Below are 56,159 nucleotides of genomic sequence, written 5' to 3'. Positions count from 1 at the left end.
GTCAGGGTGCTGCCGAGCCAGTCCCAGACCAACCGCCGCTCACCGGCCGGCACCCCCTTGGTGTCGAGCCGCATCTGGAAGGTGATCGACCCGTTGGCCGGCACGCTGGTCGGCGCCGCGGCGCAGTTGAGCTGTCCGGTACGGGTGGCGCCGTCCTTGTCGGGAAGTTTCAGGACGTCTATCAGCGACTGCCGGTAGTCCGGGCACGGTTGCAGCGACACCGCGGTCGCGCTCGGATTGGTCAGCGTCACCGAGTAGTCCAGGCGCTGGCCGCTGCGCACCCGGCTGGGAACGGAATAGCTCTGTACGAGCGAGCTCAGGTTGCCGGCGGGAACCACCTCCTGGTGTCCGTTCCCGCTGCCGCCGGAGGCACAGGTCGATGGGCCGGGAAATGGGATGGTCACCGAAACCGCCTCGCGCTGGCCGAACATCCGCGGATCAGCGGGCGCTGAGGCGAACCAGAGATCGACGGAGGCGATGCCAGTGCCGCAGATCCGCGCGGGCACCAACAGCACGTCACCGGGCTGGAGCAGCGTGGAACCCGGACGGCCGATCGCCAGAGAGTCTCCGCCGGTCGCGAGCGTCTGGCCGGAGGCATCCAGGATGTGCACCGTGGGGGAGACGTATCCGATGGCGCAGGCCTCGGCGCCGACTCGCTCAACCGTGAGGACGTATAGGCCGGAGGTGTACCCCGACCTGGCGACCGCGCTGGGGGAACCGAAGTCGCCGGACTCGCACTGCTGCGTTCCCTTCGGCAGCGTCGTCTCGGCGGGTGCTCGGGTCGCCAGCCGATCCGGGCGCAGAGGGAGGAAGACCGGGGACGAGGAATCAGACCAGGGCACCACGGTCACGGCCGGCGCTGTCGGCGCTGTCGGCACTGCCGGTGACGCGCCGACCCGGTCCATCGCCCGCTCAGGCTCGTTTCCCCGCAGCAGGGCGAAGGTGCCCAGCAGCGGCGCCAGCAGCGCGGCCGCGACCAGGGTTGGCACCAGCCAGGGCGCCCGGGCGGCCCGGGTCTGCGGACCGGGCGACAGCGCGCTGAGCGACGGGGCCGCCGGCTGGGCCGCCCGCCAGTTTTCGCCCTGCCGCGTCAGCAGGCTCTCAAGTCGATCGTCGTTCATCGGTAGTCCTCCCCCAGTCGGGATCGCAGGGCGCCTCGCGCGTCGTGCAGGGTCGATTTGACAGTTCCGGGCGAGCAGCGCATCACCGCCGCGATGTCGTCCACTTCCAAGTCGGCGTAGTAGCGAAGCTGAACGGCCAACCGCTGACGCCGGGGCAGGCCGGAGATGGCGGCCTCGACGTCGGCCCGAACGGCCGAATCAGGCGGTGCGACGCTGAACTCGTCGGCAAGCGGATGCCAGACGCGGCGCCGGCGCCAGTGTCTGCGAGCCTGCTCGGCCGTGATCACCAGCAGCCACGCGCGGGCACTCCCACGGGCCGGGTCGTAGCTGGCCCGCCGCCGCCACGCCAGTGCCAGGGCGTCCTGCAGGACGTCGTCCCGGCTCCCGGGCGGGGCCAGCCGGCCCGCCACCCGGACCAGCACGTCCCAGTGCGGGAGGACGAGGTCGTTGAAGCCAGCCGTCCGTCCGTCTTTCACGTCGCTCGTGATCACACCGCCTAGTAGCCGGCCTTCGGCTTCGGAGGTTGGGTGAGTTACCCAACCGTTATGTTGTCTTAGTTGCAAGACGCATGTACTTTAGATGCATGACTCAAGCATCTAATGGGCATCCGGGCCGTGCGGTGACGGCCGAGCCGACGGACCCTATCCAGACGGTGGAGCGGGAGTTCGGCACGCTGATGATGCACCTGATCCGCTACAAGCATCAGGTCAACGGCGACCGGATCGACCGGATGGCCCTGATGGTGCTCGGCACCCTGGCCCACTGCGGGCCCTCTCGGCTGAGCACCGTCGCCGAGCGGACCGGCTTGGACCCCTCCACGGTCTCGCGCCAGGTCGCGGACCTGGAGAAGGCGGGCCTGCTGGCTCGCGACGCCGACCCCGAAGACCGCCGGGCGGTCCAGCTCAAGGCCACCGTCGAGGGGGAGCAGGTGCTGGAGCGGTTGTCGCGCGGGCGCCGCCGGCGGGTCGAGCGGCTGCTGAGCGACTGGGACCGCGACGACATCGTCACCTTCGGCCGGCTGCTCGCGCAGCTCAACGCCGCCACCGAGAAGTACGGCGCGCAGAACGCACTCGAATTGGAGCAGGACCTCAATGGCTGAACCACGCCTCGCCCTCGCCGTCGAGGACACCGGCCGCCTCACCCACCGGCAGATTCTGCTGATCCTGTCCGGGTTGCTGCTCGGCATGTTCCTGGCAGCCCTGGACCAGACGATCGTCTCGGCTGCCATGCGCACCATCGCCGACCGGCTCAACGGCCAGACCAACCAGGCCTGGGCGACCACCGCCTACCTGGTCACCTCGACGGTGTCCACCCCGCTGTACGGCAAGTTGAGCGACATGTACGGCCGCAAGAAGTTCTACCTGTTCGCGATCTCGATCTTCCTGGTCGGCTCGATGCTGGCCGGCCTGGCGAACACGATGGAGCAGTTGGCGGCCTACCGCGCCGTGCAGGGGCTGGGCGCCGGCGGCCTGATGGCGCTGGCCTTCGCGATCATCGGCGACATCGTCTCGCCGCGCGAGCGCGCCCGCTACCAGGGCTACTTCATGGCGGTCTTCGGGATCTCCTCGGTCGCCGGGCCGGTGCTCGGCGGGCTGCTGGCCGGCCAGGACCGGCTGCTGGGCTTTGACGGCTGGCGCTGGGTCTTCTACGTCAACCTGCCGATCGGCATCGTCGCCCTGGCGGTGGTGAGCAGGTTCCTCAACGTCCCGCACATCCGCAGGGAGCACAAGGTCGACTACCTCGGCGCCGCCACCCTGGTGCTGGGCGTCACCTCGCTGCTGCTGGTCGCCGAGCAGGGCCGCACGTGGGGCTGGGGCTCTGGCAAGTCCGTCGCGTACTACGTCATCGGCGCGGTGCTGCTGACGGCGTTCGTCCTGATCGAGCGCCGGGTCGGCGACGAGGCGATCCTGCCGCTGAAGATGTTCCGCTCGCCGGTGTTCAACGTGGCGTCGCTGATGAACTTCATCCTCGGCATGGGCATGTTCGGCGGCATCATCTGCCTGCCGCTGTACATGCAGATCGTCAAGGGCTTCAGCCCCACCGAGTCCGGCCTGTCGCTGCTGCCGATGATGGTCGGGATCATGACGGTCTCGATGACCACCGGCATCATCACCAGCAGGACCGGCCGGTACAAGATCTTTCCGATCATCGGCACCGGACTGCTGCTGGTGGCGCTGCTGGGCCTGTCCCGGATCAGCGCCGAGACCGGCTACCTGGAGCTCGTGCCGTTGATGCTGCTGATGGGCTCCGGCCTGGGCGCCTGCATGCAGACGCTGGTGCTGGCCACCCAGAACGCGGTGCCGGCCTCGCAGATGGGCGTGGCGACCGCCTCGGCCGCCTTCTTCCGCTCGATGGGCGGCACCTTCGGCACCGCGATCTTCCTCACCATCTTCTTCTCCGGCGCCACCCGGCACGTCAGCGACAACGTGCAGGCCGCCGCGCAGACGCCGCAGTTCCAGGCCGCGCTGCGCGACCCGGCCAACGGCGTGATAGCCCGGGCGCTGCGGGCCATCTCGGGCGGCTCGACCAGCCAGTTGAACGACACCAGCTTCCTCGAGACCGGCGCGCGGGTGCTGCGCGAGCCGTTCCTGACCGGATTCGCCCAATCCATGGACACGGTGTTCCTGGTCGCGGCGTTGGTGGTGCTGCCGGCGTTAATCCTCAGCTTCTTCCTCAAAGAGGTGAAGCTGCGGATGGAGTCCGGCCTGGAGGCACAGGCCGCCGAGCGGGCCGCGGCGGCCGCGGCGCTGGCCGGCAACCCCGCTGCGCAGGTCGACGAGCGGACCGCCGCTCAGCTCGGCGCCGGCGCCGACCGCCGCGACCGCTGAGCCAAACTCGGTTCACCGAGAATCTTCTGGCGGACATTCGAACGCCGGCGAGTCCACCCTGAGGTGACTTCGCCGGCGTTCGACTGCCTTGGAGGGGTCAGTACCGCATCTATCGGCTGGTTCAGGTGGGGCTTGAGCCAGATCGGCGCCGAGATTCAGCGGACGGTGAAGCGTCAGTGCACGGCACCCGGGTTGTCGGCCAGTCGCTTGCGGCTGGCGTCGATCTCGGCCTCGGCCTCGGCCCGCCCGACCCAGGACGCGCCCTCGACGCTCTTGCCCGGCTCCAGGTCCTTGTAGACCTCGAAGAAGTGCTGGATCTCCAGCCGGTCGAATTCGCCGACGTGGTGGATGTCGCGCAGATGCTCCAGCCGGGGGTCGTTCGCCGGCACGCACAGCACCTTGTCGTCGCCGCCCTTCTCATCGGTCATCCGGAACATGCCGATGGCGCGGCACATCACCAGGACGCCGGGGAACAGCGGATCACCCTGCAGCAGCACCAGCGCGTCAAGCGGGTCGCCGTCCTCGCCCAGGGTGTTCTCGATGTAGCCGTAGTCGGCCGGGTACTGGGTAGAGGTGAACAGCGTCCGGTCCAGCCGGATCCGCCCGGTGGCGTGGTCGACCTCGTACTTGTTGCGGCTGCCCTTGGGAATCTCGATCAGCACGTCGAATTCCTGCATTCCGGGCTCCTCTCACGCTGACGTCGACGCTCGATGCACGACGCGCCGCCCTCGCTGACGCGCGGGGATACCTTTATTGTGGCCTACCGTGGCGCGCCCCAGAACGAAGCCGGTCAGGCTGGTGCTGCTGGTCCTGGCGCTGTCGCTGGCCGCGATCGGCTACCTCGGTGTGGGCGCCGGGCGCCAGTTCCTCACCGACCGGGCATTCACCCCCGTTCGGGCGCCGGCGCCCACCGCCCCCGCGCCGGGCATCGCGGCGATGCTGTCAGCGGCCGCCGTGGCGCCGCCGGGGATCGGCGGCAGCCGGCCGAACGCGCCCATCCCGACCCCGGCCGGGGTCGCGGCGGCGCTGGCCGCGGCGCTGGCCGACCCCGATCTGGGCCCGTCGGTGGCGGGGCAGGTCTTCGACGCGGGCACCGGGGCGAAGCTGTTCGACCAGCGGTCCACGGCGGCCGTGGCCCCGGCCTCGACCGCCAAGCTGCTGACCGGCGCCGCCCTGTTGAGCGTCCGCCAGGCCACCGACCGGTTCAGCACCCGGGTGGTGGCCGGCGACCTCCCAGGCGCCGTCGTGCTGATCGGCGGTGGCGATCCGACGCTGTCGGCGGTGGCTGCCGGCCAGCCGACCCGGTACCCCGAAGCAGCCCGGATCACCGAGCTGGCAGCCCGGGTGCGGGCGGCGCTGGGCGCGGCCCGGGTCGAGCAGGTGATCGTCGACGACTCGGCCTTCACTGGACCGGCCACCGCGCCGGGGTGGGGCACTGAGGACACCCCGTCCAACTACGCCAGCCTGATCACCGCGACCATGGTCGACGCCGGCCGGGACGCTCCTGACGCCGAGATCCGGTCCGCGGCGCCGGACCTGGCCGCGGGCCAGGCCCTGGCCGCCGCACTCGGCGGCGCCGCCGTGAGCCGGGGCAGCGCGCCGGCCGGGGCCAAGGTGCTGGGCCAGGTCCGCTCTGCCCCGGTCGACGTCCTGATCGAGCAGATGCTGCGGTCCTCGGACAACGTGATCGCCGAGGTGCTGGCCCGCCACGTCGCCATCGCCACCCATCGGCCGGCCAGCTTCGCCGGCGCGGCCGAGGCGGTCCGCGCCACGCTGGCCGGCCTCGGCATCGATATCGGCGCCGGGATGGTGGACGGCAGCGGGCTGTCGCTGCTGGACCGGGTGCCGATGGCCGCGCTGGGCAGCACCCTGCTGGCGGCGGTCGGCGCCAAGCAGGCCCGGCTGCGCCCGCTGCTGAGCGGGTTGTCGATCGCCGGCTGGGACGGCACCCTGCTCGAGGAGGACCGGTTCAGCGGGTTGGCGGCGGTCGCGGCCGGCTCGGTCCGGGCCAAGACCGGCACCCTGACCGGGGTGACGGGGATGGCCGGCGTGCTCACCGACGCCGACGGCCGGCTGCTGGTGTTCAGCTTCGTGGCCGATCAGGCCCCTTCCGCTTTCGAGCCCTCCAGCCGCGGCGCGGTCGATGACCTGGTCGCGGCGCTGGTGCGCTGCGGTTGCCGGTAGCGCCCCGCCGGTAACGTGAGGGCATGACGTCCTTGGTCGACTGGTCGGTTGCCGAACGCAGCGCCCGGGCGCTGGCCCCCCGCCCGCCCGCCATCACCCCCGGCGAGGCGCAGGCCACGGTGCGGGAGTTGCGCCAGGCCACCGAGCGGGCGGCCGCCCAGGTCGCCGAGCTGACCCGGCTGACCGAGCCCGCGGTCACCGCCGCCACCGTGGTGGTGGACCGGCCGGGTTGGATCGCCGCCAATGTCGCGAGCATGTCGACGGTGATGGACCCGCTCACCGAGAAGCTGATCGAGTCCAAGCACCCCGGCCGGCTGACCACCACGGTCGGCGGCCGGATCACCGGCGCCCAGGCCGGCACGATCCTGGCCTTCCTGTCCGGAAAGGTGCTCGGCCAGTTCGAGTTCTTCTCGGCGCACAACGGCCAACTGCTGCTGGTCGCGCCGAACCTGGTGGCCGTCGAGCGAGCCCTGAAGCTCGATCCGAGCGACTTCCGGCTGTGGGTCTGCCTGCACGAGGTGACCCACCGGGTGCAGTTCACCGCGGTGCCGTGGATGCGCCAGCACATGCTCGAGGAGATCCAGGCCCTGACCGACGCCCTCGACCTGGACCCCGAGGCAGTCCGCGAACGGGTCAAGAACGTCGTCTCCGAGCTGTCGAAGGCGGCTCGCGGCGGCGGCGAGGGCCACGGGCTGCTGAGCGCGCTGGCCTCGCCGGAGACCCGCGTGGTGATGGACCGGGTCACCGGCTTCATGTCGCTGATCGAGGGTCACGCCGAGTACGTCATGAACGCCGTGCCCGCCTCGGTGATCCCGTCCCAGCGCGACATCGAGCGCAAGTTCGCCGCCCGGCGGCGCCGGGGCGCCAACCCGCTGGACCGGTTGCTGCGCAGCCTGCTGGGCATGGACGCCAAGACCCGCCAGTACACCCAGGGCTCGCAGTTCGTCCGGTCGGTGGTCGAGCAGGTCGGACTCGACGGCTTCAACGCGGTCTGGACATCAGCGCAGACACTGCCCACAAAGGCCGAGATCACCACTCCGGCGGACTGGGTGAAACGGGTGCACGGCTAACGATGGGACCGCATCCGGCGGTGGCCGCCGTCCGGCTCGCCGTTCGCCGGGCGCTGGCGGCCCACCCGGTTTCGACGCCGGCCTTCGTGGCCTGCTCCGGTGGCGCGGACTCGCTCGCGCTGGCCGCGGCGCTGGCCTTCGACAGCGAGCGCTCGGGTCGCCCGGCCGGCCTGGTCTGCGTCGATCACGGCGTGCAGGACGGTTCGGCCGGGCAGGCCGCCAGGGTCGGCGCCCTGGGCTATGAGCTCGGGCTGAGCCCGGTGCACGTGCTCGGAGTCGACGTCGGCTCGGCGGGCGGGCCGGAGGCGGCTGCCCGGACCGCGCGCTACGCGGCCTTGCGCCCGTTCACCGAGCACGGCCTGGTGCTGCTCGGCCACACCGCCGACGATCAGGCCGAGACCGTCCTGCTGGGACTGGGCAGAGGCTCGGGCCCACGCTCGATCGCCGGCATGCGGTCCGAGCACCAGGGCTACCTGCGGCCGCTGCTGGCGCTGCGGCGGTCTGAGACCGAAGCCGCCTGCCAGGCGCTCGGGCTGCCGGTCTGGCACGACCCGCACAACCGCGACCCGCGGTTCCGGCGCACCCGGTTGCGTCAGGAGGTGCTGCCGTTGCTTGAGGATGTGCTGGCCGGCGGCGTCACCGAGGCGCTGGCCCGGACCGCCGGGCAGGTGCGGGCCGATCTGGACACCCTGGAGCAGCTTGCCGAGCAGGCATTGGCGTCGGCCGCGTCGGGGGGTGGCGGCGGTGACGGCGGGGACCGGCTGAGCGTCGAGGCCCTCAGCCGCCACCCGGACGGCATCGTCAGCAGGGTGCTCAAGAGCTGGGCCGAGCGGGCCGGCGCCCGGTCGCTGACCGCCGTGCACGTGCGTGAGTTGGAGCGGCTGGTGCGGGACTGGCACGGCCAGGGGCCGATCGACCTGCCGGGCGGTTACCGCGCCGAACGGGCGTCTGGCACGCTAGGGCTCATCGCGCCGGCCGACCCTGTCAGCTCGCGGGCCGCCCAGTCGCTGACCGGCGCCGCTGCTGACAACGACGCCGGCCGCTTCAGCCCATGCCACCCCGAGGAGTGAGAAGTGTCCGTCCTGGACGACGACATCGAAGCCGTGGTGGTGTCCGCCGAGGACATCCGAACCAAGATCACCGAACTGGCAGGCGTGATCGACGCCGACTACGCCGACCGCGAACCGCTGCTGGTCGGCGTGCTCAAGGGCGCGGTGATGTTCATGTCCGACCTGGCCCGCGGGCTCAGCCGGCCTTCGACCATGGAGTTCATGGCCTGCAGCTCCTACGGCTCCTCCACGACGTCCTCCGGAGTGGTCCGCATCCTCAAGGACCTCGACCGCGACGTCACCGGGCGCGACGTCCTGATCGTCGAGGACATCATCGACTCGGGCCTGACCTTGTCATGGCTGCTGAAGAACCTGCAGGCCCGCAACCCTGCCTCGGTCGAGGTGGTGGCCCTGCTGCGCAAGCCGGATGCCGTGAAGGTGCCGGTCCAGGTGAAGTACATCGGCTTCGACATCCCGAACGAGTTCGTGGTGGGTTACGGCCTGGACTACGCCGAGCGCTACCGCGACCTGCCCTATATCGGACGACTCAAGCCTTCGGTCTACGGCGGGTAGCGCAGCTGCCCGCTCCGTAGGACGTGAGAGTCGTCTACGGCGGGTAGCGCAGCTGCCCGCTCCGTAGGCCGTGAGAGTCGTCTACGGCAGCGAGCGGCGCCACTGCGGCTAGCTCACATATCCTGGTGTGTGAGGAACTCCCTCGCTGCGTGCAGCGTTCGATTAACGCAGGCCTAGATGGCTGCGTGTACCGTCCGAACCAGCATTCCCGGCCCTTGATCAGGAGGACTCGCCCGGTTGTCACTGACCCGGGCGGACGCAATATGGATCGTAAGCGCCTAGCTCGCTCACCGATACTGTGGATCGCCGTCGCAGTCATCCTGCTCTTCGCCCTGCCGCAGATGCTGGCCGGCGAGAGCCCCTACAAGTCCGTCAAGACCTCTGAGGCGCTCTCCCAGATCACCTCGGGCAACGTCAAGTCGGCGACGATCCACGACAAGGAGTCGCGGGTCGAGCTCGACCTGAAGACCCCGTTCGCGGGCAAGAACAAGATCAGCGCGTCCTACCCCAGTGACTACACCCAGGCCCTGACCAACGACCTGCGAAGCAAGTCCGAGGGCGCGACCTTCGCCACGAAGCAGAGCAAGCAGAGCGCCCTGGTCAGCATCCTGCTGTCGTTGCTGCCGATCCTGCTGATCGTCGGCGTGCTGTTCTTCGTCATGTCCAACATGCAGGGCGGCGGCTCCAAGGTGATGAGCTTCGGCCGCAGCAAGGCCAAGCTGGTCAGCAAGGACACTCCCAAGACCACTTTTGCCGACGTCGCCGGCGCCGACGAGGCGATCGAAGAGCTCGAGGAGATCAAGGACTTCCTGTCCAACCCGGCCCGGTACCAGGCGATCGGGGCGAAGATCCCGAAGGGCGTCCTGCTCTACGGCCCGCCCGGCACCGGTAAGACGCTGCTTGCCCGCGCGGTGGCCGGCGAGGCCGGCGTGCCGTTCTACTCGATCTCTGGATCGGACTTCGTGGAGATGTTCGTCGGCGTGGGCGCCTCCCGGGTCCGCGACCTGTTCGAGCAGGCCAAGTCCAATGCCCCCGCGATCGTGTTCGTCGACGAGATCGACGCCGTCGGCCGGCACCGCGGCGCCGGCATGGGCGGAGGCCACGACGAGCGCGAGCAGACCCTTAACCAGTTGCTGGTCGAGATGGACGGCTTCGACGTCAAGGGCACCGTGATCCTGATCGCGGCCACCAACCGTCCCGACATCCTCGACCCGGCACTGCTGCGGCCCGGCCGCTTCGACCGCCAGATCGCCGTCTCGCCGCCCGACATCATCGGGCGCAGGGCGGTGCTGGACGTGCACGCCAAGGGCAAGCCGTTGGCTCCGGACGTCGACCTCGGCACCGTCGCCCGCCGCACCCCTGGTTTCACCGGCGCCGACCTGGCCAACGTGATCAACGAGGCCGCGCTGCTGACCGCCCGCCAGAACGGCCGCCTGATCACCAACGAGGCGCTGGAAGAGGCCATTGACCGGGTCATCGCAGGGCCTGAGCGCAAGACCCGGGCGATGAGCGAGAAGGAGAAGCGGGTCACCGCCTACCACGAGGGCGGCCACGCGCTGGCGGCCTGGGCGATGCCCAATCTCGACCCGGTGCACAAGGTCACGATCCTGCCCCGCGGCCGCTCGCTCGGGCACACCCTGGTGCTTCCGCTGGAAGACCGCTACACCCAGACCCGGGCCGAGATCCTCGACCAGCTGGTCTACGCCCTCGGTGGCCGTGCCGCTGAGGAACTGGTGTTCCACGAGCCGACCACCGGCGCCTCCAACGACATCGAGAAGGCCACCGCGCTGGCCCGCTCGATGGTCACCGAGTACGGCATGAGCGCCAAGCTCGGCGCGGTGAAGTACGGGACTTCGGACTCCCAGCCGTTCATGGGCCGCGACTACGGCCACCAGCGCGACTACTCCGAAGAGATCGCCGCCTGGATCGACGAGGAGGTGCGGGGGCTGATCGAGGCCGCGCACGACGAGGCGTGGGAGATCCTGGTGCAGTACCGCGACGTGCTGGACCAGCTGGTGCTGGAGCTGGCCGAGCGCGAGACGCTGAACAAGGAGGATCTCGAGCGGATCCTGGCGCCGGTGCACAAGCGCCCGCCGCACAGCACCTTCTCCGGTTTCGGCAAGCGCACTCCCTCTGACCGGCCGCCGATCGACATCCCGGTGGCGCTCTCGCGCTCCAACGGCACGGCCAACGGGCTGGCCAAGCACAGCGCGCCCCAGGGTGAGCCGCAGCCGGCCGGCTACCCGCCCACCGGCTATGACCAGCCGCAGGAAGCCACCGGTGACTCCCGCCAGCAGGCGCCGGGCTACTCGCCCACGCCGGATTACTTCCCGCCGGCGCCCGGCTATCCGCAGGCGCCCGGCTATCCGCCGCCGCAGAGCTATCCGCCGCTGGATGCCGGCTTCCCGTCCGGGCCGCCGTCCTCGGGCGCTTCGGCCGCGCCTGCCGCGCCCTCCGACAAGGGCTCGGGCAACCGGCCCGAAGACCATGAGACCCAGCAGCTGCCTGCCGTGGACCCAGGTCAGCCGAGCCGGTCGCACTGGCCTTTCGGCCAAGGCGATGATCATCGCTGAGCCGTCAGGCCGGGGCGCCAGATGAGCCAGGTCGACCTGGTTCGCGCCGAAGCTGCTGTCCGAGAGCTGTTGCTGGCGATCGGGGAGGACCCGGACCGCGAGGGCTTGCGTGACACCCCGGCGCGGGTCGCCCGCTCCTACGGTGAGATCTTCGCCGGCCTGCACGTCGAGCCCGAGGATGTGCTGCGCACCACGTTCGACGAGAACCACGACGAGTTGGTGCTGGTCAAGGAGATACCGCTGTACTCCACCTGCGAGCATCACCTGGTGACCTGGCACGGCACTGCGGCGGTCGGATACGTCCCGGGCGTGGAAGGCCGGCTCACCGGGCTGTCCAAGCTGGCGCGGCTGGTGGATCTGTACGCCAAGCGCCCCCAGGTCCAGGAGCGCTTGACCGCTCAGGTCGCCGACTCGGTGATGCGCAAGCTCGAGCCCCGCGGCGTCATCGTGGTGGTCGAGGCCGAGCATCTGTGCATGGCTATGCGCGGGATACGCAAGCCCGGCACCCGCACCATGACTTCGGCAGTCCGCGGCATCTTCAAGAGCGACCCCCGCACCCGGGCCGAGGCCATGAGCCTCATCCTCGGGCGATGACGAGCCCGCCCGGCTTACCGGAACGCGTCGATCGGCTGATCGTGATGGGCGTGTTGAACGTGACGCCGGACTCCTTCAGCGACGGCGGCCGTTATCCCGACCTCGACAGCGCAGTGGCGCACGCAAGGCAGATGAGCGCCCAGGGCGCTGACCTGATCGACGTCGGCGGCGAATCGACCAGGCCCGGCGCGGTCCGGGTGGCCGCCGCCGAAGAGGCCCGCCGGGTGCTGCCGGTGATCGGCGAGCTGGCGGCCGCCGGGCTGGCGGTCAGCGTCGACACCTACCGGGCCGCAGTCGCCGAGCAGGCCATCGCCGCCGGCGCCCGTGTCGTCAACGATGTCTCCGGTGGTCTCGGCGATCCCGACATGGCGCGGGTGGTGCGCGACGCCGGCTGCCCCTGGGTGCTGATGCACTGGCGGGGGCACTCGGCGAACATGGCCGCGCTGGCCCACTATGACGACGTGGTCGCCGACGTGCGCGCGGAGTTGATGACCCGGGTGGACCAGGCGCTGGCCGCCGGGGTGGCCGCCAGCCAGCTGGTGCTCGACCCGGGGCTCGGCTTCGCCAAGGGGGCTGCGCACAACTGGGCACTGCTGGCGCGCCTTGAGGCGCTCACCAGCACCGGCCTGCCGGTCCTGATCGGGTCCTCGCGCAAGTCGTTCCTCGGCTCGCTGCTTGCTGACTCCGATGGCCAGGCCCGTCCGACTTCAGGACGCGAGGCTGCCACCGCCGCGCTCACCATGTTCGCCGCGCTGAACGGCGCCTGGGGAGTCCGGGTGCACGAGGTGCCACCCAATGTCGATGCCGCGCTGGTGGCCGCGGCGATCCTGGCCGCGCGATGACCGGCCGCGAGGAACCCGACCGGATCTGTCTCAGCGGGCTGCGCGTGCGCGGGCGCCACGGGGTGTTCGACTTCGAGCGCGCCGACGGCCAGGACTTCGTGGTGGACGTCGAGCTGGAGTTCGACACCAGGGCGGCCGCTGCCAGCGACCAGCTCAGCGACACGGTGCACTACGGCGAACTGGCCGAGGCGCTGGCCGCGGTGATCGCCGGCGAACCCGTCAACCTGCTGGAGACGCTGGCCGGCCGGCTCTGCCGGGTGTGCCTGGCCGACGCGCGGGTCCAGGCCGCCACCGTCACCGTGCACAAGCCGCAGGCCCCGATCGCGCTGAGCTTCGGCGACGTGGCGGTGACCATTCGCCGCGAGCGCGCCGAAGTCGGCCGATGAGCAGCGCGGTGTTGTCGATCGGATCGAACATGGGTGATCGGCTGGCCCAGCTGCGCTCGGCTGTGGCCGCTCTCTCGCCCTACCTGACAGCGGCCTCGCCGGTGTTCCAGACGCCGCCCTGGGGCCCGGTCGAGCAGCAGCCGTTCCTGAACGCCGTCGTGCTGGTGGCCGATCCCACGGCCACCCCGGCTGACTGGTTGGCACGGGCCCAGGCCTGTGAGCAGGCGGCCGGTCGGACCCGTGAGCTGCGATGGGGCCCGCGCACGCTGGACGTGGACGTGATCACGGTCGACGACGTGCGCAGCGAGGACCCCGAGCTGACCTTGCCGCACCCGCGCGCAGCCGAACGCGCCTTCGTCCTGGTGCCGTGGTGGTCAGTCGAGCCGGAGGCCCAGCTGCCCGGCCGGGGCTCGGTGCTGCAGCTGATGCAAGCCCTGCCCGAGGACGAGGTCACCGCCGTGCGGTTGCTGCCGACAGCTGAGCTGTGGCCATGACGCGCCGGACCAGCCTCACCGACCTGCTGATCCCGTTCCTGTTGTCGGGCGTCGGGGTCTACTCGTTGCTGCGGATCGGCTACGAGTCGCTGCCGCCGTTGCAGTGGTTCACCGCGCTGCCGATCGCGGCTCTGGCCGTCGCCGAAGTGGTGATCGCTCGCCGGGTGCGGGCGGCGGTGCGACGCCAGCCGCGGACCAAGCCGATGACAGCGCTGGCGATCGCCCGAGCCGTGGCCCTGGGAAAGGCCACCGCGCTGGTCGCGGCATTGGTCGCCGGGGCCGCCGCGGCCCTGGTGCTGAAGCTGTTGCCCTCGGCCGGGCAGGCCAACATAGCCGGACAGGACCTGCGCGTCGGGTACTTGCTGCTGCTGGTCACCGCAGCGTTGCTGGGGGCGGGGTTGCTGCTGGAACGGGCCGGGGTGGATCCCCAGCACGACCGCCGCTGAGCTGATCGGTGGCCGAGCGGCCCCGCGGGGCACTGCTGAGGTTGCCATTGCGGTAGCCGCCTGCTGCCTTAAACTACCCGATATGCCCCGCCTCGCCACGTCGTGGACGTTCCAGCGGGTACCGCGGACAGCTGCTACCGCGGCCGCCGCCGGGCTCGGCGTTGCCGCCCTGTGCCTGGTGGTGTTCGGCACCAGCCAGAAGCTGCTGCAGCTCGGGGTGCTGCTCGGGTTGTGGTCGGCTCTCATCGCGGCCTTCAGAATCTTCGGAGCCGGGCACGGCCGGCCCGATAACCTCGCCGAGGCCGAACTCGCAGAGGCCCGGTCCCAGGCAGCGGAGTTGCACCGGGCCCAGCTCAAGGTGGTCGCCGCGCAACAGGAGCAACTGGAGGCGGCCAGGCAGGCCGGCTTCTCGCAGGAGATCGAACTGCGCCAGTTCGGGGAGCTGCAGTTCGCCCGCGAGGCCGCGGCCAGGCGGGCATCGGAACTGGAGTTGGAGATCTCGCTGCGGCGCGAGATCGAGCGGGTGCTGTCCGAACAGCTCGGTTCGCTGCGTGAGGAGGTAGCCGCGCTGCGCGCTGAAGTGGTGGACAAGCTGGGAGGGCAGCTGCGCCTGGAACGGATCGAGACCACCCGGGTGATCGGTTCAGACCTCGAGGCGTTGCAGCACGAGATCCGCCGGCTGGCCGCGGCCAAGCAGGAGAGCCTGGCCGCGCCGGTCCGCACGCTCGACCTAAGCCCGGCCCAGCCCAGCCGGCAGCGGCCCACTGAGGTCCTCGGCGCCGAACTGGTCGAGTTCCCGCCGGCCCCGGCCGCCGAACCACCGGCTGCCGGAGTGCGGGGCGTCCCGTCACCGGCCGGCGAACCACCCGCGGCGGAGCCCTCGAAGGCTTCTGAGGCCCAGCTCGCCATCGAGCGGCAGGCCGGCCGGCGCCGCGCTCCGGACCCTGAACCGATGCCGGCCCAGCGCTACCAAGGCAGGCGCCGGGCCGACGGCGAGCAGGCGGACCGGTTCGCCAGGCTGGACACCTAGTCGAGGCCGCAGGACCAGTCGCACGGGGCTCAGGCAGTGTTCGATGCCCGATGACGTGCACAGCAGGGGCGGAACTCAAACACTTCTCGCCCGGTTTGGCCGATAGGGTGGCTTCATGCAGAACGACGTGACGGAGCCAGAAAGCCGAACCCCCGGGCTCTGGCAGCTTGCGCTTCCGATCGCAGCGGACATGACGTTGATCTTCGCGGGCGGCGTCGCGGAGCTTTACTTCGTGAGCAGGGTGGGAGAGAACGCGGTTGCCGGGTACGCCGCGATGCTTCCGCTCATCCTGCTCGGGATCACCATCCTCCGGCTGTCTGCCCAGGGAGCCGGCTCGGTGATCGCCAGATACTGGGGCGCTGGGCGAGTCGACCTGGTGCGCGAAGCCCAGCAGGTCGCGATCGTCGTCTCCTTGGTCCTAGCCCTGGCCCTGGTGGCAGTCCTCATACCGTTGCGTGCGGAGATATCGCACGCCATGGGATTGTCCGGAGACGCAGCTGCTTATGGACAGCAGTACCTGATCGGCTGGTCAATCGGGCTCGCGCTCATCGCAGTCCGCTCTACGCTCACCGGCTTCCTGGCCGCCAGGGGCGACACGCGTACCGGGATGTGGGGGTCCGCGGCCGGCACTGTCACTGCTGTGGCGTTGAATCTGGCGTTACTTCCTTGGACAACCCGAACCGAGCATCCAGTGTTGGTCATAACGCTGGTGACGGCGTTCGGTCTGGTCGCGAACACGAGCGTCATCGCGCGCAAGGCGCGAGGTGTGATGCCGACGGGGGTGTGGCGAGAACGGCCTACAGGCAAGCGCGTGGCGGAGACGGCGCGGCAGATGGCCCGTGTCGTGATCCCTTCCACAGTGGAACCGGTGCAGTTCAACCTGTTCCTCATCGCGCTCACGGCGTTGGTGGCACGCCTGGGGACCGAGTCTCTGAGCGCGCGCGCCTACGTGGTCCAGGTGACCTCGCTGACGTTCTACTACTCGCTCTCCCTGGCGATCGCCACTCAGATCCGCGTGTCACAGGCCTACGGCGCTGAGGAGTTCGACGAGGTCCGTGCCCGACTGTGGAACGGGAGGGTCCGCGCAGTGGGCGGCGCGTTTGTCACCGCTGTCCTGATGTGGGCCATGGCTTCGCAGCTCATTCGCGCGTTCACAGACGATCCCGGGGTCCTGACTCTGGCGGCGCCCCTCTTCGCGATCGGGCTGGTGTTGGAGCCATTCCGCTCGATGAACGCTGTCACGGGATTCGCGCTGGTGGCGGTGGGAGACGGCAGGACCGTTGTCGTCGCTTCACTGGCCATAACGTGGCTGCTGGGACTGCCTTTGGCCTACCTGCTCGCCGTCCCGATGGATCTGGGCCTGCTGGGAATCTGGATCGCGATGGCAGCGGAAGAGGGGATTCGCTGCGCTGTGCTGACGCTGCGATGGAGATTGGGCCATTGGGCAAGGACGAGCGCCGTCCTGCCGAGCTAGGCACTCGCCACGGGCAAGCGGCCTCGCCTCAGTGATGCGAGCGGCAGCCGGGCCACGTCAGCGACCCGGCGTCCGCGCCCGAGCTCATCCTTGAGCGCCGTCGGAAGCTGTCGCGCGCGTGGTGAGGTCCACCGGCTCGGGGGCGTTTTCGCCCAGGCCGTGCCAGAGCAGTACGCGCCCGTCCCAGCTCGCCGTCAGGGGCTTGCCCTGTGCCCACGCCACGGTGCTGACCGCGCTGGTGTGCGCCACCAGAACGTGACAGTCCTCGACCTGGAGGCTGCTGGGGTCCAACACCCACACCCGCGCCGTGAAGTCGTAACTTCCGGTGAGCAGCATCGGCCGCCCGTCATCGCTCCACGCCACCGCCTTGACCGACTCGTCATGGCCGAGGAGGACCCTCAGCAGGGCGCCGCTGTCCAGGTCATAGATGCGCACTGTGCGGTCTCGCGCGACGGTCGCGACCAGACGCCTGCCGCCTACTGTCCCGACCGACACTGAGTTGATGAGCTCGCCGTGGCCCCGGTACACCCGCAGCGTCTGGCCGGAGGTGGTGATCAGCCTGGCCGTCCGGTCCGTCGACGCCGTCACGAGGGATGTGTCATCTACCCACGCCAGGTCCTTGACCGCGCCCTCATGCTCTTGCGACGAGCCGCGCTTGCCAAGCTCCTTGCCGTCCCAGGCGTAGAAATCGAGCCGACCCTCGTAGTCTGCGACGGCCAGAGTGCGACCGTCAGGCGACCAGCCGACTCGATTGATCGGGTGGTCACGCTTGAGGGAGACCAGCACTTGCTGGCTGTCGACGTCGAGCAACTCCACCCTGCCGGAGAACGTTCCATACGCTACGAGGCCAGGGTTGTCGGCAGACACCGCGACAGCGTTGACCAGGCTTCCGCCGGCAACGGCGATCTCTTCGCCTGCGGTCGCGCCAGACCGCCAGACCCGCAGGGTCCCGTTGTCCGCTCCGGCAACGACAAGATCGGAGCCGACGGCGAGGTGGTTCACGCCGAGCGTGCCGGGCCCCGGAGTCACGAATTGTTCCACCGCGGTGTCAGCGGCAGTCGGCCTGAGATCGTCGCCGTCAACGGGTAGCAGCGCAGGGCGGGTGCCCATCGAACCGACGATGAGGGTTCGCCCGTCGTGCGACCAATCCAGGGACCTCGGCCACAGCTGCGGCCCGACCCAGCTCTTGACGATCTCGCCCGAGTCGACGTGCCAGATCGCGACGGTGCTGTCGTACGCGCCGACTGCGACGTGACGCCCGTCGGAGGACCACGCCACCGCCTTGACGGCTGCGACGTAGGGCCCGATCTTGGTCACCAGGCTCCCGTCGGGCTTGACGATGTGGACGAACCCGTCGTCGCAGCTGGCGGCCAGGAGCGTGCCGTCCGGAGACCAGCGGCACATCTCCACGTGGCCTGAGCGATCCAGCTCGCCGACTGGGTTGACCTGCGCATCCCAGATCTTGATCCGGGCGTCCTCGCCGCAGGTGGCGATCAGGCCGTTGCGCGAGGTGTCGACGGCCATGCAGTGATCGGAGTGGAACATGGCCCCGGCGGCCATCGTGCCGGCCTCGACGTCCCAGACCCGGCCAGTGCCGTCCTGGCTCACCGTGACTATCCGGTCCTCGCCCAGCCACGCGATGGAGTTGATGTCGTCCGGCTGGCGTGCGAGCACCTGTAGCACCTGCCCGGTCGCGACGTCCCAGATGCGGCAGGTCTTGTCCGCCGAGCCGCTGGCGAGAAGGCGTCCTGAGGGCGAGAAGCGCACCACGTTGACGAGGCGGAAGTGACGGCCCACCCAGAGGGGGTCGGCCTGCTGGCGGTTCCACAGGACCACTCGGCCGTCGTAACTGCCACTGGCGTAATGCTCGCTGTCGGGAGCGAAAGCCACCGTGGTCTGAGGCGATGCGTGAGCGTCGGCTGCCACGGCTGTAGCCGGGGAAAGGACGTCAACCTCGTACACGATTACCTCTTTCATCCTGGGCGCGCTCACGCGCCAACGAGTGAGTGTCTCTGGTCAAGAAAGGGGCGGGCTGGCGCTAGGGCAACTCGATCGCGTGGCGACCGTGCTCGATCTTCGCGCGGAGATAGCCCGCGTTGTGGGTGTTGACGTACACACCGGTGGGGTGTTGTGCGACGGCAATCCCGTAGCTCTGTAGCTGCGAGACCTTGTCGGGGTTGTTCGTGAGCAGGCGAACGGATCTCACGTTGAGTGCCTGCAGCATTTGCGCTGCCTGCTCGTAGTCTCTCGGGTCTTCCTCGAAGTGCAGCGCGCGGTTTGCCTCGTAGGTGTCCAGGCCCTGCTCCTGGAGCAGGTAGGTGTCCAACTTGTTGTACAGACCGATGCCGCGCCCCTCCTGCCGCAGGTAGAGGATGATCCCGCCCTCTGCGTGGCAGGCCCGAATGGCTTCGCGAAGCTGCGGTCCGCAGTCGCAGCGGCCGGACCCGAACGCGTCGCCGGTCAGGCATTCGGAGTGCAAACGCACGAGCGGGGCCTGGGCCTCCTGCCACCCGTCGAAGACGAGCGCGACGTGCTCAAGGCCGTCAGTGAGCGCATCGAATGTCACAGCGGTCGCAGAAGCGAATTCGCCTTCATGAAGGCGCAAGGGCATCGTGACCTGTTTTCTGATGACTGCAGGCGGAAAGCTCGGTATCTCTTGGCTGATGTCAAGCACGGCCGACACACCCCTTAGTTTCCCTGTTACCGACGTCGCGCGCTCCCTGGCAGGAGGCAGCTTCGGCCCGCATAGTGACTGCTCGGCCGAACAAGTCAGCGGAAATATACCCTAAACTCGATCTTTCACCTACCCTCGATCTTCAATAAGCATGGCTTGCGGGGGCCGTCGGCTTGGCAGGACGGGGTCGCGTTGTCGCGACCTTTAATATGGCGCGTCGGTGGTGTTTGTCCGAGTCCCGGGGGCCGCCGCTACGCGTGAAACTGGCAGGATGGCCGCAGATATCGTCGCGAAGGGAAGGCTGATGGATACAGCAGCTACACCGCAGACTGGACCTGAGTTCTACGACGACCCGAATACCTTCAACGGATACATGCAGGTTCGCAACGGCCCCGACGATGCGAATCTGCGCCTTGAGCAGCCTTCGGTTCAGGAGTTCGTCGGGCGGCCCGAGGGCTTGGCGGTGCTTGACCTGGGCTGCGGCGACGGGCGTTACGGCTTGGAGCTGCTGGAGGCAGGGGCTCAGTCCTACCTCGGGGTCGACGGCAGTTCTCGGATGCTGGAAGCCGCCAGAGAACGGCTCGGCGAGGACTCGCGGGTGCGGCTGGTCCACGCGGACCTTCAGGAGTGGAACCCCGACGGCATCGAGGTCGACGTGGTGGTCGCGCGGATGAGTTTTCACTACATCCCTGACTTGACGGATTTGCTAAGGCGCGTGCGGTCATGCCTGCGGCCCGGAGGAAGATTGGTCGCCTCAGTGGAGCACCCCGTCATCACCAGCAACTACGACCAGGCCGATTTGGCCCCCGGGGCCGGCAGGTGGGCGGTCTCGGGCTACTTCAGAGAAGGGCCGCGAATTTGCCCTTGGCTGGGGTCTGAAGTCGTTAAGCAACACCGGACCATCGCCTCCTATCTATCCGCACTGTCGCACGCTGGATTCGCACTCGAGGGCCTGTCAGAAGGAGCTCCTCGAAGAGACGAATTCGAGTACCCCAGTAATTTCGAGCGTGCTGAGGACGTGCCCTTTTACCTTATCCTCTGCGGTAGGGCCGAGTGATCGCAGTGGATTTTCCACTGTTGACACCGCCGTGGGCGAGCTGTAAACGATCCGGAGGTAGTTGAAAGATGTCCCGTCCCGCGGTCTCTGTGCTGATGCCCACCTATAACCAGGCGCTCTTCTTGCCCAGGGCACTGCACAGCCTGACCCACCAGACCGTCGGGGATTGGGAACTCATCGTTGTCAACGATGGGTCGACCGACGACACCGAGCAGGTCCTGCAGAGCTACCGCGACGATCGGATCGTCTATCACCGGCATGAGGTCAACCAGGGACTCGGGGCGGCTCTGACCAGAGCGCTTGAGTTAGCTCGCGGTCGGCACATCGCCTATCTCCCCTCTGACGACTACTTCGACCCGGCGCACCTTGAGGATGGCTTGGCGCTGCTGGAGCAGTTCCCTGACTGCTACGCCGCCTATGGCGGCGTCCGCTGGTGGCAGACGACGGAGGCGAGCAAGCCCTTCCGCGTCCGCGTCGAGATGCCGACGCTCAGAGGCGCTGAGGTGGTCGGTGAGGAGGCGGCGTTCCTGGCTCGGACCGAGGAGACGCCGTTCGAGGATCTACGCAACGGCAACCTCCTGGCACTTGTCCAGGTGATTCACCGCAGGGACCTCGAGCACAAGGTCAGCTGGCCGACGAGGGCCGAGGGCGTGTCGGACACCCTCGAGATCGACTACTGGCGGTCGTTGGCCGCGCAGGGAGCCACGTTCAAGCACACCGGCGAGATCTCGTGCGAGTGGGGTGACCACCCGGATCAGAGACACAAGATCATCGGGGGCCGCGGGTACATCCACCCGACTGAGCCGACGGGACGAGGATTCGGCTTAGCCAGGTATCGCCAACACTATGGGATCCGGACCGGCGAGAAGATCAACTGGAAGACCTCGTTCTGGAGCCTGCCGCACGATCAGAACGCGCGTTACGGCCCGCTCGAGGAGGATCAGAACGCTGGCTCCCATGCCGTGCCCGTGGGGGAACGGCTGCGCGTGTTGGTCGCCGGCGAGCTCGGGTTCAACCCGGAGCGGCTGCTGGCGATGTCTGAGCAGGGGCACTCGCTGTACGGCATGTGGACCCAGACACCGCAGGCCTGGCAGACCGTGGGGCCCTTGCCGTTTCAGGGAGTCACCGACGTGCCCTTCGACGAGCACTGGAAGGAGCGAGTGAAGGAGATCGCTCCCGACTTCATCTATGCGCTGCTGAACTGGCAAGCCCTGCCCCTCATCGAAAGCGTTCTGGCAGCCCGACTCGACATCCCCATCGTCTTCCACTTCAAGGAGAGCCCGTTCTTCGCGATGGAGATGGGGCTCTGGCCGACGCTCGTCACGGCTCTGAGGCAAAGCGCCGGAGTCGTGCTGATCAACGACGAGTCACGCGAGTTCCTTGAGATCCACAGCGGTGTCGACCTCAGCGATGACCGCGTCCTGATCCTCGACGGCGACCTTCCGAAGGGCAATTGGTTCACCGAGGAGTGGTCGCCCAAGCTGTCCAGTCAGGACAACGAGATTCACACGGTGTGCGTTGGCCGCGTGAAAGTCGAAAGCAGGTCGTTTCTCGAGCCGATGCCCGTGCTGGCTGCGGCGGGAATCCATGTTCACGTGTATGGCGAGACGTACCAGAAGTGGAGCAGCGAGTGGATCGAGACCGGAGCCGATAGCCGGTTCATGCACCTGCACCCGAACGTGGAGCCAAAGGACTGGGCACGGGAACTCTCGCAGTATGACGCGGCCTGGCCGCACGTGCATCAGAGCAGCAACAAGGGTGACTTGCGGCGCGCGCAGTGGGACGACCTGAACCTTCCTGGACGCCTCGGAACGTACTCGGTGGGCGGGCTTCCACTGATCGTCGCCGAGAACGCCGGGCACCGGGTGGCGATCCGGAACCTCGCGGAGAAGCTCGATATCGCGATTTCCTTCGAAGGCATCCCGGACCTCGCCGCAAAGCTGGGCGACCGTTCGCACCTGGCCCGATTGACAGATAACGCGCGCGCCGCGGGACAGTTCTTCAACTTCGACGAGCAGCTGCCCCGTCTCCTGGAGTTCTGCCGCCGTGTCACGCGGGTCGGGTCCGGCGGATAAGCGCACGGACGTGCCGGCGTGTGCGTGCTGGCTAGGCGAACCGCGTCCCTAGTAGGCTCCTCTCATGCCCATGGTCTTGCGATTCGAGCTCTTCCCCGTGGACATCGATCGCTCAGTTGACTTCTACACCAGCGTTCTGGGCTTCAAGGTCGACGCCGACAAGCGCGACTCGTCGCACCCCTACGCGTCCCTACGGCGTGATGGCGTGGTCATCGGCCTCTCGCCGAGACCGTCGAGTGGGCCCCAGGAATACAGACGGCCTCCGACGGGTGTCGAGGTGGTGCTTGAGGTTGACGACCTGGATGCGGAGTACGAGTCGGTGCGGCAGGCGGGCGGGGAAGTGACTGAGGGCCTTCGCCGGCAACCGTGGGGGCTCACCGACTTTCGCATCTGCGACCCGGACGGCTACTACCTCCGAATCACCGAGCACCAAGCCGACTAGACAGCCCGGATGAGCCCCGGGTCGTGGTCGGGTCACCGGCGCGCCTTCGGATCCGTCTGGCCTACTAGTCTTTACGCGTGATCCAATCCGGTGACGCCCCGCGGTTGCGGGTTGCCGTCGTCGGGGTCGGCCGGGTGGGATCGGTGCTCGGCGCCGCGCTGGGCCGGGTGGGCCATCAGGTGGTGGCCGGCACCGGCGTCAGCGCCGAGTCGCAGCGGCGGGCGGAGCGGTTGCTGCCCGGTGTGCCACTGGTGCCTGCCGACGAGGCGGTGGGACAGGCTGACCTGGTGTTGCTGACGGTGCCTGACACCGAGCTTGCCGGCCTGGTCCAGGGATTGGCGGCCACCGGCGCCTGGCAGGCCGGTCAGCTGGCGGTCCACACTTCCGGGGCCAGCGGCATCGCGATCTTCGCCCCGGCGGTCGGCGCCGGCGTGGTCGGCATGGCGCTGCATCCGGTGATGACCTTCGCCGGGCGCCCAGAGGATCTGCAGCGCCTGGATGGCGTGGCCTTCGGCATCACCGCGCCCGAGGAGTTCCGTCCGGTCGCCGAAACCCTGGTGCTCGAACTCGGCGGCGAGCCGGTCTGGGTGCCCGAGTCCGCCCGGCCGGGCTATCACGCCGCCCTGGCGATGGGCTCCAACCACCTGGTGACCCTGGTCAACGACTCCCGCGACGTGCTGGCATCGGCCGGGGTCGAGGACCCCACCCGGTTGCTCGCGCCGCTGCTGGGCGCCTCGCTGGACAACGCGCTGCGCCTGGCCGACGAGGCGCTGACCGGCCCGGTTTCGCGCGGGGACCGTGGCACCCTGGAGGCTCACATCCGGGCCCTGCGGGGCACCGCCTATCTGCAGCCGTACCTGGCGATGGCGCTGCGCACCATGCAGCGCGCGCACGCGGCCGGCCGGCTGACTCGGCTGCAGTGCGCCGACCTGCTCGAAGGCATCGAGCACGCCGAAGGCGACAGCCGGTGACCCGGCTGGTCCGTACCCGCGGCGAGCTGGCCGCTGCGCGGGCGGTGCTGGTCCAGGAGCTGGGCGCGCAGGCGAGCCTGGGGATGGTGCCGACGATGGGCGCCCTGCACGCCGGCCATGTGGCGCTGATCGACGCTGCCCGAGCCAGTTGCGCCGCGGTGGTGACCAGCATCTTCGTCAACCCCATGCAGTTTCATCAGGCCGGCGACCTGGCGCGCTATCCGCGCCAGCTGCAGGAGGATCTGGCGCTGTGCGAGCAGCGCGGGGTGGACCTGGTGTGGGCGCCGGAGGTGGCCGACATCTATCCCGAGGGCCCGGCCCAGGTGTGGGTCACCGCCGGCGAGCTGGCTGACCAGCTGGAGGGCCCGGACCGGCCGGGCCACTTCGACGGCGTCCTGACCGTGGTCACCAAGCTGTTCGCCGCCGTCCGGCCGCACCGGGCGTTCTTCGGCGAGAAGGACTATCAGCAGCTGATGCTGATCCGGCGGATGGTTCGCGATCTGGGCCAGGAGGTGCAGGTGGTCGCGGTGCCGACCGTCCGCGAGCCGGACGGGTTGGCGCTGTCAAGCCGTAACGTGCTGCTGTCGCCGTCTGAACGGGTCAGCGCGCGGTGGCTGAGCGCCGCGCTGATGGCAGGTCAGAACGCCGCCGGGTCCGCCGAGGCGGTGCTGGCCGCCGCCGGTCAGGTGCTGGAGGCCGCTGAAGGGGTGGACGTGGACTATCTCGAACTGCGCGATGCCGAACTCGGCCCGGCGCCGGAGACGGGGCCGGCCAGGCTGCTGGTAGCGGCCCGGATCGGATCGATCAGGCTGATCGACAACGTCGCCGTGGAGCTGGGCCGATGAGCCTTCCCCAGCGGCTGCTGGCGCCGGCTCCGGGCTGGATCGTCGAAACCGACGTGGTGGTGATCGGCTCCGGGATCGCCGGGCTCACCACTGCCCTGCGGATCGCGGCCGGCTCGGCGGCCGCTCCGGGGGCTGGCGCGACGGATGGTTCCCGGACCGGCTCCGGCCTGCGGGTGCTGGTGGTGACCAAGGACGTGCTGGCCGCCGGTTCCACCCGGTGGGCGCAGGGCGGCATCGCCGCCGCGCTGGGGCCCGATGACACCGCTGAGGCGCACCTGCAGGACACCCTGGTGGCCGGCGTCGGCATCTGCGACGTCGACGCGGTCCGGGTGCTGGTCGATGAGGGGCCGCAGGCGGTCCGGGAGCTGATCGAGCTGGGCACCCGCTTCGACCGCTCCAGCACCGGCGAGCTGTCCTTGACCCGGGAGGGCGGGCACCACGCCGATCGGATCGCCCATGCCGGCGGTGACGCCACCGGCGCCGAGATCGAGCGGGCGCTGGTCTCGGCGGTGCTGGCCTCGCCCGGCATCGAGGTGATCGAGCACGCGCTGGTGCTGGACCTGCTGCCCACCGCGGCCGGTGGTGTCGGCGCGGTCACCCTGCACGTGATGGGCGAGGGGCAGCTGGACGGGGTCGGAGCGGTCCGCGCCCGGGCCTTCGTGTTGGCCACCGGGGGCATCGGCCAGGTCTACGCCGCCACCACCAACCCGTCGGTCTCCACCGGCGACGGGGTGGCGGCGGCGTTGCGGGCCGGAGCGGTGATCCGTGACCTGGAGTTCGTGCAGTTCCACCCGACGGTGCTGTGGCTCGGCGGCAGCGCGGCCGGCCAGCAGCCGCTGGTGAGTGAGGCGGTGCGCGGCGAGGGCGCGGTGCTGGTCGACGAGCAGGGGACCAGGTTCATGCAGGGCCAGCACGAGCTGGCCGACCTCGCTCCGCGCGACGTGGTGGCCAAGGCGATCCTGCGTCGGATGCGCGAGACCGGCGCCGAGCATGTCTGGCTGGACGCGCGGCATTTCGGCGCGGAGAAGTGGCGGGTGCGGTTCCCCACGATCCTGGCCACGTTGACCTCGCTGGGGCTGGACCCGGTGACCCAGCTCATCCCGGTGGCGCCGGCCTGCCATTACGCCTCCGGCGGCGTCGCCACCGACCTGACCGGGCGCACCTCGGTGCCCGGGCTGTACGCCTGCGGCGAGGTCGCCTGCACCGGGGTGCACGGCGCCAACCGGCTCGCTTCGAACTCGCTGCTGGAAGGCCTGGTCTTCGGCCGCCGGATCGCGGCCGACGTGCTGAGCACCGTGCCGGCCGGCGCGCCGCTGCTCGACCTGGGCATCGACGTGCGTGGCAAGGGCATCGCCGCGGCCGGTATCCGGCGGCCGCTGCAACAGGAGATGTCCGCCGACGCAGGGGTGATCCGTGACGCCGCGGGCCTGCGCCGGGCCGCCGGCAGCCTGCAGAAGCTGGCCGCTCAGCGCAGCAGCGATCCGGGCACCGAGTCGTGGGAGGCCACTAACCTGCTGACGGTGGCCAGCGCCCTGGTGACCGCAGCCCGGCGTCGGGAGGAGACCCGTGGCGCGCACTGGCGCGAGGACTTCGCCGAGCGCGATGACCAGAACTGGTGCGGGCACCTGGATCTGCGGCTCGGGCCGGACGGCACCATCTCCACCGACTACGTTCGCAGTTCCCACCACGCCAGCCAACCCACCAGCGAACACCTGAGGACCGGGGCATGAGCCACTCGATAGATCCGGCGATACTGCAGGCCCTGGACGCGGCCGGCTTGAGCGTGGCGCTGGTGTCAGACCTGGTGGACCGGGCGCTGGCCGAGGACCTGGCCGACGGCCCCGACGTCACCACCACGGCCACCATCGCCGGCGACCAGACCGGGCAGGCCGACGCGGTGCCCCGCGAGGCCGGGGTGGTCGCCGGCCTGGCCGTGGCCGGCTACGTCTTCGCGGCGGTGGGGCAGGGCCGGGTGCGGGTGCGGATCCAGGCCGTGGACGGCAGCCTCGTGCGACCCGGCGAGGTGCTGCTCAGCGCGTCGGGGCCGGTCCGGGACCTGCTCACCGCCGAGCGGACCGCGCTGAACCTGCTGACCCACCTGTCCGGGGTGGCCACCCTCACCCGGATCTGGACCGAGACCATCCGCGGCACGGGCGCCAGCATCCGCGACACCCGAAAGACCATGCCGGGCCTGCGTGCGCTGGAGAAGTACGCGGTGCGCTGCGGGGGCGGGGTGAATCATCGGATGTCGCTGTCGGACGCCGCGCTGATCAAGGACAACCACATCGCCGCGGCCGGTTCGGTGAGCAAGGCGTTCGAGCTGGTCCGCGCGGCCGCCCCGGCGCTGCCGGTGGAGGTCGAGGTGGACACGGTGGCCCAATGCGAGGAGGCGATCCGGGCCGGGGCCGAACTGGTCCTGCTGGACAACATGAACCTGGCCGAGCTCAGAAGCTGCGTGGCGCTGGCCGCCGACGCGGGCGGCCGGGTCAAGCTCGAAGCCTCCGGCGGGTTGAGCCTGCAGGTGGCCGCCGCGGTCGCCGGCACCGGTGTGGACTACCTGGCGGTGGGCGCCCTGACCCATTCGGCGCCGGTCCTCGACATCGGATTGGACCTGAGCGCGGACCTGAGCGCGGGACCGGCGCTAAGCGGAGCGGGAGCTGACGCCTGATGCTGCTGGCCATCGACATCGGCAACACCAACACCGTCCTGGGAATCTTCGAGGGCGAGCAGTTGGTGCATTCGTGGCGGGTCAAGACCGATGCCCGCAACACAGCTGACGAGCTGATGCTCACCTTTTCCGGCCTGCTGCAGGACGTGCCGGTGACCGCGATCTCGGGCTGCTCCACGGTGCCCGCCGCGCTGCGCGAGCTGCGGGCGATGCTCAGCCGGTACTGGCCCGGGATACCGACCGTGCTGGTCGAACCGGGCATCAAGACCGGGGTGGCGCTGCTGTTCGACAACCCCAAGGAGGTCGGTGCGGACCGGATCGTCAACACCTTGGCGGCCTTTCACCTGGTCAACGGCCCGGCCATCGTGGTGGACTTCGGCACCTCCACCAACTTCGACGTGGTCAGCGGCAAGGGGGAGTTCCTCGGCGGGGCGTTGGCCCCGGGCATCGAGATCTCGCTGGACGCCCTGGCAGCCCGGGCCGCCCAGTTGCGCAAGGTCGAGCTGGTCGCGCCTCGGTCCCCGATCGGCAAGAACACCGTCGAGGCGCTGCAGTCAGGCATCCTCTACGGCTTCGCCGGCCAGGTGGACGGCCTGGTCAGGCGGATCGCGACCAGCCTGGTCCCCGAGGCGCCGGGCTCGGTCGAGGTCATCGCGACCGGGGGCCTGGCCTCGCTGGTGGTGGAGCACGCCGAGACCGTCAACCGGCACGAGCCCGACTTGACGCTGCTGGGGCTGCGGCTGATCTTCGAACGCAACCTGTGAGCGGATGAGAGCCTCCACGGCCTCAGGCGGCTCACCGTAGACCTGCCCTCGCCCGCCGGGAGCGGTGCCGCCGGGAGCGGTGCTGGCGGGGAGCGGTGCTGAGGTCAGCGCCGGTACTGCCAGAGCACCTCGGTGCGTTGCGGAAAGGCCACCACCGGCGCCTGCAACTCGGCGTACTGGCTGGTCAGGATGCGTATCCGGTGGTCGATGGCGTCCTGCTCGGCCTTGGACCGGGTGATCACCCAGCTCCAGGTGTGGACCAGGTCGCGCAGGCCCTGTGGCCCGGGCAGCAGGTGCTCGGAGGGCATCGAGGCCTGCTCGGGCTCGGTGAACAGCTCGCCGTCGAGCTGGTCGAACTGCTGGGCCCGCGCGAGCTCGCGCTTCCTGCTCGCCCAGTAGAGCTTGGACACCCACTCCACGCTGTGGTCGGGCACGTTCCAGAGCAGGCCGACCACGCCACCGGGGCGCAGCACCCGCGCGAGCTCGCGATCGGCCTCCGGGCGTTGGAACCAGTGAAAGGCCTGGCCGACCATGATCGCGTCGACCGAGCCGTCGCGTAGGGGGATGCCCTCGGCCGAGCCGGCCAGCGCGTTCGCCTGTGGCAACCGGGCGGCCAGCACAGCCAACATCTGCCGATCCGGCTCGACCGCCACCACCTCGGCCCGCGCGTCGAGCAGGACGGCGGTCAGCTTGCCGGTGCCGGCGCCCAGATCCAGGACGCGCGGGACCCGGCCCTCGCCGGGGCCGGCTCTCAGACCGGCGAGCAGCAGTTCGATCGCCGCCGCCGGGTAGGACGGGCGCACCTGGTCATATCGGGCGGCTTCAGATCCGAAGGACCGGGCCAAGACCGAGTCGGGCAGTCGCTGGTCATCCTGCTGCCCGCCGGTCATGGTGGGACCCTAGCCGCGCTGTCGCTCGCGGCTCCCGCGCCACCGTCGGCGCGTGGCAGCGCCGAGCGGCCGCAGGTGCGCCGATAGGGTGAAACGGTGACCGATCCCAGTGCCGCCGCCGATGCCAACGACGATCTGCCCGAACAGGTCAGGATCCGGCGGGAGAAGTACGACCGGTTGATGTCTGACCCCGACCGCGCGCCTTTTCCGGCGACGGTGGCCCGCACGCACACCCTGGCCCAGATCCGGCAGGCGTATCCGGACCTGCCCTCAGGCGCTGAGACCGGCGAGAAGGTGGGCGTGACCGGCCGGGTGATCTTCGTCCGCAACACCGGCAAGCTCTGTTTCGCGACTCTGCGCGAGTCCGGCGTCGAGTTGCAGGTCATGCTGTCGGCCGACCGGGTCGGGCCGCAGGCGCTGGCTCACTGGAAGGCCGACGTCGACCTCGGTGATCAGGTGTTCGTCGACGGTGAGGTCATCTCCTCCCGTCGGGGTGAGCTGTCAGTGCTGGCTGACGTGTGGCGGATGACTGCCAAGGCCCTGCGCCCGCTGCCGGTGGCGCACAAGCCGATGAGTGAAGAGACCCGGGTCCGGCAACGTTATGTGGATCTGATCGTGCGACCCGACGCGCGCCGCATGGTGATGACTCGCGCTCACGTGCTGGCCTCGATCCGCAGCACCCTGAACCAACGCGGATTCATCGAGGTCGAGACGCCGATTCTGCAGTCCGTGCACGGCGGGGCGGCCGCCAGGCCTTTTCAGACGCATCTCAATGCATTCGACCAGCCGATGTCACTTCGAATCGCGCTGGAGTTATATCTCAAGCGGACCCTGGTCGGCGGAATCGATCGTGTTTTCGAAATCGGCAAGACCTTCCGCAACGAAGGCATCGACTCCACCCATTCAGCGGAATTCACCATGCTCGAGGCGTATGAGGCCTACGGCGATTACAAGTCGGCCGCGGAGTGGACGCGCGCCATCATTCTCGACGCCGCTATCGCGGTCGGCGTAGAAACACCCCGCACGGCTGACGGCGTGGATATCGATCTCGTCACGAAGTGGCGATGGGCGTCAATCTATGATTTAGTGTCCGCCGCCGTCGATGAATCAGTTACCCCCGACTCCGAGGAGCACCGGCTGCGGGAGCTGGCGGCGGTGCGAAATGTCGCGCTCAAGCCGGAGTGGGGTTCTGGTGAGATTGTTCTCGAGTTATACGAGAAGTTGGTGGAACACACCTTAATTCAACCGACGTTCGTCTGCGACTATCCACGGTCGGTCCGGCCGCTGGCAAGGCAGCACCGGTCGGACCCTCGGCTTGCCGAAGCCTGGGACCTGGTGATCGGCGGTGTCGAGATCGCCCCGGCCTACTCCGAATTGGCCGACCCGGTCGAACAACGGCGAGTGCTCGTGGAGCAGTCGCTGGCCGCGGCCGCCGGTGATCCCGAGGCGATGGAGCTGGATGAGGACTTCTTGCAGGCGCTCGAATACGGTATGCCGCCGACTGGCGGAATGGGCCTCGGCGTGGACCGGCTGATTGCGATGCTGACCGGCAAGGGAATTAGAGAAACCATCTTATTCCCGCTTCTCAAGCCCTTGTAGCCACCAGCGTCGCTCCAGCGTTAGCGACTTCAGCACTCGCGGCGCGTGAGAGTTGTCCCCAACTGCAGCGTTGCGATATCTCATGTTCGCGCTCTTGGTGCTTTAATGGTTGTGGGCACGCTGAATACGGCCCCCAACATCTCACATCAGATTGGAAGTACTATGGCCCAGAAGATCCAGGTCCTACTCGTCGACGACCTAGATGGTGGGACTGCCACCGAGACGGTCGCATTCGGCCTCGACGGTTCTGGGTACGAGATCGACCTCTCCTCCGAGAATGCTGACAAATTGCGTGAGGTTTTGGCGCCATTTGTTGGGCATGCCCGACGGGCCTCGCGCGCCACTGCGGCCAGGCCGGGCACGCCGGGGCGTCCGGGCCGTAGCGGCGCTCGTATCGACCGCGAACAAACGCAGGCCATTCGGGAATGGGCGCGTAAGAACGGACACAAGGTCTCTGAGCGCGGTCGTATCCCGGCCAGCATCTTCGAGGCTTACAACTCCTCTCACTAACCGCACCGCCGAGCCGGACAACGGCTCGGCGGTCCCCGGGCTCGTGCCGACGGCGTTCTTTTCGCTGACGCGTGGCCGGGGGCCAGCAGTTTCTTGTGTCCTTCTGACTACCTTCTGCCTCTGACCCCGTGTTTATCGCTCATCTGCTCCGGACCGCCGCCTTCTGCTGCCGGGCCCGGCTCGCCCGCCGCCTGTGACAGCACCCGCGACAGCGCCAGGCACCGCCACCCGAGCGGCCCGGTCGTAGCCGCCGAGGGCCGGCCCCCGCTCGACCGCGCCGAGCTGCGCGCGCTCGCTGGCATAAACCTGACTGCCGCGCTGTTACTACAACCCTGCCCTGCTTCCAGCTGCCTTCCTCCTCCCGCCGACGAATCCGTTAAATCGGCGTAGGGTGGATTGGCCGTTCGCTGTGAGCAGATGCGAGGGATTGGAGCGCGGCCTCGGTCGTGCGACGACTAGAGTCAAAGACCTGCACGGCGGTCCAGCCAGTGATCCCGTCGAGCGGTAAGGAGAAGAGCGACAATGTTTGAACGGTTCACCGACAGAGCCCGTCGAGTCGTCGTCCTGGCCCAAGAAGAGGCCCGGATGCTCAACCACAACTACATCGGCACTGAGCACATACTGCTGGGTCTGATCCACGAGGGCGAGGGCGTCGCGGCCAAGGCCATGGAGTCGCTCGGCATCTCCCTGGAGGCTGTCCGCCAGCAGGTTGAAGAGATCATCGGGCAGGGCCAGCAGGCCCCCTCGGGACACATCCCCTTCACGCCTCGCGCGAAGAAGGTCCTTGAGCTCTCGCTTCGCGAGGCTCTGCAGCTCGGCCACAACTACATCGGCACGGAGCACATCCTGCTGGGCCTGATCCGCGAAGGCGAGGGCGTCGCGGCCCAGGTCCTGGTGAAGTTGGGCGCTGACCTCAACCGGGTGCGGCAGCAGGTCATCCAGCTGCTCAACGGCTACCAGTCCAAGGAGCCGACCGGCGGCAGCACCCAAGAAGGCGCTCCTTCGACCTCGCTGGTGCTAGACCAGTTCGGCCGCAACCTGACCCAGGCCGCTCGCGAGGGCAAGCTCGACCCGGTGATCGGGCGCGAGAAGGAGATCGAGCGCCTGATGCAGGTGCTGTCGCGGCGCACCAAGAACAACCCGGTGCTGATCGGCGAGCCCGGCGTCGGCAAGACCGCGGTGGTCGAAGGCCTGGCTCAGGCCATCGTCCGCGGCGAGGTGCCCGAGACGCTGAAGGACAAGCAGCTCTACACCCTCGACCTCGGTTCCCTGGTGGCCGGCTCGCGTTACCGCGGTGACTTCGAGGAGCGCCTGAAGAAGGTCCTCAAGGAGATCCGCACCCGCGGCGACATCATCATGTTCATCGACGAGATCCACACCCTCGTCGGCGCCGGCGCGGCAGAGGGCGCCATCGACGCCGCCTCCATCCTCAAGCCGATGCTGGCTCGGGGCGAGTTGCAGACGATCGGCGCCACCACGCTGGACGAGTACCGCAAGCACCTGGAGAAGGACGCCGCGCTCGAGCGGCGGTTCCAGCCGGTACAGGTCGGCGAGCCGTCGGTGGCGCACACCATCGAGATCCTCAAGGGGCTTCGTGACCGTTACGAGGCCCACCACCGGGTCTCGATCACCGACAGCGCCCTGGTGGCCGCGGCCGGCCTGGCCGACCGCTACATCTCCGACCGGTTCCTGCCCGACAAGGCGATCGACCTGATCGACGAGGCCGGCTCCCGGATGCGTATCCGCCGGATGACCGCGCCGCCGGACCTGCGGGAGTTCGACGACCGGATCGCCAACGTCCGCCGTGACAAGGAGTCCGCGATCGACGCGCAGGACTTCGAGAAGGCCGCTGCCTTGCGTGACAAGGAGAAGAACCTTCTCAATGACAAGGCCCAGCGTGAGCGCGAGTGGAAGGCCGGTGACCTCGACGTGGTCGCCGAGGTCGACGACGAGCAGATCGCCGAGGTGCTGGCCAACTGGACCGGCATTCCGGTGTTCAAGCTGACCGAAGAAGAGACTGCGCGGCTGCTGCGGATGGAGGACGAGCTGCACCGGCGCGTCATCGGTCAGCACGATGCCATTCGCGCGGTGTCCCAGGCCATCCGCCGCACCCGGGCCGGTCTGAAGGACCCCAAGCGTCCCGGTGGCTCGTTCATCTTCGCCGGCCCGTCCGGCGTCGGTAAGACCGAGCTGGCCAAGACGCTGGCCGAGTTCCTGTTCGGCGACGCCGACGCGCTCATCCAGCTGGACATGTCCGAGTTCCACGACCGCTACACGGTCTCGCGCCTGGTCGGCGCGCCTCCCGGCTACGTGGGTTACGACGAGGGCGGCCAGCTGACCGAGAAGGTGCGGCGCAAGCCGTTCTCGGTGGTGCTGTTCGACGAGGTCGAGAAGGCCCACCCGGATGTCTTCAACACGCTGCTGCAGGTGCTTGAAGACGGCCGGTTGACCGATGGCCAGGGCCGGATCGTGGACTTCAAGAACACCGTCCTGATCCTGACCACCAACCTCGGCACCCGTGACGCGTCCAAGTCGGTGGGCGGCCTCGGCTTCGCCGGGTCCAACGACAGCGTGTCCAACTACGACCGGATGAAGCAGAAGGTCAACGACGAGCTCAAGCAGCACTTCCGGCCCGAGTTCCTCAACCGGATCGACGACATCGTGGTCTTCCACCAGCTGACCGAGGACGAGATCGTCGAGATCGTCGACCTGATGGCAGCCCGGGTCGACACCCAGCTGCGCAACAAGGACATGGTCATGGAGCTGACGTCCTCAGCCAAGGCGTTGCTGGCCAAGAAGGGTTACGACCCGGTCCTGGGCGCCCGCCCGTTACGTCGCACGATCCAGCGCGAGATCGAGGACAGCCTGTCCGAGAAGATCTTGTACGGCGAGCTTGGCGCCGGCCAGATCGTGGTGGTCGACACCGAGATCGGCGAGGACGGCAAGGAGAAGTTCACCTTCCGCGGCGAGTCCAAGGCCGAGCTGGTGGTTCCGGACGCCCCGCCCACCGAGGCGGTCGGGCTCGAGTAAGAAGTTCTTTGTCCTAGGCAGTGAGCAAGGCCCCGGTCCAGCGGACCGGGGCCTTGCTGCTGGGTGAGGGGTGAGTCATGGCGCTGAGGTTTGCCGAACGTGTGCGGCCCGAGCGTGTCGAGCATTGCCGCAGGCGCGCGGCTTAGCAAAGTCCTCTCCTGAGCGTCTGTGACCGAGCGGGGAGGGCCGATGAGCGTTATCGACGAGGTGACCAAGCTGTCGCGGCTGGCTCGCGAGCACTTGGGTGAGGATCTCGGTGAACGGTGGTCGAGAATGCTCGCCCCGGCTGCGCGACTCACGCCTGGCCTGGACGCTCCCCGGGGCTGGCTGAGCCGTAGAGGGTCAGCCGGCCCTCAGGTCCTCGGGTGGCTAGGTGGTGTTCCCCTCGGGCCGATGGGCGCCGGATGGCCCGTGTGGGAGGGCTATGGACCCCTGTCCCATGTGGCCACCCTCGACTGCGGCCACCTGTACCCCAGCGTCCCACACCGGTTGCGCGATGCAGGCTTCCCCGCTGAGGGCTTGTTGTCGTTCTTCTACTTCGACGGCGCGGTCGATGGTGGCATCGAGGTCGTGGGCGCACTCTTCGGCACTGAGGAAGGCGCGCGGGTCGTCTACACCCCGGCGGGCGCCGACCTCGTCGAGCTGAGTCCGCCAGCCCCGCTGATGCCTTACCGACGCGTCGAGCTCGTGGCTGAGACGGTTCTGACGTGGCCGACCTGGGAGCATCCGGACCTTCACGGCGGCCAGCTGCTGGCCGACGGATGGGACGCGCTGTTCGCCGCTCTGGATGAAGTCCGGCAGCAGCATCCTGGTCCTGCGCATCAAGTCGGCGGACACCCTGACCCGGTGCAAGGACCTGTCGAAGCAGAGATGGCCTATGGGCGGCTCGGTGGAGTTCGACTGGTCGGACCCCGCAGTCATCGAGGACGCACGTGAGTGGCTTCTAGTGCTCGTAGCGCGGCAGGTCGATGCGGCCAGATGTCGGTACCGGCCCGGTCAGGACGGCAGTGCGAACCGGCCGTCGGGCAACGGGTCGACCAGGCCGTCGGCGACCAGCGCGTCCAGGGCTCGCCGGCGCTGCCCGGCCTCGGGCCAGACCGCGTCCAGCGCCGAAGCGGGCACCGGATCGGCGGCGCCGCGCAGCACGTCCAGCAGCAGCCCGCGCACCTGCCGGTCGGTGCCGGCAAAGCGCTGCGGCCTGGCCACCGGTCCCTCATACGGCGGGTAGCCCGCCAGCCGCCAGGCGCACCGGTCGCGGATCGGGCACGCAGAGCAGGACGGCGAAGCGGCCGTGCACAGCACCGCGCCGAGTTCCATCATCGCCGCGCAGAACACCGCGGCCGCCGAGTCGGCCTGCGGCAGCACCGCCTGCATCGCAGCCAGGTCCCGGCTCGTCGAGGGCGGGGCCGCCTGCCCCTGGCCCTCGACTGCCCGGGCAAGCACCCGGCGCACGTTGGTGTCCACCACGGCGGCCCGGGCGCCGAAGGCGAAGGCTTGCACGGCCCGCGCGGTGTACTCGCCGACGCCCGGCAGCGCCAACAGCTCGGTCAGGCCCGCCGGCACCTGGCCGCCGTGTCGCTCCACGATCGCCGACGCGCAGCCGTGCAACCGCAATGCCCGGCGCGGGTAACCGAGCTTGCCCCACATCCGCACCGCCGCGCCTGGAGAATCCGCGGCCAGCTCGGCCGGGCCCGGCCAGCGGGCGAGCCAGTCGCGGTAGACCGGCAGCACCCTGGCGACCGGGGTCTGCTGCAGCATCACCTCGCTGACCAGCACCGACCAGGCCGGCGTGCCGGGACGGCGCCATGGCAGGTCACGGGCGCATTCGGTGAACCAGGCTGTGACCTGGCCGGCGATCTCTGAGGTGTCACCGGGCAGGGCGCTCTGATCGTGGCAGCCGCGCCCGAGCGCCGGAGGCTGCTCCCGCCTCGTCGGGGTCACGTGCTGGCTCAGGTGTAGCGCTCGATGATCGAGGCGTCGGCCAGTCGTGAGAGTGCCTCGCGGATGGAGCGCGCCCGCGCGTCGCCGACGCCCTCGACGTCCTGCAACTCGTCCACGGTCGCCGCGAGCACCTTCTGCAGGCTCCCGAAATGCTCCACGATCCGGGTGAGCACCAGATTCGGCAGCCGCGGCACCCGGGACAGCAGCCGGTAGCCGCGAGGGCTCACCGTCGCCTCCAGGGTCTCTGGGCCGCCCGGGTAGCCCAGCGCCTTGGCGACGTTGGACAGGTCGAGCAGCTCTGCGGCCGAGAGCTGCGCCAGATCCTCCAGCGCCTGTTCCAGCGTCCGGTTCTTGCGTCCGGAGGGCAGGTAATCCTGGGCGATCAGCTCGCGGTCGGTGTGCACGCCGGCCATCAACTCTTCCAGCTGCAGCGACAGCAGCCGGCCGTCGGTGCCCAGCTCGGCGCCGTAGCCGGAGATCTCGTCGGCGATCCGGCTCACCATCTCAAGCCGCTGTGACACCGCGGTGGCGTCGCGGACGGTGACCAGGTCTTCGATCTCCAGCGCGGCCAGGGTCTGAGACACCTCGTCCAGCCGGGACTTGTACCGCTCCAGCGTCTGAACCGCCTGGTTGGCCCGTGACAGCAACGAGGTGGAGTTCTCCAGCACGTGCCGGCGAGCGCCGAGGTAGAGGCTGATGATCTTCATCGACTGCGACACCGAGATCACCGGAAAGCCGGTCTGCTGGGCGACCCGTTGAGCGGTGCGGTGCCGGGTGCCCGACTCCTCGGTCGGAATGGCCGGGTCGGGCATCAGGTGGGTGGCCGCCCGCAGGATTCGCGAGCCGTCGGTGCTGAGCACGACCGCGCCGTCCATCTTCGCCAGTTCGCGCAGCCGGGTGGCCGCGAACTCGATGTCCAGCGGAAACCCGCCGGTGCACAGCGACTCGACGACCTTGTCATGGCCCAGCACGATCAGCGCGCCGGTGTTGCCTCGCAAGATCCGCTCGAGCCCGTCACGGATGTCGGTGCCAGGGGCGAGCGAGGCGAGAACCGATCGCAGCACCTCGTCGCGATCACTGATGGCCACGTACGCACTCCTGCATGTTCACATGATGATCTTGAACTTGAGAACAGTCTAGGAGCTTGACGACCGGCTTCGGCCCTCGGCGGCCCGGCCTGCCAGTCACAACTGGGCCACGAAGTCCCAGGCCTTGGCCACGGTGGGCACCTCGATGACCTTCATGCCATTGAGCTGGGACCAGTCCGAGCCGTGCGGCACCAGCGCCCGGCGAAAGCCGAGCCTGCTTGCCTCACTCAGCCGGCGCTGCACGCTGCTGACCCGGCGGATGTCGCCGGACAGGGACACCTCGCCGATCGCGCATAGCGTGCTCGGCAGGGCGATGTCGCTGGCGGCCGAGGCGATGGCGAGCAGGATGGCCAGATCGACCGACGGCTCGGTGATCTTGATACCGCCGACGCTGGCCGCGTAGACGTCGCGCTCGCTGAGTTGCACACCGGCATGCCGGCCGAGCACCGCCAGCAGCATGTTCACCCGGGAGGCGTCGAGGTCGGTCACCGAGCGGCGTGCCGACCCGCCGTTGCCGTAGGCGGCTGCCACCAGCGACTGCACCTCTGACAGCAGCGGCCGCCGGCCGGTCACCGTCACCGTGACGCAGGTGCCGGGAACGGCGATGTCACGGCTGCTGACGAACAGCCCGGATGGGTCGGTCAGCTCGTCGATGCCTTCTTCGTGCATCTCGAAACAGCCGACCTCGTCGGTGGCGCCGTACCGGTTCTTGATCGCGCGCAGCATGCGCAACGAGCTGTGCCGGTCGCCTTCGAAATACAGCACCACGTCGACCAGGTGCTCCAGCGCCCGCGGACCGGCGATGGAGCCGTCCTTGGTGACATGGCCTACCAGGACCGTGGCGATTCCCCGTTCCTTGGCCACCGAGCTGATGGCGGCGGTGACGGCGCGGATCTGCGGGACCCCGCCCATCACCCCGTCCACCGTCGAGGACGCGATGGTCTGCACTGAGTCCAGGATCAGCAGCCCCGGCTTCACCTCGTCCAGGTGGGCCAGCACGGCGCCTAGGTCGTTCTCGGCAGCCAGGAACAGCTGGGAATGCATGGTGTGAGTTCGCTCGGCGCGGGCCCGGACCTGCGACGTCGACTCCTCGCCGGTCACGATCAACGCGGGCGAACCGGAGACGGCGGCGTACTTCTGGCCGACTTCGAGCAACAGGGTTGACTTGCCGACGCCCGGCTCGCCCGCCAGCAGCAGCACCGCGCCCGGCACCAGGCCGCCGCCGAGCACCCGGTCCAGCTCGCCGATACCGGTCGGCAGCGCCCGGGCCACGGCGGAGTCCTGCCGGCTGATCGGCTGGGCCGCGTTGCGCGGGGTGACCAGCGCCGGCAGGGTCAGCGAGGCCGCCCGGCCGCCGTCTTCGGTCATGGTGCCCCAGGCCTGGCACTCGGGGCAGCGCCCGACCCACCTGATCGAGACCGTGCCGCACTCGGCGCACACGTAACTCGTGGCGGCGCGTTTGGGCTGCTTGGCGGCGCTGCTGCCCGGCGGGTTGCTCACCCGGCGGACGTTACCGGGAGGTGGTGACACAAAGCCCGCGCCGAGCGGGTGGCCAGCGCGGAGTCAGTCGCCGGGGCTCGACTCGCCTGCGGACGGGCTGGCCTCGCCTGCGGACGGGCTGGCTTCGCCTGCGGACTGGCTGGCCTCGTTGCCCTCTGCCTGGCTGGACTCGCCCTCGCCGGCCGGGTGGAGCGCCTCGCTCACGACCGGCGCGCTGGGCACCTCGCGCGACAGTTGAACGGCCAGCATGACGGTCACGCTGGCGCCGCTCTGGAAGGTCAGGGTCACCGGCACCAGTTGCGCCGGGAACAGCTGGACGTTGACATTGTCGAGTGTCACGGTGGGCCCGCCGTCACTGATCCCGATCTGCACCGCCTGGCGGCCCGGCAGGTCGATCGGGGTGTTCTGAGCGGAGGAGCTCGCCGACCCGGTGGGCGACGCCGAGCCGGTGGCTGACGCGGAGCCGGTGGCTGACGCCGAGCCGGTGGCCGACGCTGAGCCGGTGGCCGACGCTGAGCCGGTGGCCGACGCGGAGCCGGTGGCCGACGCGGAGCCGGTGGCTGACGCGGAGCCGGACGGTGACGAGCTGGCGGAGGCGGTGGGGCCTGCTGAGGAGCTGGCAGCCGAGGCCGAGCCGCCGGCTGCGGAGCCGCTGGATCCGGAGGCTGACGAAGAGGCCCCGGACCCCCCTGCGAACCGCGTCCCGGAGGCGATCGTCGAGGTCACCGACACCAGCTTGTCCGCCTTCGCGCCCCGGTTCACCAGCACCATGCGCAACGGGACAGAGGAGCCCTTGGAGTAGCTGGCGCCCGATTCGGGGGCGGCGACGCCGGCGGCCCGGATGGCGATGTTCCCGGCCTCGGCCTGCACGCCGTCGATCGAGGGCGTCTGCTGGACGGTCTGAGCCTGGATGCCGGCCGAGCAGCCGGTCACCAGCAGCAGTCCCGCCGCCCCGGACCCGACTGCCGCCCCGAGCCGGCGGAGCAGGCCAGCACGATCAGCGGTCTCGTTTCCCACGGGGCGACTCCTCTTCCTGCCTCAACTCGCGGTGTCTTGCCTTCCCTGCCGGTCGACTGTTGAGCCGGGTTGGGACATCGCGCTTCAGCCTAGCGAGCGCGCGTGACCGGTTCACCGACAGGTGGCCCGGGCCACCGCCTACTTGCGCCGGCCGCGGCGGCAGAGGGGCGGGCACAGTAGTCGGCGGAGCTGGGAAGGACCTGGGCGTGTCGCCCCCACGTGTTACCCTGGAGTCCACCGGAAGGGGTTGCCTCTATGACTTTTGAGGTCGGCGAGACCGTAGTTTATCCGCACCATGGTGCTGCCAAAATCGAGGCAATCGAGACCCGCATCATCAAGGGCGTTGAGCGAATCTACTTGGTGCTCAAGGTTCAGCAGGGTGACCTGACCGTTCGGGTGCCCGCTGACAACGCTGAAATCGTGGGTGTTCGAGACGTAGTCGGCCAAGAAGGCCTGGACCGGGTGTTCGAGGTCCTTCGCGCCCCGCACACCGAAGAGCCCACCAACTGGTCGCGCCGTTACAAGGCCAACGGCGAGAAGCTGGCCTCCGGTGACGTGAACAAGGTGGCCGAGGTCGTTCGCGACCTGTGGCGCCGCGAGAAGGACCGCGGCCTGTCCGCGGGCGAGAAGCGAATGCTGGCCAAGGCACGCCAGATCCTGGTGAGCGAACTCGCGCTGGCCGAGGGCACCAACGAGGACAAGGCCGAACTCGTGCTCGATGAGGTCCTGGCTGAGGCCGTCGCCTGAGCCAGTCTCTGGCCGACTCACGGTCCTCCGCGGCTGAGCCGACCGGCACGGTTGCCGCGGTGATCGTGGCTGCCGGTTCCGGGGAACGCCTCGGAGCGGGCATGCCCAAGGCTCTGGTCCCCCTGTGCGGGCGCCCGCTGCTCAACTGGGCACTCGACGCCTTCAGCAGTCACCCCGACATCGACTCGGTGGTGGTGGTGGCGCCGGCCGAGGCGATGACCGCCGTCCAGGCCCACGTGGGCGAGTCAGCTCGCGTGGTGGCCGGCGGTTCCAGCCGACAGCGCTCGGTGCGCCTGGGTCTGGCCGCTCTGGGTCCCGACGTCGAGCTGGTGCTGGTGCACGACGCCGCTCGTCCCCTGGTGGACCCTTCGGTGGTCTCAGCCGTGGTGACAGCCCTGCGCCACGGCGCGCAAGCGGTGATCCCGGTGCTGGCGGTGGCTGACACCGTCAAGCAGGTGGACTCCGCCGGACAGGTTGTGGCCACCCTGGATCGAACCGGGCTGCGGGCGGTCCAGACGCCTCAGGGTTTCTCCTTGGCGGCCCTGCTCGCCGCCCACCGGGCCGCCGAGCAGCGCTCGCTGACCGAGGTGACCGACGACGCGGGCCTGCTCGAAGCGCTCGGAGTTCCCGTGCGCACGGTCGCCGGCGCCTCGATCAGCTTCAAGATCACCACGCAGCATGACCTGCGACTGGCGCATGCGATAGCGGCCGAGCCGGCTGCCCTGTCTCATTCCGGCCGGCCGGCATGACGCTGCCCCGGGTCGGCGTCGGCGTCGATGTGCATCCGATCGAGGCCGGCCGCGAGTGCTGGCTGGCCGGCCTCTTCTGGCCGAACGTCGCCGGCTGCGCTGGTCACTCAGACGGTGACGTGGTCTGCCATGCCGCGTGCGACGCGCTGCTGTCAGCGGCCGGGCTCGGCGACCTGGGAGCGGTGTTCGGCACCTCGCAGCCGGAGTGGGCAGGCGCTTCGGGTATCGAGCTGCTGGCCGAGGTGGTTCGCCGGCTGCACTCGGCGAGCTGGCGGATCGGCAACGTCGCGGTGCAGTTAATCGGTGACCGGCCGAAACTGGGACCGCGCCGCCTGGATGCCGAGGCGCTGCTCAGCGACGTCGTCGGCGCGCCGGTGACGCTGTCAGCCACCACCACCGACGGTCTCGGGCTGACCGGCCGTGGTGAGGGGCTGGCCGCCATGGCCACCGCTCTGATCACCCGCTGAAGGCGCACGAGCCGCCCGTTCCACGCGCCGGCCGTCATGCTGCCGCGTCGCCCTGACGACCTCTCAGCATGACGTTTGACGTTCCGGGCAACGCTCAGCCGGCGTGACGGGCCTGCCTACCGCTCAGCTCAGTGCCTGCGCCAAGTCCGCCCACAGGTCCTCGACGTGCTCCAGCCCGACCGACAGCCGGATCAACTCGGCCGGGGTGTGCTGCTGGGCCTCACCGGGGTAGCTGCCTCGCCGTTCCAGCAGGGACTCCACCCCGCCGAGGCTGGTGGCGTGGCTGATCAGCCGCACCCGTTCACAGATTCGCTGGGCCCGCTGCAACGAGTCGGGCTCGAAGGACAGCAGCCCGCCGTGGTTGTCCAGCAGCGCGGCGATCCGGGCGGCGTGCGGGTGCTCCGGCCGCCCCAGGTAGTGGACCTTGCGCACCGCTGGGTGACTCTGGAGCCGCCCGGCCAGCTCAGCGGCGTTGGCGCAGGCTCGTTCCAGCCGAACCGAGAGGGTGCGCAGGCCGCGTAGGGCGAGAAAGGACTCCAGCGCGCCGGGCAGCGCGCCGGTCAGGTTCCGGCGGGCCTTGATCTCGTCGTCGATGGCCTGGTCGGCGGTGACGAGCACGCCCATCACCAGGTCGCTGTGCCCGGCGATCCATTTGGTCGCCGAGTGCATCACCACGTCGGCGCCGTGCTCCAGCGGCCGGATCCCGAGCGGGGTCGCCAGGGTGGCGTCGACGACGGTGCGCACGCCGTGCTGCCGCGCGGCGGCGGTCAGCGCCGGCAGGTCGGGCACCCACAGCATCGGGTTGGTCGGCAACTCCAGCCAGAGCAACGTCGCCTGCGCCAGCGCGTCGATCGCGGCGGCGGTGTCGGTGACGTCGACCGGGCGCAGCGACAACCGGCCGAGCTCGACCTGCTTGTCGAGCAGGGTCCGGTTGAAGTTGTAGAAGCTGGTGGGCAGCACGACCACCGAACCGGCCGGCAGCCCCTCGATCAGCGCGGCGCAGGCGGCCATTCCGGAGGAGAAAGCGGTGGCCTGGCCGCCCTCGACCGCTCCCAGGGCCGCCTCGAACGCCGCGACGGTGTCGTTGCCGTCGCGGCCGTACACCCGCTGGCCCCCGGCGTGAAAAGTCGAGGTCAGCACGATCGGCTGGTTGACCGGACCGGCCGGGGTGCGGTCCGGCCGGCCGGCGGCGATCAGCATCGATTCACGGTGCAGCGGCTCTGGGTGCATGTGCTGAATCTAGCCGCCGGCTCACCTAGACTTCGGCTATGACCGCATTGCCAGACCTGGCCAAGAAGCTGCTCGATGACGCCAACGTCGTGGTGGTGGCGACGAGCAACACCGACGGCTCACCGCAGACGTCGGTGATGTGGGCGACCTACGAGGGCGACGAGCTGTTGCTGTCCACGATCCAGGGCCGCAAGAAGGAGACCAACTGGCTCAAGGACCCGCGGGTGAGCGTGATGGTGCTGGACCGGACGGACCTCTACCACTACGTCGAGGTCCGCGGCATGGTCAGCATGAGCACCGAGGGTGGGCCGGAGTTGATCGAGCGGCTGTCACAGGCCTACACCGGCAAGAGCTGGACCGACGACGAGGGCACCGACCGCGTCCGGGTGGTCGTGCGGGTGCGGCCCAGCCACGTGGTGCTCTACGACTGAGCGCCGCCCGGCGAACTGCTGGTAATCAGCGCGGCCAGTTGTCCGTAAGATTGCCCGGTGACGCTCAGGCTGTATGACACCGCCACCCGAACCGTGCGGGACTTCGTCCCGCTCGTCGCCGGGCACGCGTCGATCTACTACTGCGGCGCCACGGTTCAAGGCGCCCCGCACATCGGCCACCTGCGATCCGGTCTGAACTTCGACATCCTGCGACGGTGGCTCAGCCACCGCGGTTATGACGTCACCATGGTCCGCAACATCACCGACATCGACGACAAGATCATCGCCAAAGCCGCCGAGGGCAACCGGCCGTGGTGGGCCCACGCCGCGATCTACGAGCAGGCCTTCCGAGACGGCTACCGGACACTGGGCTGCCTGCCGCCGACGGTGGAGCCGCGGGCCACTGGCCACGTGCCCGAGATGATCACCCTGATGCAGCGGCTGATCGAGGCCGGGCACGCCTACGCGGTAGCCGGTGACGTGTACTTCGACGTCCGCTCCTTTCCCCGCTACGGCGAGCTGTCCGGCCAGCGCATCGATGAGATGTTGCCGGCCGGTGACTCGGTCGGTGACAGCCGCAAGCGCGACCCGCGCGATTTCGCGCTGTGGAAGGCCGCCAAGCCCGGTGAGCCGAGTTGGCCCACCCCCTGGGGAGACGGACGGCCGGGCTGGCACCTGGAATGCTCGGCGATGGCGGGCAAGTACCTCGGCCCGGAGTTCGACATCCACGGCGGCGGTCTGGACCTGATCTTTCCCCATCACGAGAACGAGCTGGCGCAGTCGGTGGCCGCCGGTGGGCGTTTCGCGCGGTACTGGTTGCACAACGGCTGGGTGACCATGGCCGGCGAGAAGATGTCGAAGTCACTGGGCAACACCGTCGGGATCAGCGCGATGGCCGAGCAGTGGCGTCCGGTCGAGCTGCGGTACTACCTCGGCGCGGCCCACTACCGCTCGGCGATCGAGTACTCGCCCGAGGCGCTCAAGGAGGCCTCGGTCGCCTACGCCAAGATCGAGAATTTCGTGCGCCGCGCGGTGGAACTGGTGGGCCAACCGGACGAGCCCGTCGAGCTGCCGGAGTCGTTCGTCGGGGCGATGGACGATGACCTCGGTGTGCCGCAAGCGCTGGCCATCATCCACAACACCCGGCGACACGGCAGCATCGGCCTCAACCGGGGCGACAAGGACGTGGTGCGCACCACCCTGGCTCTGGTGCTGGCAATGACCAGCGTGCTCAACCTTAATCCGTTGGACTGGCAAAGGACCGCCGCCGCCGGCAGCGAGGCGGCGCTGACGTCCACGGTGGACCGGTTGGTCAGGTTGGCTCTGCAGCAGCGCCAGGACGCTCGGTCCCGTAAGGACTACGCCGCCAGCGACGCGATCCGCGACGCGCTCGCCGAAGCCGGCGTGCTGGTCGAAGACACCCCCGAGGGCCCCCGCTGGACGGTGGCTCCCACGACGCACTCCCCTGAAGCACACAGAGATCGGTAGAGCAGGCAATGGCAGGTAACTCCGCCCGCAAGGGCGCCGTGCGCAAGGGCAAGAAGGGGGCCGCCGTAGGTTCGGGCGGCAACAGGGCCCGGGGCTTGGCGGGCAAGGGCCCGACCCCCAAGGCCACCGAACGCAAGGGGCATCCGGCGGCGCGGCGGGCCGCGGCCGTGGAGCGCCGCTCCGAGGGCGCGCCTCGCCGCCGTGGCACCGCGGGCAAGAACTCCGACGCCCCTGAACTGCTGGTCGGGCGCAACCCGGTCGCCGAGGCGCTGCGGGCGGCGATTCCGGCCAACGTGCTCTACGTCGCGATCGGCATCGAGGCCGACGAGCGGGTGACCGAGGCGATCCACCTCGCCGCCGACCGCGGCCTGCCCATCCTCGAAGTCAGCAAGTCCGAGATCGACCGGCGGACCGGCGGCATCCTGCACCAGGGCATCGCCCTGCAGGTGCCGGCATTCGCCTATGACGAGCTGCCCGACCTGCTCGACCTGGTCGCCTCGGCGACCACCACGCCGCTGCTCGTGGCTCTGGACGGGGTCACCGATCCGCGCAACCTGGGAGCGGTCATCCGGTCCGCGGTCGCCTTCGGCGCGCAGGGCGTGATCGTGCCGACCCGGCGCTCGGCCGGAGTCACCGCGACCGCCTGGCGCACGTCGGCCGGCACCGCGGCGCGGATCCCGGTGGCTCAGGTGACCAACCTGGTGCGGGCGTTGCGGGACTGCCAGAAGGCCGGCCTGCAGGTTGTCGGCTTGGACGCCGACGGCGACACCACCCTCGATGAGCTGCCGAACGCGGGCGAGCCGCTGGTGATCGTGGTCGGCTCGGAGGGCCGTGGCCTGTCCCGGTTGGTCGGTGAGACCTGCGACGTGACGGTGTCGATCCCGATGACGGGTCAGGCCGAGTCGTTGAACGCCTCGGTGGCAGCAGCGGTCACGATGGCCGAGGTGGCACGCCGGCGCAGGCAGGGCCGCTGACCTCTGACGCCGGCCGCCGACCAGGCGCCACTGGCGTCGGCGGTCGCATTGTCGCCGGCCTCGGTTCGCCGCTAGCGTAAGGGCTGGGCGAGCAGGTGGCCCCACCTGGCGGCCGGGCTGTCCGGAGCTGCCTACTTGATAAGGAGTAGCACTATGACGGAGACCGAAGGAACCGCTGACGGCGGTGCTGACGGCGTGGCCGGTGTGCATGACGGTGGCGCCGACGGCGGCGCGGACGGTGGCGCGGGTGACGGTGGCGCGGACGGTGGCGCTGGCGGCGCGGGTGACGGCGGAGCCGATGGCGGCGCGGACGGTGGCGCGGGTGACGGCGGCGCGGACGGTGGCGCGGATGGTGGCGCTGGCGGCGCGGGTGACGGCGGAGCCGATGGCGGCGCGGGTGACGGCGGTGCCGACGGCGGCGCGGACGGCAGCGCCTGAGTACTGAGCAGCCTCTGGGCGGCGCCGGCTCGGTCGGCGCCGCCTTGCCCACTGCGGTTTCGCCGAGTGCCCTGGCGCGTTGCATCGCCATTCCGGTGGAGCGGTTCGCCGCAGAGCACTGGTCGAGGCAGCCGCTGCTCACCCCGGCCACCGAGAGCGGCGCGGACTACACCGATCTGATCGACACCGCGGCGATTGACCAGCTGCTGTCCCAGCGTGGGCTGCGCACCCCCTTCATCCGACTCGCCAAGCAGGGCAAGGTGATTCCAGCCCGGGACTTCACCAGGGCGGGGGGCCTCGGCGCCGGCGTGAGCGATCAGGTGGCCGACGACAAGGTGCTAGGACTGATCGCCGACGGCGCCACCCTGGTGTTGCAGGCGCTGCACCGCAACTGGCCGCCGCTGGTGCGCTTCGGCAGCAGGTTGAGCGCCGAGCTGGGGCATCCGGTTCAGATCAACTGTTACCTGACCCCGCCGCAGAACCAGGGCTTCGCCCCGCACTACGACACTCACGACGTGTTCGTGCTTCAGGTCGCCGGCCGCAAGCGCTGGGTGGCGCACCGGCCGGTGCTCACCGACCCGCTGCCCGGTCAGGACTGGGAGCAGCACCGGGAAGCGGTCGCCGCCCGCTCGGCCGAAGCGCCGCTGCTCGACCTCATGCTGCAGCCCGGCGATGCGCTGTACCTGCCCCGCGGGTTCATCCACTCGGCGGTGGCGCAGGGCCAGACCTCGATCCATCTGACCGTCGGCGTGCATCCGGTGACGCGGCACCACCTGCTCAAGCACCTGCTCGCCGAGGCGGCCGGCGAGTCGAGCCTGCGCGCCTCGCTGCCGCTGGGCGGCGACCTGGCCGACGAGGCGCGGCTGGCTGACCAGCTGCGCCAGACGGTGCAGGCGTTCGTCGCATTCGCCGAGGCCGGCCGGTTGCCGCAGGTGGCCGGCCGGCTCGCCGACGAGCTGGCCGACACCACCCGACCGGAGCCGATCGAGCCGATGGCACAGCTCGCCGCGCTGGCCGCCCTGACGCCGTCGGCTTGCTTCCGGCTGCGGCCAGGCCTGCGGCCCCGGCTGGCGCGGATGCCGGATGCGCTGTCGCTCAAGGCCGTCGACACCAGCCTCAGCCTGCCGCTGTCGGCCGAATCCGCGCTCAAGCTGGCGCTCTCCGGCGAGCCGGTGAGCGCGGCCACGCTGCCCGGCCTGGACTCCGAGGCCGCCCTGTCACTGGTCCGCAGGCTGCTCACCGCAGCGATCCTGGTGCCCGAGCGCGGTGCTTGACCGGCCGAACCGGTGCGTGCTGGCAGCGGCCGCCCGGAGTGATGAGATGCTCGGCACCGCCTTTCCCGCCAACCGGATCCTGCTCGTCGAGCAGCCCGGCGGGTGGGGGGTAGAAGGCCTGGCCGGCTCCCGGTTCGACTCGCGGGTCGCGCGGTCGCTGATCGGCACGCTGGGCGAGCAGGGGGTCCGGGTGCTGGCTATCCGCCGCCCCGGCCGCTATCAAGCTTCGGCCGAGCGCACCTGGGGGTTCGCCGACTGCCGGCCGGGCCGGCAGGGCGCCGTCTGGGGGACCTACCGGGCAGCCGAGGAACTGCTCGGGCTCGACCCGGTGGCGCTGGCCGAGCAGGCCAAGGACACCCGGCCGGTGTACGCGGTGTGCGCGCACGGCACCCGGGACATGTGCTGCGCCATCGAGGGCCGCCCGATCGCCACCGCGCTCGCCCAGCGACACCCTGGCCGGGCGTGGGAATGCAGCCACGTCGGAGGCGACCGGTTCGCTGCCAACGTCCTGGTGCTGCCCACCGGGCAGCTCTACGGCCGGATCTCAGACCCGGTCGCCCTGGCGTCGGCGACCGAGGCCGGACAGGTGCTGCCTGATCGGCTGCGTGGCCAGATCGGGCTGCCGCCCGCCGCGCAGGCCGCAGTGGTGCATGCCCAGCGAGAGCTCGGTTTGGCGGCGGTGGGCGTGGTGCGGCTGCTGCAGGTGCAGGGCTCGCCGCCTGACGTGCAACTGGTGCGGCTGGCGGTGCCGGGCGGCTCGTGCACGGTCGCGGTGCAGCGGGTGACCGGTGCGCCAGCGATTCTCACCTGCAGGGACACCAAGACCAAGGTGCCGATCAGCTACCGCCCGCTGTGGCTGCGGGCCGACTGACCCAGTCGTGACTGTGAGAAGACCGAAGAAGAAGGGGACGCCGGCGGCGAGCCGACGTCCCCCTCTGCTGTCCTTCTAGCGGCGGGCCTTACGCGCCGAGGCGCTCACCGGTCTCGGGGTTGAACGCGTGGGTCTCCTCGGTGCGGACATCGAGGGTGATCTCGTTGCCGATCTTCGGAGGCACCCGGCCGTCGAAGCGGACGGTGAACGGCTTGGCCCCGCCGTCGTCGCCCACGTCGTGAGTCTTGGTGCCCGGCAGCTCGCCGTAGACGAAAGCGTCGGCGCCCAGCTCCTCGACCAGCGTCGCCTTGAGCTTGAGGCCCTGGCCCGACTCGGAGACGTGGAAGGACTCCGGACGGATGCCGAGGATGACTTCCTTGAGCCCCGCGGCGCGCGCGGCGGCCGCGGCGTCCGGCTTGATGGGGATGGTGAGGCCGCCCAGCTCGGCGCCGTTGTCGCCGAACGGCACCTTGACCAGGTTCATCGCCGGTGACCCGATGAAGCCGGCCACGAACGCGTTTCCGGGGCTGTCATAGAGATTGCGCGGGGTGTCGACCTGCTGCAGGATGCCGTCCTTGAGCAGCGCCACCCGGTCGCCCATCGTCATGGCCTCGACCTGGTCGTGGGTGACGTAGATCGTGGTGGTGCCGAGCCGGGCCTGCAGCGCCGCGATGTTGGCGCGGGTCTCCACCCGGAGCTTGGCGTCGAGGTTGGACAGTGGCTCGTCCATCAGGAACACGCTGGGCTCGCGGACGATCGCACGGCCCATCGCGACCCGCTGACGCTGACCACCGGACAGCGCCTTGGGCTTGCGGTCAAGGTAGGGCTCCAGGTCGAGCAGCTTCGCCGCGGCCAGCACCTTCGAGGCCCGCTCGTCCTTGGAGACGCCCTTGAGCTTCAAGGCGAAACCCATGTTCTCGGCGACGGACATGTGCGGGTACAGGGCGTAGTTCTGGAACACCATCGCGATGTCGCGGTCCTTCGGCGGCTTCTGCGAGACGTCGACGCCGCCGATCCGGATCTCACCCTGGTCGACGTCCTCAAGGCCGGCGAGCATCCGCAGGGCGGTCGACTTGCCTGATCCGGACGGGCCCACCAGGACGACGAACTCGCCGTCGGCGACATCGAGGTTGAGCCGGTTGACTGCGGGGACCGGGTTTCCGGGGTAGAGACGTGAGGCCTCGACGTACTGAACTTCGGCCATGCCAGTTTCCTCTCGGTGTTGTGTGACCGCACCGGGTACGGGCTCTCGCGGCTGCGCGAGCCTCACGGCATTCCGGTCGGCGCCGGGGATCCGCCTCCACCGATCGAAGGCGGCGACCCCGACCGGCATAGCGGTCTGGACATCTCATTAGCGCAGTTGCCGAGCAGGCAGTCAAGGACGCCAGCGCTGCGAGTCGCAAACGCTTCCGGAAACCACCCTCGAACTTGCGTTAATTCCAAGTGATTCTTACGAGTTGACTATGAATCGGTTATATGTCCTTATTGGCGATGCGATCCCCGTCGCTCCCCCTCGAGAAGGAGACACTATGTTCGGAGTACAGCCACGTGCCGCCCGGGCGCGCACCAAGCTCGGCGCCGTTCTGGCCGCCGTGACCGTCGGCGCAGGAATGGTGGCAGCCCTCACCCTCGGCGCCTCGCAGGCGAGCGCGGCGACCTACGTCAACGGCATGGACGTCTCCGGTCACCAGGGCAACGTCGCCTGGTCGACCGCGTGGGCCAACGGCGCTCGGTTCGCCTACGTCAAGGCGACCGAGGGCACCAGCTACAAGAACCCCTACTTCGCCCAGCAGTACAACGGCTCTTACAACGTGGGCATGATCCGCGGCGCTTACCACTTCGCGCTGCCGAACAACTCCGGCGGCGCCACGCAGGCCGACTACTTCGTCAACAACGGCGGTGGCTGGTCCGGCGACGGCAGGACCCTGCCGCCTGCGCTGGACATCGAGTACAACCCCTACGGCGCCACCTGCTTCGGACTGTCGCGGGCCTCGATGATCAGCTGGATCAAGGCCTTCTCCGACCGGGTGCACTACCGCACCAACAAGTACCCGATGATCTACACGACCCTGGACTGGTGGACGACCTGCACCGGCAACACCAGCGCCTTCGCGGCCACCAACCCGTTCTGGATCGCCAGGTACAGCTCGACCCCGCCCACCCCGCCGGCAGGCAGCGCCACCTGGACCATGTGGCAGTACTCGGACTCCGGCATCTACCCGGGCGACCAGAACTACTTCAACGGCGCGTACACGCAGTTGCAGGCGCTGGCCACCAACCCGCACTGACCCGGCCAGCTCCTGACTGGTCGAAAGCTTGAACCAGTAGGCCGGCACTGAGCCGGTCAGCACGTCAGACCACTGTGAGACCCGCGGGCGGTCACCGGATTCCGGTGACCGCCCGTGCGGCGTTGTGCGCCTGTGCCGTGATCAGCCGACGTGGGTAGGCGCCCAGAACCGCAGCTTGCCGTCCCGCTCGTCTTCGAGCACGCCGCCGTTGGCCTCGATCACCTTGCGCGAGCCGACGTTGTCGACGTCGCAGGTGATCAACGCCTGCTCGATGCCCATGCCGGCCGCGATCGGCAGGGCGGCCCGCAACATCGCGGTGCCATGACCGCGCCGACGTGCCGCGGGCGCGATGTCGTAACCGATGTGCCCGGCGGATTCGAGCACTCGCGGTGTCAGCTCGTGCCGGATCCGAATGCTGCCCAGAAACCGCGTTCCCTCGGCCCACCAGTAGGTGCTGGTGTGCACCCAGTCCGGCGGCGGGGGCGCTGAGGTGTCGCCCTCCCTGCGCAACTCGGCCAGAAACCGCTCGAATCCCTGCGGGGTGTGCCACTGCGCGGCAAAGCGGGTCAGGTGGCGGCCGAGCGCGCTGTCATCCTGCGGGCTGCCCCGGCCCTCGGCGGCGAAGTCGGCCATCGCGGATAGGAAGGACGGCGCCAGCGCGGCGCTGGGCGGCAGCAGGTCAGGCATGGCCTGATCGTGGCGGGAATCGGCGCCTCAGGCGAGTGAATTACCTGTCGGGCGCCGCGCGCAGGCGCTCCACCTGTGCTGTCACGGCGGCCATGATCTCGTCGGTGACCGCCCGCAGCACCTCAGCGGTCGGCTCGACGTCGCGGTACTTGCCCAGCTCGACCGGCTCACCGACGATGGCCTCGTGCCGGCGCCGTGGAAATGGCCGGAACCGTCCGCCCCGTCCGAGCGTCCGGTGCGCTCCCCACTGGCCGATCGGAATGACCGGGACGTCTGGGCAGGCCAGGGCCAGCCGGGCCACGCCGGTCTTGGCCTGCATCGGCCAGTAGTCGGGGTCGGCGGTGATGGTGCCCTCGGGATAGATGACCACGCACTCGCCGTCGCGCAGCGCCTGCTCGGCGGGTCGCAGCGAGTCGGCGGCCTGGCTACCGGAGCGGTAGACCGGTATCTGACCGCCGCCGGTCATGATCGGTCCCAGGATCGGCCAGCCGAACACGCTCGACTTGATCAGAAAGCGGGGGATCCGCCCGGACTGCCAGATCATCCACGCCATGGTCGCGGTGTCGGCCTGGGAGATGTGGTTGACCGCCACCAGGACGCCGCCGTGCGCCGGCATCCGGTCCAGGTGGTGCCAGCGGATCTTGAACAGCAGCGTGGTCAGTGGGCCGATGATCACGGCGCACAGCCTGATCCAGAAACCGGCCTTGGGTCGGTGCGCTCGGCTCATTCGCTGCTCCCTGGGGGTTGTCGAGGACATTCGTACCCGAACCGGTCCAGGCGCTCACCGCCCGGGGTGGGGCGGGTGAGCGCGCTCAGGTCCCGGCCGCACCGGCCGGAGGCAACGCTGCCGGACTAGGATGGTCGAGGCTCGCGGGCGGTGCGTCCGCGCCGGCCGGCGTGGCGCAATTGGTAGCGCACCCGACTTGTAATCGGGCGGTTAGGAGTTCAAGTCTCCTCGTCGGCTCCACTGCCAGCCCCTGCGGTCTTCATGACTTGAAGATCCCTGATGCCGGGCGGTTGGTGCTTGGACATGAACAAGGGCACGATCTTGTCAACACCCTTGGCGACCGCGAAGACCTGCTCGACCGGGCTACTGTCGTCCATGAGGCGGGGATCGCGCGGGTGACGGCTCTACGAGGCAACTCGCCGTCGCAGAACGCTTCGCCGAGACGCTGGCCGGGCATCTCGACAGCGAGGGCACGAATCGATCACTGCCCCCATGCGCCCCCGTCACGGTAACCAGTGCACGCGGCAGCCAGCACGGTTGTGAACTTTTGTCGGACCTTCCACCTACGTTCGTGGCGTCCCGGAGGGACGTGGGCGCTGCCGGTAGCGTCCAGGAGTCCGAGATCATCGAGGGGGTGGAGACGTGGCGAGCAAGAGTGCTATCGAGTGGACCGAAGTTACCTGGAACCCCACGACCGGCTGTGACCGAGTATCGGTGGGTTGCGACAACTGCTACGCGCTGACGCTGGCCAAGCGGCTGAAGGCCATGGGTGCCGAGAAGTACCAGAACGACGGAGATCCACGCAGCAGTGGTCCGGGGTTCGACGTGACCGTGCACCCGCAGGCTCTCTCGGCGCCTTTCTCTTGGGGTCAGCCGCGCGTGGTCTTCGTGAACTCGATGAGCGACCTGTTCCACGCCCGCGTTCCGCTCGACTTCGTTCGCCAGGTCTTCGAGGTCATGGCCGCGACGCCACAGCACACCTACCAAGTGCTCACCAAGCGCGCCGCTCGCCTGCGGAAGGTCGCTGACCAGTTGGATTGGCCGGACAACGTATGGATGGGCGTCAGTGTGGAGAACAGCGACGTGCTCAACCGGATCGATGACCTGCGCGGCGTTCCTGCGGCCGTTCGCTTTCTGTCCTGCGAGCCGCTTCTTGGGCCACTCGATGACATCAATCTGGCGGGGATTCATTGGGTTATCGCCGGTGGCGAGAGCGGCTCAGGGCACCGGCCGCTGGACCCGGAGTGGGTCATCAACTTGCGGGATGCCTGCCAGTCAGCGCGATTGCCGTTTTTCTTCAAGCAGTGGGGTGGTCGTACACCGAAGGCCGGTGGGCGCACGCTCGAGGGCCTGATCTGGGATGAGATGCCCGCAACGCGACTAACGACGGCCTAGTTCCCCTGTCCGGCGGGACCGACGCTGGTGCTTGGATAGATGACCTCCTGCGAACGGGGGTGCAGGGTGGTGTTCATCGACTTGATTCTGTTGGCCGGGGTGGCGCGGGGGAGGGTTGGGCCACTGGTCCGGAGCCCCTCGTCCGGGCTGAGACGAGCCGCTGGGTTCGGCCGAGGTTCCCATGTGGCCGGAAGATGACCCGGTGAGCGAACTCCGTCCTACCGGGTGGCCGATCGCAGCAGGTGCTCTTGTGACCTTGCAATAGGACGCGGACGCGCTGTGGAACAAGGCGCGGTTGTCCTGAACCACGCCATGGGCGCTTACGAACCGAACCTTCGACGAACGTGCGCTCTAGGCCTTCCTGGCGCTGGAGTTGCCCGGCAAGGCGGCTTTTGTCTCCGCTCGCCGACGCTCGTCGCCGTGCCGCAGATAACGATGGCAATCTGACCTTCCCCTCCTGCAAGGGTCGGAAAGCCGTGGCGCATCGACTCCACGGCATGCTCGCACCGGTGGGTGGGAACTTCCCCGTCACTGGTCCCAATCGCTGGCAGCCAGGACGACTATGGCAACGACTGACCCGTCGGGCTCATCGCCAAGTCTGGAGAGCAGCGACCGGAATCGGGCGGTTGTCCTTCATGCTGCTCGGGCTACTGGTTGCGGTTGCGGCTGAACTAAGTCGGAGGCAAGACGACCAGCTCTCGGGTCTTGCCGCCGACGCCGGTAGCGGCGGTGCCGCCCTGCTGGTGCAGCGCCTTGACCGCTTTCCGGACCACCGACTCCCGGACCTGCCCGTAGAAGCCGCCGAACACGGCCTTGGTGTGGTCGACCACTCGAAACCCGGCAGGGTAGGAGCGCAGGAGTGTCCGCAGGTTGTCGGCGATAACCGGCAGGGCGGCCTCCTCGACCGTCTCTAGGACGGGGCGGACGATGGCCGTGGTGGTGAACAGCGAGCCCTGGTCTTCCTCAGCCTGGGCGTCCACCTCGACCTCCTCAAGGGTGTCCCACCACGCCTGCGTGCTACGCGCGACCGCGTCGCCGAACACCCAAAGGCCGTGCGGTGCGCGGGTGCCGAAGATGAGGTCGTAGACCGGCTTGTGTGTGGGGGCTCGCCGCACCGGAACCGGCACCAGATCCATTCCTGTCGCGGTGGACAGGCGCCGGGAGAAGCCAGCAACGACTGCCTCGACGGCGTTGTCGGTAACTCCACCCGCGAAGTGCTCGCGCCACCAGGGGCCGCCCACGGTGCCGTCCATCCGCCTCAGCGTCGCCTCGTTAGGCTGGCTGGCGGTGACGTGTCCGCCGATCCGGCGAACGGCTTCCAGGCTGAAATTGAGCAGAAACTCAGTGGGCGGCCAGCCCTTCTTGCGCTCACCGTTGAGGAGCCCGCTCATCCGGTCAAACGGCAGTCCCAGCCCGCAGGGGTCCAGGAACAGGAACAAGGGGCATCCGACGGCTGAGGTGACCACTCGGTCGAGGATGTCCTGCACGTCTCCCCGGTGGGCGTGGGCGGTCACGCCCTTGGCGACGTACTCGGAGACAACTCCGTGCAGAACGCGGGCTGATTCTGCATCTTGCTCAACGAAAAAACAGGTCCAGGCGAGGCCAACGCTCTCAAACTGCTTCTGCGCGACCATCATGATCTTCTCGGCAGACGCGGGCGTGCCGTTGGCGTACCGCCCTCGTCCGGCGTAGCCATCGAGGTAGACAACCCGACGCCCAATTGAGCCAGTCATCCCGGCGAACGGGGGCACGTACTTGTCGAGCAGGGTGTGCTTGAAGACGCTGGGTAACGCCTGCTCCGACCAATACTTATCTCTGGCCCCCGTCGCCATGCGTGTCCCCTCACTATTCTGAGCAAAGCGTGCCATAGGACGGCGACAGCACCGATTACCTGCGCGATTCACCTCGGGTCCGCTCGCGCAGCGAGCGGAGCCAGGCGTTCAGGTCTTCGACGGGGCACCTGTCGTCATCGAGCACGAAGGGCAGCCCGTCAGGGTCGAGACTGGTGGGTTGCGGGTCCGGCCCCTGGACGTGGGACCGGTTGTACGCATAGCACGACGGGTCTGCTCCTTGACGGGACGGGGGTGTAACACCCCGCTACACCTCTGCAAACCGTATAGGGCACCCTCGGGTCCCGGCAGATGACACACGTGCGGATTCAACCCCTAACCGACTTGTAATCGGGCGGTTAGGAGTTCAAGTCTCCTTGTCGGCTCACTTCGAGCTCGGCAGGCGCCGTCCCCACTGGGGTGCCGATCCTGACTGCTGGGCGATCCTGGCTGCTGGGCGATCCTGACAGGTCACCGGGAACAGTCGCCACGCTTGCCGCAGCCGGTGACAGACGAACGCGGCGGCGACCTCAGGTCGCCGCCGCGCTCGTGCACTTCCGGCCGAGGCCGGTCACATCTACTTACTGGACGACTCCCAGGGCGTTGACGATGCCCGCGCCGTAGAAGCCGTTGAACTCCGGCGTCCCGACGCAGGTGGCGGTGAACTCCGCCGAGCGTCCCTCTTGGGTGTAGGACTGGACTCCACCAGCGGGGCACGCGTGGTCGGTCGCGGTGGCGGCCAGCAGAGCCGCCACCGAGGCCGGCTCCCAGGTGAACCCGCGAGCGGGGCTGGCGTCCTTGTGCCCGTGGGCGCTGATCGCGAGGGCGG

At 69.2% G+C, this 56,159-nt stretch carries 54 protein-coding genes and 1 tRNA gene (2 of these 55 running past the window's edge); 38 read left to right on the top strand and 17 right to left on the bottom strand.

Features of this window, described 5'->3' with window-relative positions; all coding sequences use genetic code 11:
- Positions 1-1,121, bottom strand: the 5' portion of a protein-coding gene (locus tag VGB75_15235) for a hypothetical protein (protein HEY0168394.1). It extends 46 nt beyond the left edge of the window; 1,121 of the gene's 1,167 nt are visible here — the first part of the coding sequence; the start codon lies at positions 1,119-1,121; the stop codon falls past the left edge of the window.
- A complete protein-coding gene (locus VGB75_15230) occupies positions 1,118-1,597 on the bottom strand; it encodes an RNA polymerase sigma factor (GenBank protein ID HEY0168393.1) in 480 nt (159 codons plus the stop codon). Before VGB75_15230 ends, VGB75_15235 begins: the two co-directional genes overlap by 4 nt.
- 107 nt (positions 1,598-1,704) lie before the next feature.
- Between VGB75_15230 and VGB75_15225 the strand changes: the two genes are divergently transcribed.
- On the top strand, positions 1,705-2,220 hold the full coding sequence (locus tag VGB75_15225) for a MarR family transcriptional regulator (protein ID HEY0168392.1): 516 nt from the start codon (positions 1,705-1,707) through the stop codon (positions 2,218-2,220).
- Positions 2,213-3,949: an MDR family MFS transporter gene (locus VGB75_15220; GenBank protein HEY0168391.1), complete on the top strand. Its 1,737-nt coding sequence runs from the start codon at positions 2,213-2,215 to the stop codon at positions 3,947-3,949. Before VGB75_15225 ends, VGB75_15220 begins: the two co-directional genes overlap by 8 nt.
- Before the next feature lie 173 nt (positions 3,950-4,122).
- Here the strand turns inward: VGB75_15220 and VGB75_15215 are convergent, their stop codons facing one another.
- Entirely contained in the window at positions 4,123-4,626 is a 504-nt protein-coding gene (locus tag VGB75_15215; protein ID HEY0168390.1) for an inorganic diphosphatase, read from the bottom strand.
- 88 nt (positions 4,627-4,714) lie between these two features.
- Here VGB75_15215 and dacB point away from each other — a divergent pair, with 88 nt between their 5' ends.
- The 12 genes from dacB to VGB75_15155 all read left to right on the top strand — a co-directional run bounded on the left by dacB (position 4,715) and on the right by VGB75_15155 (position 16,664).
- Positions 4,715-6,133, top strand: coding sequence for a D-alanyl-D-alanine carboxypeptidase/D-alanyl-D-alanine-endopeptidase (gene dacB / locus VGB75_15210; GenBank protein ID HEY0168389.1), 1,419 nt, complete (start codon positions 4,715-4,717; stop codon positions 6,131-6,133).
- A 23-nt stretch (positions 6,134-6,156) separates the two neighbouring features.
- A complete protein-coding gene (locus tag VGB75_15205) occupies positions 6,157-7,203 on the top strand; it encodes a zinc-dependent metalloprotease (protein ID HEY0168388.1) in 1,047 nt (348 codons plus the stop codon).
- Between the two features lie 2 nt (positions 7,204-7,205).
- Positions 7,206-8,273, top strand: coding sequence for a tRNA lysidine(34) synthetase TilS (gene tilS, locus VGB75_15200; protein HEY0168387.1), 1,068 nt, complete (start codon positions 7,206-7,208; stop codon positions 8,271-8,273).
- Between the two features lie 12 nt (positions 8,274-8,285).
- Positions 8,286-8,825, top strand: a complete 540-nt coding sequence (gene hpt / locus VGB75_15195; GenBank protein ID HEY0168386.1) for a hypoxanthine phosphoribosyltransferase — start codon at positions 8,286-8,288, stop codon at positions 8,823-8,825.
- 263 nt (positions 8,826-9,088) lie between these two features.
- Complete coding sequence (gene ftsH / locus VGB75_15190; protein HEY0168385.1) at positions 9,089-11,398, top strand: ATP-dependent zinc metalloprotease FtsH; 2,310 nt, start codon at positions 9,089-9,091, stop codon at positions 11,396-11,398.
- Positions 11,399-11,419: 21 nt separating this feature from the next.
- Positions 11,420-11,992, top strand: a complete 573-nt coding sequence (gene folE, locus VGB75_15185) for a GTP cyclohydrolase I FolE (GenBank protein HEY0168384.1) — start codon at positions 11,420-11,422, stop codon at positions 11,990-11,992.
- Positions 11,989-12,834, top strand: a complete 846-nt coding sequence (folP, locus tag VGB75_15180; protein ID HEY0168383.1) for a dihydropteroate synthase — start codon at positions 11,989-11,991, stop codon at positions 12,832-12,834. Before folE ends, folP begins: the two co-directional genes overlap by 4 nt.
- The gene (folB, locus tag VGB75_15175) at positions 12,831-13,220 is read left to right on the top strand and encodes a dihydroneopterin aldolase (protein ID HEY0168382.1); all 390 of its coding nucleotides are present in this window, start codon (positions 12,831-12,833) and stop codon (positions 13,218-13,220) included. The genes folP and folB overlap by 4 nt, the downstream gene beginning before the upstream one ends.
- Positions 13,217-13,714 carry a 2-amino-4-hydroxy-6-hydroxymethyldihydropteridine diphosphokinase gene (folK, locus tag VGB75_15170; protein ID HEY0168381.1) on the top strand — a complete coding sequence of 166 codons (498 nt, stop codon included), beginning with the start codon at positions 13,217-13,219 and terminating at the stop codon, positions 13,712-13,714. Before folB ends, folK begins: the two co-directional genes overlap by 4 nt.
- Positions 13,711-14,160, top strand: a complete 450-nt coding sequence (locus VGB75_15165) for a DUF3180 family protein (GenBank protein ID HEY0168380.1) — start codon at positions 13,711-13,713, stop codon at positions 14,158-14,160. The genes folK and VGB75_15165 overlap by 4 nt, the downstream gene beginning before the upstream one ends.
- An 82-nt stretch (positions 14,161-14,242) precedes the next feature.
- Positions 14,243-15,190 (top strand): hypothetical protein, encoded by a 948-nt coding sequence (locus VGB75_15160; GenBank protein ID HEY0168379.1) that lies wholly within the window; start codon positions 14,243-14,245, stop codon positions 15,188-15,190.
- Between the two features lie 115 nt (positions 15,191-15,305).
- Positions 15,306-16,664 carry an MATE family efflux transporter gene (locus VGB75_15155; GenBank protein ID HEY0168378.1) on the top strand — a complete coding sequence of 453 codons (1,359 nt, stop codon included), beginning with the start codon at positions 15,306-15,308 and terminating at the stop codon, positions 16,662-16,664.
- Between the two features lie 84 nt (positions 16,665-16,748).
- Here VGB75_15155 and VGB75_15150 read toward each other — a convergent pair whose 3' ends face one another.
- Positions 16,749-18,641 carry a WD40 repeat domain-containing protein gene (locus VGB75_15150; protein ID HEY0168377.1) on the bottom strand — a complete coding sequence of 631 codons (1,893 nt, stop codon included), beginning with the start codon at positions 18,639-18,641 and terminating at the stop codon, positions 16,749-16,751.
- Positions 18,642-18,702: 61 nt separating this feature from the next.
- Positions 18,703-19,338 (bottom strand): GTP cyclohydrolase II, encoded by a 636-nt coding sequence (gene ribA, locus VGB75_15145; GenBank protein HEY0168376.1) that lies wholly within the window; start codon positions 19,336-19,338, stop codon positions 18,703-18,705.
- A 271-nt stretch (positions 19,339-19,609) separates the two neighbouring features.
- Here ribA and VGB75_15140 point away from each other — a divergent pair, with 271 nt between their 5' ends.
- The 8 genes from VGB75_15140 (at position 19,610) to VGB75_15105 (ending at position 28,160) form a co-directional block, all read left to right on the top strand.
- Positions 19,610-20,395, top strand: a complete 786-nt coding sequence (locus VGB75_15140) for a class I SAM-dependent methyltransferase (GenBank protein ID HEY0168375.1) — start codon at positions 19,610-19,612, stop codon at positions 20,393-20,395.
- Between the two features lie 68 nt (positions 20,396-20,463).
- Entirely contained in the window at positions 20,464-22,470 is a 2,007-nt protein-coding gene (locus VGB75_15135) for a glycosyltransferase family A protein (protein HEY0168374.1), read from the top strand.
- A gap of 64 nt (positions 22,471-22,534) precedes the next feature.
- The gene (locus VGB75_15130) at positions 22,535-22,912 is read left to right on the top strand and encodes a VOC family protein (GenBank protein ID HEY0168373.1); all 378 of its coding nucleotides are present in this window, start codon (positions 22,535-22,537) and stop codon (positions 22,910-22,912) included.
- Positions 22,913-22,989: 77 nt separating this feature from the next.
- Positions 22,990-23,883: a DUF2520 domain-containing protein gene (locus tag VGB75_15125; protein ID HEY0168372.1), complete on the top strand. Its 894-nt coding sequence runs from the start codon at positions 22,990-22,992 to the stop codon at positions 23,881-23,883.
- Positions 23,880-24,728 (top strand): pantoate--beta-alanine ligase, encoded by an 849-nt coding sequence (panC, locus tag VGB75_15120; GenBank protein ID HEY0168371.1) that lies wholly within the window; start codon positions 23,880-23,882, stop codon positions 24,726-24,728. Before VGB75_15125 ends, panC begins: the two co-directional genes overlap by 4 nt.
- On the top strand, positions 24,725-26,458 hold the full coding sequence (locus VGB75_15115; protein ID HEY0168370.1) for an L-aspartate oxidase: 1,734 nt from the start codon (positions 24,725-24,727) through the stop codon (positions 26,456-26,458). The genes panC and VGB75_15115 overlap by 4 nt, the downstream gene beginning before the upstream one ends.
- Positions 26,455-27,396 carry a carboxylating nicotinate-nucleotide diphosphorylase gene (gene nadC / locus VGB75_15110; protein ID HEY0168369.1) on the top strand — a complete coding sequence of 314 codons (942 nt, stop codon included), beginning with the start codon at positions 26,455-26,457 and terminating at the stop codon, positions 27,394-27,396. The genes VGB75_15115 and nadC overlap by 4 nt, the downstream gene beginning before the upstream one ends.
- The gene (locus tag VGB75_15105) at positions 27,396-28,160 is read left to right on the top strand and encodes a type III pantothenate kinase (GenBank protein HEY0168368.1); all 765 of its coding nucleotides are present in this window, start codon (positions 27,396-27,398) and stop codon (positions 28,158-28,160) included. The genes nadC and VGB75_15105 overlap by 1 nt, the downstream gene beginning before the upstream one ends.
- A gap of 104 nt (positions 28,161-28,264) precedes the next feature.
- Here the strand turns inward: VGB75_15105 and VGB75_15100 are convergent, their stop codons facing one another.
- On the bottom strand, positions 28,265-29,050 hold the full coding sequence (locus VGB75_15100; protein HEY0168367.1) for a class I SAM-dependent methyltransferase: 786 nt from the start codon (positions 29,048-29,050) through the stop codon (positions 28,265-28,267).
- A 96-nt stretch (positions 29,051-29,146) separates the two neighbouring features.
- Between VGB75_15100 and lysS the strand changes: the two genes are divergently transcribed.
- The 4 genes from lysS to VGB75_15080 all read left to right on the top strand — a co-directional run bounded on the left by lysS (position 29,147) and on the right by VGB75_15080 (position 35,125).
- Positions 29,147-30,649 carry a lysine--tRNA ligase gene (gene lysS / locus VGB75_15095; GenBank protein HEY0168366.1) on the top strand — a complete coding sequence of 501 codons (1,503 nt, stop codon included), beginning with the start codon at positions 29,147-29,149 and terminating at the stop codon, positions 30,647-30,649.
- A gap of 162 nt (positions 30,650-30,811) precedes the next feature.
- Complete coding sequence (locus tag VGB75_15090) at positions 30,812-31,159, top strand: Lsr2 family protein (protein ID HEY0168365.1); 348 nt, start codon at positions 30,812-30,814, stop codon at positions 31,157-31,159.
- Between the two features lie 522 nt (positions 31,160-31,681).
- Positions 31,682-34,189 carry an ATP-dependent Clp protease ATP-binding subunit gene (locus VGB75_15085; GenBank protein ID HEY0168364.1) on the top strand — a complete coding sequence of 836 codons (2,508 nt, stop codon included), beginning with the start codon at positions 31,682-31,684 and terminating at the stop codon, positions 34,187-34,189.
- Positions 34,190-34,378: 189 nt separating this feature from the next.
- Positions 34,379-35,125: a DUF1963 domain-containing protein gene (locus VGB75_15080; protein ID HEY0168363.1), complete on the top strand. Its 747-nt coding sequence runs from the start codon at positions 34,379-34,381 to the stop codon at positions 35,123-35,125.
- A 60-nt stretch (positions 35,126-35,185) separates the two neighbouring features.
- Here the strand turns inward: VGB75_15080 and VGB75_15075 are convergent, their stop codons facing one another.
- From VGB75_15075 to VGB75_15060, 4 genes are all read right to left on the bottom strand, one after another.
- Complete coding sequence (locus tag VGB75_15075) at positions 35,186-36,130, bottom strand: A/G-specific adenine glycosylase (GenBank protein HEY0168362.1); 945 nt, start codon at positions 36,128-36,130, stop codon at positions 35,186-35,188.
- Between the two features lie 8 nt (positions 36,131-36,138).
- On the bottom strand, positions 36,139-37,218 hold the full coding sequence (gene disA / locus VGB75_15070; GenBank protein HEY0168361.1) for a DNA integrity scanning diadenylate cyclase DisA: 1,080 nt from the start codon (positions 37,216-37,218) through the stop codon (positions 36,139-36,141).
- 96 nt (positions 37,219-37,314) lie between these two features.
- Positions 37,315-38,718, bottom strand: a complete 1,404-nt coding sequence (radA, locus tag VGB75_15065; protein ID HEY0168360.1) for a DNA repair protein RadA — start codon at positions 38,716-38,718, stop codon at positions 37,315-37,317.
- A gap of 63 nt (positions 38,719-38,781) precedes the next feature.
- Positions 38,782-39,735: a hypothetical protein gene (locus VGB75_15060; protein ID HEY0168359.1), complete on the bottom strand. Its 954-nt coding sequence runs from the start codon at positions 39,733-39,735 to the stop codon at positions 38,782-38,784.
- A 255-nt stretch (positions 39,736-39,990) separates the two neighbouring features.
- On the opposite strand from VGB75_15060, the gene VGB75_15055 reads away from it, so the two are divergent.
- From VGB75_15055 to ispF, 3 genes are read left to right on the top strand one after another with little or no spacing between them, the layout of a single operon-like run.
- A complete protein-coding gene (locus VGB75_15055; protein HEY0168358.1) occupies positions 39,991-40,482 on the top strand; it encodes a CarD family transcriptional regulator in 492 nt (163 codons plus the stop codon).
- 59 nt (positions 40,483-40,541) lie between these two features.
- On the top strand, positions 40,542-41,231 hold the full coding sequence (gene ispD / locus VGB75_15050; protein ID HEY0168357.1) for a 2-C-methyl-D-erythritol 4-phosphate cytidylyltransferase: 690 nt from the start codon (positions 40,542-40,544) through the stop codon (positions 41,229-41,231).
- Positions 41,228-41,698, top strand: coding sequence for a 2-C-methyl-D-erythritol 2,4-cyclodiphosphate synthase (ispF, locus tag VGB75_15045; protein ID HEY0168356.1), 471 nt, complete (start codon positions 41,228-41,230; stop codon positions 41,696-41,698). The genes ispD and ispF overlap by 4 nt, the downstream gene beginning before the upstream one ends.
- Positions 41,699-41,821: 123 nt before the next feature.
- Here ispF and VGB75_15040 read toward each other — a convergent pair whose 3' ends face one another.
- Positions 41,822-42,928 carry a PLP-dependent transferase gene (locus VGB75_15040; GenBank protein HEY0168355.1) on the bottom strand — a complete coding sequence of 369 codons (1,107 nt, stop codon included), beginning with the start codon at positions 42,926-42,928 and terminating at the stop codon, positions 41,822-41,824.
- Between the two features lie 38 nt (positions 42,929-42,966).
- On the opposite strand from VGB75_15040, the gene VGB75_15035 reads away from it, so the two are divergent.
- The 6 genes from VGB75_15035 (at position 42,967) to VGB75_15010 (ending at position 48,404) form a co-directional block, all read left to right on the top strand.
- On the top strand, positions 42,967-43,359 hold the full coding sequence (locus tag VGB75_15035; protein HEY0168354.1) for a PPOX class F420-dependent oxidoreductase: 393 nt from the start codon (positions 42,967-42,969) through the stop codon (positions 43,357-43,359).
- A 57-nt stretch (positions 43,360-43,416) separates the two neighbouring features.
- The gene (cysS, locus tag VGB75_15030; protein HEY0168353.1) at positions 43,417-44,847 is read left to right on the top strand and encodes a cysteine--tRNA ligase; all 1,431 of its coding nucleotides are present in this window, start codon (positions 43,417-43,419) and stop codon (positions 44,845-44,847) included.
- Positions 44,848-44,855: 8 nt separating this feature from the next.
- On the top strand, positions 44,856-45,821 hold the full coding sequence (gene rlmB, locus VGB75_15025; protein HEY0168352.1) for a 23S rRNA (guanosine(2251)-2'-O)-methyltransferase RlmB: 966 nt from the start codon (positions 44,856-44,858) through the stop codon (positions 45,819-45,821).
- A gap of 184 nt (positions 45,822-46,005) precedes the next feature.
- Positions 46,006-46,266, top strand: coding sequence for a hypothetical protein (locus VGB75_15020; GenBank protein ID HEY0168351.1), 261 nt, complete (start codon positions 46,006-46,008; stop codon positions 46,264-46,266).
- A 37-nt stretch (positions 46,267-46,303) separates the two neighbouring features.
- Entirely contained in the window at positions 46,304-47,533 is a 1,230-nt protein-coding gene (locus VGB75_15015) for a cupin domain-containing protein (protein HEY0168350.1), read from the top strand.
- Positions 47,526-48,404, top strand: coding sequence for a sucrase ferredoxin (locus VGB75_15010; protein HEY0168349.1), 879 nt, complete (start codon positions 47,526-47,528; stop codon positions 48,402-48,404). Before VGB75_15015 ends, VGB75_15010 begins: the two co-directional genes overlap by 8 nt.
- A gap of 88 nt (positions 48,405-48,492) precedes the next feature.
- On the opposite strand, the gene ugpC is transcribed toward VGB75_15010, so the two are convergent.
- Complete coding sequence (ugpC, locus tag VGB75_15005) at positions 48,493-49,608, bottom strand: sn-glycerol-3-phosphate ABC transporter ATP-binding protein UgpC (GenBank protein ID HEY0168348.1); 1,116 nt, start codon at positions 49,606-49,608, stop codon at positions 48,493-48,495.
- A 325-nt stretch (positions 49,609-49,933) separates the two neighbouring features.
- Here ugpC and VGB75_15000 point away from each other — a divergent pair, with 325 nt between their 5' ends.
- Positions 49,934-50,692, top strand: coding sequence for a lysozyme (locus VGB75_15000; GenBank protein HEY0168347.1), 759 nt, complete (start codon positions 49,934-49,936; stop codon positions 50,690-50,692).
- Between the two features lie 141 nt (positions 50,693-50,833).
- Here the strand turns inward: VGB75_15000 and VGB75_14995 are convergent, their stop codons facing one another.
- Both VGB75_14995 and VGB75_14990 read right to left on the bottom strand, forming a co-directional pair.
- Positions 50,834-51,379, bottom strand: coding sequence for a GNAT family N-acetyltransferase (locus VGB75_14995; protein ID HEY0168346.1), 546 nt, complete (start codon positions 51,377-51,379; stop codon positions 50,834-50,836).
- 40 nt (positions 51,380-51,419) lie between these two features.
- Positions 51,420-52,106: a lysophospholipid acyltransferase family protein gene (locus tag VGB75_14990; GenBank protein ID HEY0168345.1), complete on the bottom strand. Its 687-nt coding sequence runs from the start codon at positions 52,104-52,106 to the stop codon at positions 51,420-51,422.
- A gap of 164 nt (positions 52,107-52,270) precedes the next feature.
- On the opposite strand from VGB75_14990, the gene VGB75_14985 reads away from it, so the two are divergent.
- Positions 52,271-52,346, top strand: a tRNA-Thr gene (locus tag VGB75_14985).
- Here the strand turns inward: VGB75_14985 and VGB75_14980 are convergent.
- Positions 52,325-52,483: a hypothetical protein gene (locus tag VGB75_14980; protein ID HEY0168344.1), complete on the bottom strand. Its 159-nt coding sequence runs from the start codon at positions 52,481-52,483 to the stop codon at positions 52,325-52,327. The two genes, VGB75_14985 and VGB75_14980, sit on opposite strands and share 22 nt — an antisense overlap.
- A gap of 265 nt (positions 52,484-52,748) precedes the next feature.
- Between VGB75_14980 and VGB75_14975 the strand changes: the two genes are divergently transcribed.
- Positions 52,749-53,501 carry a phage Gp37/Gp68 family protein gene (locus VGB75_14975; GenBank protein ID HEY0168343.1) on the top strand — a complete coding sequence of 251 codons (753 nt, stop codon included), beginning with the start codon at positions 52,749-52,751 and terminating at the stop codon, positions 53,499-53,501.
- 671 nt (positions 53,502-54,172) lie between these two features.
- On the opposite strand, the gene tcmP is transcribed toward VGB75_14975, so the two are convergent.
- Together tcmP and VGB75_14965 are read right to left on the bottom strand one after the other, a co-directional pair.
- Positions 54,173-55,333 (bottom strand): three-Cys-motif partner protein TcmP, encoded by a 1,161-nt coding sequence (tcmP, locus tag VGB75_14970; GenBank protein ID HEY0168342.1) that lies wholly within the window; start codon positions 55,331-55,333, stop codon positions 54,173-54,175.
- Positions 55,334-55,911: 578 nt separating this feature from the next.
- Positions 55,912-56,159, bottom strand: the final stretch of a protein-coding gene (locus VGB75_14965) for a S8 family serine peptidase (GenBank protein HEY0168341.1). 1,471 nt of this gene lie beyond the right edge of the window; only the last 248 of its 1,719 coding nucleotides appear in the window; its start codon lies beyond the right edge, outside the window; the stop codon is at positions 55,912-55,914.

Source organism: Jatrophihabitans sp., from assembly GCA_036399055.1.
In the GTDB taxonomy this organism is placed as follows: Bacteria; Actinomycetota; Actinomycetes; order Mycobacteriales; family Jatrophihabitantaceae; genus Jatrophihabitans_A.
Note: the sequence above shows the minus strand (reverse complement) of the source record. Positions and strands in the feature narration are given on the sequence as shown.

Bases quoted from the DNA above. Each gene is read 5' to 3' on its own strand.
- VGB75_15225 (HEY0168392.1), top strand. From the start codon at position 1,705: ATGACTCAAGCATCTAATGGGCATCCGGGCCGTGCGGTGACGGCCGAG.
- VGB75_15220 (HEY0168391.1), top strand. From the start codon at position 2,213: ATGGCTGAACCACGCCTCGCCCTCGCCGTCGAGGACACCGGCCGCCTC.
- VGB75_15215 (HEY0168390.1), bottom strand. From the start codon at position 4,626: ATGCAGGAATTCGACGTGCTGATCGAGATTCCCAAGGGCAGCCGCAAC.
- VGB75_15205 (HEY0168388.1), top strand. From the start codon at position 6,157: ATGACGTCCTTGGTCGACTGGTCGGTTGCCGAACGCAGCGCCCGGGCG.
- tilS (HEY0168387.1), top strand. From the start codon at position 7,206: ATGGGACCGCATCCGGCGGTGGCCGCCGTCCGGCTCGCCGTTCGCCGG.
- ftsH (HEY0168385.1), top strand. From the start codon at position 9,089: ATGGATCGTAAGCGCCTAGCTCGCTCACCGATACTGTGGATCGCCGTC.
- folE (HEY0168384.1), top strand. From the start codon at position 11,420: ATGAGCCAGGTCGACCTGGTTCGCGCCGAAGCTGCTGTCCGAGAGCTG.
- folP (HEY0168383.1), top strand. From the start codon at position 11,989: ATGACGAGCCCGCCCGGCTTACCGGAACGCGTCGATCGGCTGATCGTG.
- folB (HEY0168382.1), top strand. From the start codon at position 12,831: ATGACCGGCCGCGAGGAACCCGACCGGATCTGTCTCAGCGGGCTGCGC.
- folK (HEY0168381.1), top strand. From the start codon at position 13,217: ATGAGCAGCGCGGTGTTGTCGATCGGATCGAACATGGGTGATCGGCTG.
- VGB75_15165 (HEY0168380.1), top strand. From the start codon at position 13,711: ATGACGCGCCGGACCAGCCTCACCGACCTGCTGATCCCGTTCCTGTTG.
- VGB75_15160 (HEY0168379.1), top strand. From the start codon at position 14,243: ATGCCCCGCCTCGCCACGTCGTGGACGTTCCAGCGGGTACCGCGGACA.
- VGB75_15155 (HEY0168378.1), top strand. From the start codon at position 15,306: ATGCAGAACGACGTGACGGAGCCAGAAAGCCGAACCCCCGGGCTCTGG.
- VGB75_15150 (HEY0168377.1), bottom strand. From the start codon at position 18,641: ATGAAAGAGGTAATCGTGTACGAGGTTGACGTCCTTTCCCCGGCTACA.
- VGB75_15140 (HEY0168375.1), top strand. From the start codon at position 19,610: ATGGCCGCAGATATCGTCGCGAAGGGAAGGCTGATGGATACAGCAGCT.
- VGB75_15135 (HEY0168374.1), top strand. From the start codon at position 20,464: ATGTCCCGTCCCGCGGTCTCTGTGCTGATGCCCACCTATAACCAGGCG.
- VGB75_15130 (HEY0168373.1), top strand. From the start codon at position 22,535: ATGCCCATGGTCTTGCGATTCGAGCTCTTCCCCGTGGACATCGATCGC.
- VGB75_15115 (HEY0168370.1), top strand. From the start codon at position 24,725: ATGAGCCTTCCCCAGCGGCTGCTGGCGCCGGCTCCGGGCTGGATCGTC.
- nadC (HEY0168369.1), top strand. From the start codon at position 26,455: ATGAGCCACTCGATAGATCCGGCGATACTGCAGGCCCTGGACGCGGCC.
- VGB75_15105 (HEY0168368.1), top strand. From the start codon at position 27,396: ATGCTGCTGGCCATCGACATCGGCAACACCAACACCGTCCTGGGAATC.
- VGB75_15100 (HEY0168367.1), bottom strand. From the start codon at position 29,050: ATGACCGGCGGGCAGCAGGATGACCAGCGACTGCCCGACTCGGTCTTG.
- VGB75_15090 (HEY0168365.1), top strand. From the start codon at position 30,812: ATGGCCCAGAAGATCCAGGTCCTACTCGTCGACGACCTAGATGGTGGG.
- VGB75_15085 (HEY0168364.1), top strand. From the start codon at position 31,682: ATGTTTGAACGGTTCACCGACAGAGCCCGTCGAGTCGTCGTCCTGGCC.
- VGB75_15080 (HEY0168363.1), top strand. From the start codon at position 34,379: ATGAGCGTTATCGACGAGGTGACCAAGCTGTCGCGGCTGGCTCGCGAG.
- VGB75_15055 (HEY0168358.1), top strand. From the start codon at position 39,991: ATGACTTTTGAGGTCGGCGAGACCGTAGTTTATCCGCACCATGGTGCT.
- ispF (HEY0168356.1), top strand. From the start codon at position 41,228: ATGACGCTGCCCCGGGTCGGCGTCGGCGTCGATGTGCATCCGATCGAG.
- VGB75_15040 (HEY0168355.1), bottom strand. From the start codon at position 42,928: ATGCACCCAGAGCCGCTGCACCGTGAATCGATGCTGATCGCCGCCGGC.
- VGB75_15035 (HEY0168354.1), top strand. From the start codon at position 42,967: ATGACCGCATTGCCAGACCTGGCCAAGAAGCTGCTCGATGACGCCAAC.
- rlmB (HEY0168352.1), top strand. From the start codon at position 44,856: ATGGCAGGTAACTCCGCCCGCAAGGGCGCCGTGCGCAAGGGCAAGAAG.
- ugpC (HEY0168348.1), bottom strand. From the start codon at position 49,608: ATGGCCGAAGTTCAGTACGTCGAGGCCTCACGTCTCTACCCCGGAAAC.
- VGB75_15000 (HEY0168347.1), top strand. From the start codon at position 49,934: ATGTTCGGAGTACAGCCACGTGCCGCCCGGGCGCGCACCAAGCTCGGC.
- VGB75_14995 (HEY0168346.1), bottom strand. From the start codon at position 51,379: ATGCCTGACCTGCTGCCGCCCAGCGCCGCGCTGGCGCCGTCCTTCCTA.
- VGB75_14990 (HEY0168345.1), bottom strand. From the start codon at position 52,106: ATGAGCCGAGCGCACCGACCCAAGGCCGGTTTCTGGATCAGGCTGTGC.
- VGB75_14980 (HEY0168344.1), bottom strand. From the start codon at position 52,483: ATGGACGACAGTAGCCCGGTCGAGCAGGTCTTCGCGGTCGCCAAGGGT.
- tcmP (HEY0168342.1), bottom strand. From the start codon at position 55,333: ATGGCGACGGGGGCCAGAGATAAGTATTGGTCGGAGCAGGCGTTACCC.